Origin of the sequence: Cryobacterium sp. PAMC25264 (assembly GCF_019443325.1) — a bacterium.
Taxonomy (GTDB): Bacteria; Actinomycetota; Actinomycetes; order Actinomycetales; family Microbacteriaceae; genus Cryobacterium.
Genome location: NZ_CP080383.1, coordinates 802,446 through 860,116 on the forward strand (window position 1 = coordinate 802,446; position 57,671 = coordinate 860,116).

The following is a 57,671-nucleotide window of genomic DNA, read 5'->3' on the forward strand; positions in this document are numbered from 1 at the left end:
CGACCGGTCGGCGCCCACCGCGGTGACCCTCGCCGCCACCGACCCGGCCAATCCCTACGGCGCCGTGCTGCCGTGGCCCGTGCTGCCCGAGGGCACCGGGCACCGGCCGGGGCGCAAGGCCGGCGGCCTCGTCGTGCTCGTCGACGGGCACCTGGTGCTCTACGTGGAGCGTGGTGGCAAGTCGATGCTCGTATTCGACCCCGCTGCCACGTCTAACGACGCCGATGCCGCCAGCGCTGCCGGGCTGGACCCGGGCGCCGGCGACTCCGGCGCCGAGACGTACGGCGGATCGCGAACCGCGTCCGCGCGCTCGACCCCGGCACGATCGGCCTCGGGGTCTTCGGGGACCGGCCACACGGGCGCGCAGCGGGTGGCGCCGTCCGAAACCGTGCTGGCGGCTGTCCGGTCACTGGCCGCGACGGTCACCAGCGGACGGGTGGCCAAGCTCACGGTGGAAACCGTGAACGCGGACTTCGTGCTCGGCACCACGGTGGGCGATGCCCTGCGCACGGCAGGTTTCACCGAGACACCGCGGGGGCTGAGACTCAGTGCCTGAGGGCGATACCGTCTACCGCAGCGCCCGCACCCTTGATGAAGCGCTGCGCGGCGCCACACTCACCCGGTGCGACATCCGGGTGCCGGCCTTTGCCACCGTCGACCTGACCGGTCAGACGGTGCACGAGGTGATCAGCCGCGGCAAACACTTGATGGCGCACGTGGGGGAGACCAGCATCCACTCGCACCTGAAGATGGAGGGCACCTGGCACCTCTACCGGCACGAAACGAAGTGGCAGCGGCCGGCCTTCCAGGCTCGCATCGTGCTGGAAACCGCGGACTGGGTGGCCGTGGGGTTCGAGCTGGGCACCCTTGAACTCTTTCCCACCGCGGAGGACGAGCAGCACCTCGGTTACCTTGGCCCCGACCTGCTCGGCCCGGACTGGGCTGCAGAGGAGGCGGTACGCCGACTGCGTGCGGCCGGCGACAGCGCCGCGGGGACCAGCCCGGCCGGAGTCAGCGCGCCCGGCGTCAGCGTGGGGGAGAGGCCCGTGGCCGTGGCCCTGGGCGACCAGCGCAACCTCGCCGGTCTCGGCAACGTCTACGTGAACGAAGTCTGTTTTCTGCGCGGGTTGCTGCCGACCCGGCCGATCAGCGAGGTCGCCGACGTGGACGGCCTGGTCGCGTTGGCGCACCGGCTGATCACGGCCAACCGGGACCGCTCGGAGCGCACCACAACCGGTAACTTGCGTCGGGGGATGCGCACCTTCGTGTACGGTCGCGAACGCCAGCCCTGCCGGCGCTGCGGCACGCGAATTCGGAGCGGCGAGCTGGGCCGCAGCGAGCTCGAGAAGCGGGTCACCTACTGGTGCCCGCGTTGCCAAACCTGAGGTGCGCGCGTGTCGCGCCCACCCGTCGGTCGAGCGTGTCGAGCTGTGGGGGCGCTTCGCGCCCGGGTGGTCGGCGGAAGCGCACTTCCTTAGGAGACCTGGCGACGTGCGCGCATGTCGCGCCCACCCGTCGGTCGAGCTAGTCGAGACCCCGCGAGGGTGTCTTACGGGGTCTCGACGGGCTCGACCAGCGTGTTTGTTGCGTTGGCGAGGTCGTCTTGCGAGGAGGGGACCTAGTTGACCGGGCCGGTGAACTTCTCTCCGGGGCCCTGGCCGATCGGGTCGGGGATGGCGGATGCCTCACGGAACGCCAGCTGCAACGAGCGCAGTCCATCGCGCAAGCTCCGCGCGTGCATGTCCGAGATGTCGGGGGCGGCTGCCGTGATCAGGCCGGCGAGGGCCGTGATCAGCTTGCGCGCCTCATCCAGATCGATCTGGGTGTCGGGGTCGTCGGCGAGCCCGACCTTGACCGCCGAGGCGCTCATCAGATGCACCGCCGCGGTCGTGATGATCTCCACCGCCGCCACATCCGCGATGTCCCTGGTTGCCTGGCCGGATGAATCCTGGTCGAAATTGTCGCTCACTGTTTTCCTCTGCTATGCTTACCCGGGCTCCGAGATGAAAGTCTCGGTACGAAAGTGGATAATCTCCCACCCGCGCTTGACCGCTTCATAAAGGTTACCGGGTAGTTTGCACTCCGCCGTCGCTTGCTGTTTTCCAGCGTGCACGGTAGATAGGGTGCCGCACGTGGTTGATGAGTGACAGAACAAGGAAATGTTCTGAAGCTCGGGAATTGCGCGCGCGATTGTCTCCTCTTCGTCTCCGGACGACATCCGTTGTCAGGCTGTAGCCACGATGCTTGAGTAGAGGAGAGACGCATCAGCGATCCCCGTACAAATGACCGTATCCGCGTCCCCGAAGTCCGTCTCGTTGGTCCCAACGGCGAACAGGTTGGGGTCGTGGCGATTGATGTCGCCCTGCGCCTGGCACAGGAGGCTGACCTCGATCTGGTCGAAGTAGCCCCCACGTCCAAGCCGCCGGTCGCGAAGATCATGGATTACGGCAAGTTCAAGTACGAAGCTGCGCAGAAGGCGAAAGAAGCCCGGCGCAACCAGGCGAACACGATCCTCAAAGAGGTTCGCTTCCGCCTCAAGATTGATAAGCACGACTACGAGACCAAGCGCAAGCGCGCCGAAGGCTTCCTGAAGGCCGGCGACAAGGTCAAGGCCATGATTCTGTTCCGTGGCCGTGAACAGTCCCGTCCCGACCAGGGTGTACGTCTGCTTCAGAGATTTGCCGAGGATGTCGCGGAGTTCGGTTCTGTGGAATCGAGCCCGACCATCGACGGTCGAAACATGGTCATGGTGATTGGCCCGCTGAAGAACAAATCAGAGGCCAAGGCAGAGGCCAATGCACATAGAGCTGCTGACAAAGCAGCCAAACAGGAGGAAAAGAATGCCTAAGCAGAAGACCCACTCTGGGACAAAGAAGCGTTTCAAGGTCACTGGCTCCGGCAAGATCATGAAGCAGCAGGCCGGACTTCGCCACAACCTCGAGGTCAAGAGCACGCAGCGCAAGTCCCGCCTGAACCAGGACCAGGTTCTCGCCAAGGCCGACGTCAAGGCCATCAAGAAGCTTCTCGGCCACTAGGCCCCGTACCCCTAAAGGAATTAGAAAATGGCAAGAGTAAAGAGGGCCGTCAACGCCCACAAGAAGCGTCGCGTAATTCTTGAGCGCGCCGAGGGTTACCGCGGTCAGCGTTCACGTCTGTACCGCAAGGCCAAGGAGCAGGTCACTCACTCCCTCGTCTACAGCTACCGTGACCGTCGTGCACGCAAGGGTGACTTCCGTCGCCTGTGGATCCAGCGCATCAACGCTGCGTCCCGCGCGAACGGCCTGACCTACAACCGCCTCATCCAGGGCCTCGCCCTGGCCGGCATCCAGGTCGACCGCCGCATCCTCGCCGACCTCGCCGTCACCGAGCCCGCCACCTTCGCGGCCATCGTGGCCAGCGCCAAGGCAGCACTGCCCGCTGACACCTCCGCACCCAAGGTTGCCAAGTAGTCAGACAGCTTTTCCTCAACGGGAGCGATCGCCATCGGCGGTCGCTCCCGTTTTGTCTGCCCGGCGGGGCATTCTGTGCTCGACGGGCGGGGCACCTAAACTGGGTGCATGCTAGATAACCCCCGATCTCCTCGCGTGCGTGCCGTCGCGAAACTTGCGAACCGAGCCGCCCGCTCCGAGACGGGACTGTTCCTCCTCGAAGGCCCGCAGGCCGTCTCCGAAGCCCTCACCTTCCGCCCCGAACTCGTCGTGGAGCTCTACGCCACCCCGACCGCACTCGAGCGGTACACCGAGATCGGCGAGGCCGCAGTAGCCGCCGGCGTGGATGTGGAGTTCGTCACCGAGCAGGTGCTCGAGACCATGGCCGACACGGTCACCCCGCAGGGCTTCATCGCCGTCTGCCACCAATTCCCCACCTCGATCAAGAAGATCTTCGCCAACGAGCCCAAGCTCATCGCGATCCTCGAAGAGGTGCGCGACCCGGGTAACGCCGGCACGATCATCCGGGCAGCGGATGCCGCGGGCGCCGACGCCGTGATCTTCACCGGCCGCAGCGTGGACCTGTACAACCCCAAGGTGGTGCGCTCGTCCACCGGCTCGATCTTCCACCTGCCCGTCGCCGTGGGCGTCACCCTGGCCGACGTGCGCGAGCGTGCGAAGTTCGCCGGTATGCAGATTCTCGCCGCAGACATCAAGGGCGACGACCTCCTCGAGGCCCGCAACAGCGGCTTGCTCGCGGGTCCCACCGCCTGGCTGTTCGGTAACGAAGCCCGTGGTCTCACCGAGGAAGACTTGGCGATGGCGGACCGCGCGATTAGCGTTCCCATCTACGGAAACGCCGAATCGATGAACCTTGCGACCGCCGCATCCGTCTGCCTGTACGAGAGCGCTTTCTCGCAGCGCGCCTAGCATCTTTCCCGGTCGGGCGTCTATTACGTTTGGGTTACCGACCGGGTTAATGCCGGGGCAAAGGTGGTCTGTCTGGCACACCCGGGCCTAAGTTGGTGGGTATGGAGCCAACAGACGCATCACCGGCGACGTCCAACATCACTGTCCGCCGGGGGGAACCCCTGGTCGTCATCACGGACGTCAACAAGAACTACGGGGACCTGCACGTTCTGAAGAACATCAACGCCACGGTCAACCGTGGCGAGGTCGTGGTGGTCATCGGCCCGAGCGGATCGGGCAAGTCCACCCTCTGTAGGGCGATAAACCGCCTCGAGACCATCGACAACGGCACGATCACCATCGACGGCAAGGAACTGCCCAGCGAGGGCAAGGCCCTCGCGCAGCTGCGGGCCGATGTCGGCATGGTCTTCCAGGCGTTCAACCTGTTCGCGCACAAGACCGTGCTCGAGAACGTGACGCTCGGCCCCATCAAGGTGCGCGGCATGAGCAAAGCGGATGCCGAGACGAAGGCCATGGCGCTGCTCGAACGCGTCGGCGTGGCCAATCAGGCCAAGAAGATGCCCTCCCAGCTCTCCGGCGGTCAGCAGCAGCGTGTGGCCATCGCCCGCGCCCTGGCGATGGACCCCAAGCTGATCCTCCTCGACGAGCCCACGAGCGCGCTCGACCCCGAGATGATCAACGAGGTGCTCGAGGTCATGGTGGACCTCGCGAACGAGGGCATGACGATGATCGTCGTGACCCACGAGATGGGCTTTGCCCGCCGCGCCGCTGACAGGGTCATCTTCATGGCCGAGGGCGACATCGTGGAGGAGACCACCCCCGAGAAGTTCTTCACCAACCCCCAGAGCTCGAGAGCGAAAGACTTCCTCTCTAAAATACTTGCCCACTAATCGGTCGGCGAGACACACAGCACCCACAGCACCTAGGAGGAAACCATGAGACGCAACAAGGGTCTAATGATCTCAGCCATTGCCCTGGTCGGCGCTTTCGCGTTGACCGGATGCACCGATTCCGGCGCCAGCACGCCGTCGGCCGCACCCGTTGAGGAAGATGTCACGTTCGAGGCAGGCACCACGATGGCCGCCCTGAACGAAGCCGGCGAAATCACCATCGGCACCAAGTTCGACCAGCCCCTCTTCGGTCTCAAGGGCCCGGATGGAACCCCCGTCGGTTTCGACGTCGAAATCGGCAAGCTCATTGCAGCGAAGCTCGGCATCGAGCCGTCGAACATCAAGTGGACAGAGACCGTCTCCGCCAACCGGGAGCCGTTCATCCAGAACGGCCAGGTGGACATCGTGGTGGCCACCTACACGATCAACGACGCACGCAAGGAAGTTGTCTCCTTCGCGGGCCCCTACTATGAGGCCGGTCAGGACCTGCTCGTTCTTGCGGGCAACGAGGCCAAGATCACCGGACCCGAAGACCTCGCTGACAAGAAGGTCTGCACGGTCAGTGGCTCCACCTCGGAGAAGAACATCGCGGCCTACACGGCCAACATCATCGCCACCGACACGTACTCCAACTGCCTCGGCCCGCTGCGCAGCGGCGAAGTCGACGCCGTCACCACCGACAACGTGATCCTGGCCGGCCTCGCCGACCAGAACGCCGGTGAGTTTGAGGTCGTCGGCAACCCGTTCACCGCCGAGCCCTACGGCATCGGCCTGGCCAAGGACGACACCGAGTTCCGCAACTTCATCAACGACGTGCTCGAGGAGTCCTACGACGACGGAACCTGGGCAGCGGCCTGGGAGGCCACCGCGGGTTCAGTGCTCGAGACGCCGGAACCCCCGGCGGTCGACCGCTACTAGCAGCATCGCTCGATCCGATCGGGGTGGCCGCACCGGCCGCCCCGATCGGCAGTTCTCCCCGTACAACGACCAGCACGCTCTGGTCCCGAATCCGGTCTCGTACCGACATCAAAGAGGAGGTGAGTCTTGGACGCAGTCATCGAAAACCTGCCGCTCTTTCTGGAAGGCTTCAAGAACACGCTCGGGTTGCTGATTCTGTCCGGACTCGGAGCGTTGGTGCTGGGAGTATTCGTGGCCGCCCTGCGTATTTCGCCCGTGGCATCCTTCCGGGGTTTTGCCACCGTCTACACCGAGATCGTGCGAAACACTCCGCTCACCCTCGTGCTGTTCTTCTGTGCTTTCCTGCTGCCCTACCTCCAGTTCTCGCCCGGCTACTTCCCGCTGGCGCTGATCGGTCTCACGGTCTACACCTCGCCATTCGTGGCCGAGGCGCTCCGGTCCGGCATCAACGGCGTCCCTGTCGGCCAGGCCGAGGCGGCGCGCAGTGTGGGCCTCACCTTCGGTCAGTCGCTCAGTTACGTGATCATGCCCCAGGCCGTCCGGATGGTGATCCCGCCGCTGATCAACGTCTTCATCGCCCTGACGAAGAACACTTCGGTCGCCGGTGCATTCTTCGTGTTCGAACTCTTCGGCGCCGGCCGCCAGGTGACGAACGACCGCGGTGATGAGGTCATCGCGATCCTGCTCGCGGTCGCGTTCTTCTACCTGATCATCACGGTCACGCTCGGCCAGATCGCCGGTCGAGTGGAAAAGAAAGTGGCGGTGCTGCGATGAGTTCGGTTCTCTACGACGCCCCAGGGCCCAAGGCACGACGTCGATCCCGCGTGATCTCGGTGGTCGGGATACTCCTCGTTCTGGGGATCCTAGCCTGGCTTGTCCTGGCACTGGGCGCTCCTAAGCCGAGCGCCAACGGAGCCGTTCAGCCTGGACTGTGGGACGCCACCCGCTGGGATGTCTTCACCGACGTGCAGGTCTGGCGTCAGCTCGGACTCGGTGTGTTGGCGACCCTCCGCATGGCCGGGGTAGCCGCCGTTCTGGCCATTGTTCTCGGGATTCTGTTCTCTTTCGGCCGGTCAGCGGATCACAAGGCCATCAGGATCCCCACCACGGTCATCCTCGAATTCGTTCGTGGGCTCCCGGTGCTGCTGATGATGCTTTTCATCCTGCTGGTCTTCGCCACCGGTGCCTACTGGGCCGGTGTGCTGGGCCTCGGAATCTACAACGGGGCAATCATCGGAGAGGCGCTCCGGGCCGGCATCCAGTCTCTGCCCCGCGGGCAGCGCGAGGCCGGTCTGGCCATCGGCCTGACGCCCCTGTCCACCCGATTCCGTATCGAGTTCCCACAGGCCTTCCGTCAGATGCTGCCGATCATCATCGCTCAGCTCGTCGTGTTGCTCAAGGACACCTCCCTGGCCTTCATCGTCGGCTACAGCGAGTTGTTGCGCACGGGGGTCTACAACCTGCCCAATTTCTTCGGCAATCGCTATGCCTTCTCGTTCTTCTTGGTGGTGTTGGCGATCTATCTGGCCATGAACCTGTCGCTGTCCTGGTTCGCACGATTCATCGCCCGGCGTTCGGGACCCAAGGCCGGCAAGCTCGTCGATCCCGAGCCCACCTTGACCCCGCGGGATACCCTCTCGTCAGTGCGAGGCAGCTATTCCACAGGCGAAAGCGGGGGAGCGGGCGCAGCCTGATCCGGCAGGAACTGTCGGGAGTGGGGCGCGGCACTAAACTTGGGTCTCGTGTCTGCCCCCACTGAAATAACCGAACCCGTCGTCACCGCGGCCGTCGACGCCGCCCTCGCGGCGATCGAGTCCGCGACTGACTCCGCCGCCCTCAAGGCCGTGCGCTCGGCGCACGTCGGCGAGGCCTCGCCGCTGGCCGCCCTGAACGCCCTGATGCGCAGCGTGCCCGGCGACCAGAAGGCCGCCGCCGGCAAGCTCGTCGGCCAGGCTCGGGCCCGGGTCACCCAGGCGCTGAACGCCCGCGAAGCCCAGATCGTCGAAGCCGAGGCCACCGCCCAGCTCGCCGCCGAGACCGTGGACGTCACCGCCGCCGCCTCCACCTGGCGGGCCGGCGCCCGGCACCCGCTCACCCTGCTGCAGGAACGTGTCTCCGACGTGTTCGTGGGCATGGGCTGGGAGGTCGCCGAAGGCCCAGAGCTCGAGAGCGAATGGTTCAACTTCGACGCGCTCAACTTCGACGAGGACCACCCGGCCCGCGCGATGCAGGACACCTTCTTCATCGACCCGCCCGAGGCGCACCTGGTACTGCGCACCCACACCTCGCCGGTGCAGATGCGCGCGCTGCTCGGCAACGAACCCCCCGTCTACCGCATCTCTCCAGGCCGGGTCTACCGCACCGACGAGCTCGACGCCACGCACACCCCGGTCTTCCACCAGATCGAGGGCATCGCCGTGGACAAGGGCCTCACCATGGCGCACCTGCGCGGCACCCTCGATCACTTCGTCAAGGCCCTCTTCGGCGAGGAAGCCAAGGTGCGCCTGCGCCCCAACTACTTCCCGTTCACCGAGCCGAGCGCCGAGCTCGACCTCTGGCACCCCACCTTCAAGGACGGTGCCCGCTGGATCGAGTGGGGCGGCTGCGGCATGGTCAACGCCAATGTGCTGCGCTCGGCCGGGATCGACCCCGAGGTCTACTCCGGATTCGCGTTCGGCGTGGGCGTCGAACGAGCACTGATGTTCCGCAACGATGTGAAGGATATGCACGACATGGTCGAAGGCGACGTTCGGTTCAGCCAGCAGTACGGGATGACCGTCTGATGCGCGTTCCCCTGAGCTGGCTCGGCGAATTCGTCGACCTCACTCCTGGCACCACCCCCGAAGACGTCCACGCGGCGCTCGTGAGCGTGGGCCTGGAGGAAGAAGAGATCCACCGCTTCGAGCTGACCGGACCCATCGTGGTCGGCCAGGTTCTCGAGTTCGTCGGTGAAGAGCAGACCAACGGCAAGACCATCAACTGGTGCCAGGTGCGCGTGGCAGCGGATGGCGAACTCGCCGCCGACGGCGGCCCGGCCATCCACGGCATCGTCTGCGGTGCGCACAACTTCGTCGTCGGCGACAAGGTCGTCGTGACCCTGCCCGGCGCGGTGCTGCCCGGCCCGTTCCGATCGCCCCCCGCAAGACCTACGGCCACGTGTCGGACGGCATGATCGCGTCGGCCCGGGAGCTCGGCCTCGGCGACGAGCACGCCGGCATCCTGGTGCTCGGCGACCTCGGTCTCGACCCTGAAATCGGCACGGATGCGATCAGCCTGCTGGGCCTGGACGACTCCGCCGTGGAGATCAACGTCACCCCCGACCGCGGCTACGCGTTCTCCATCCGCGGCGTGGCCCGCGAATACTCGCACGCCACCGGCGCGACCTTCCGCGACCCCGCCCTCGCCGTCACGGCGACCGCCTCCACCGAGGTCTTCCCGGTCTCGATCGACGATGCCGCACCCATCCGCAATCGTGTCGGCGCGAGCGTCTTCGTCACCCGCGTGGTGCGCGGCGTCGACCCCGCCAAGCCGGCACCGGCCTGGCTGATCGCCCGGCTCAAGCTGGCCGGCATCCGTTCGATCTCGCTGATCGTGGACATCACCAACTACGTGATGATCGAACTCGGCCAGCCGATCCACGGTTACGACCTCGACAAGCTCACGGGCGGACTCGTCGTGCGCCGCGCGCAGCCGGGCGAGAAACTCGTCACCCTCGACGACGTCACCCGCACCCTCAACGCCGAAGACCTGCTGATCACCGACGGATCGGGCCCCATCGGCCTGGCCGGCGTGATGGGCGGGGCGACGACCGAGATCGGCTCCGGAACCACCAATGTGCTGATCGAAGCCGCGAACTTCGACCCGGTGTCGATCGCGCGCACCGCCCGCCGGCACAAGCTGCCCAGCGAGGCCTCGCGTCGCTTCGAACGCGGCGTCGACCCCGCCGTCGCCGCCGTCGCAGCCGCCCGCGTGGTGCAGCTGCTCGTGGAGCTTGCCGGGGGAGTGGCCGACGGACTCGGATCGCTGCACGACGCGACTCCGGAGCGCGCCGCCATCGACCTGCCCACCGGTTTCGTCTCCGGCCTCATCGGCCTGGAGTACACCCGCGAGGAGGTGCGCACCTCGCTGGCCGAGATCGGCGCCTCGATGTCGGAAACCCCGATGGCCTCGCCGTGACCGCACCAAGCTGGCGCCCGGACCTCACCGACAAGTGGACCCTCGCCGAGGAGGTCGCCCGCATCGTCGGTTACGACCGCATCCCCTCGGTGCTACCCGTCGCCCCGCCCGGCCGCGGCCTCACCCGCACCCAGCAGCTCAAGCGGTCGGTCGCCACGGTGCTCGCCGCCACCGGCCACACCGAGGTGCTGGCCTACCCGTTCGTCGCCGAGAAAGCCAACAACCTCTTCGGTGACCCGGTCGACACGACAGTGCCGCAGGTGAAGGTCGCCAATCCGCTCGACGGCGAGGCGCCCTTCATGCGCACCTCGATGCTGCCGGGCCTGCTGCAGATCGCCCACCGCAACCTGTCCCGCGGCCTCACCGACCTGGCCATCTTCGAGCTCGGCTCGGTCTTCCGCCCCGTCGCGGGCGTCGGCTACGGCAGCGCCGTGGTGCCACCGGCCGCCGTGCGCCCCAGCGCCGAGGTCGAGGCCCAGCTGAACGCCGGCCTCCCGCCGCAGCCGTTCACCGCCGGCATCGTGCTGCTCGGCAACACCGTGCGCCACCAGCCCGGCCAGGCGCCCATCACCGCATCCTGGCAAGACGCCCTCACGGCCGTGAAGCAGATCGGCCTGGCCGTCGGCCTGCCGATCCAGGTTCGTCAGGGCACCCACAAGGCCATGCACCCCGGCCGCACCGCCGAGCTCTTCGTGGCGACGGATGCGGGCGAGCGCTCGGTCGGCTACGCGGGTGAACTGCTGCCCGCGGTGGCCAAGGACGCCGATCTGCCCGCCGTGGTCGCGGTCGTCGAACTCGACCTGTCCGCCGTGTTCGCCCAGGTGACCGGTGAGCTGCAGGCCACCGTGATCGGCACCAAGCCGGCCGCCACCCAGGACCTCTCGCTCGTCGTCGACGCCCACGTCGCCGCCGGCGCCGTGCTGGACGCCGTGCGCCAGGGCAGCGGAGACCTGTTGGAGAGCATCGAACTGGTCGACGACTATCGCGGAACCGGCATCGAGCCGGGCCAGAAGTCGCTCACTTTCGCCCTGCGCTTCCGCGCGCCCGACCGCACCCTCACCGCGGCCGAGGCCAGCGACGCCAAGCTGGCCGGCGTGCAGCTGGCCGCCGCCCGCCACGGAGCGCACCTGCGCGAGTAGCGGCAGCAGCGCTTGAACGGCCCCGTTCCGGCCCGTCGTCCCGCCTGGCGGGCCGGCTCGCCGGGTGCGGGGCCGTTGTCGCGATTCTGGCGGGCGCGAGCAGCCGGGTAAGTTTGATCCATGGTCTTTTCGGTAGCGGTAGCCGGCGCAAGCGGGTATGCGGGCGGTGAGCTGCTGCGTCTGCTGGCCGCTCACCCCGATTTCGAGGTGCGCACGGTCACCGCGCACAGTAACTCCGGCCAGCGCCTGGTCGACGTGCAACCGCACCTGCGCTCCCTCTCCCACCTCGTGCTGGGCGACACCGATGCCACGACCCTGTCCGGTCACGACGTCGTCTTCCTCGCCCTGCCGCACGGTGCCTCCGGCGCCCTGACCGCCGAGCTACCCGCCGACACCCTCGTGGTGGACTGCGGCGCGGACCACCGGCTGGAGAGCGAGGCCGACTGGGCCGCGTTCTACGGCGGCGACTACTTCGGCGCCTGGGCCTACGGGGTGCCCGAGCTTCCCGTGGACGGTGGCCGCCAGCGCGACCGCCTGGCGGGCGCCCGGCGGATCGCCGCGCCCGGCTGCAATGCCAGCACCGTGGCCCTCGCCCTCGCGCCGGGCATCCTGGCCGGCGTGATCGAGGCCACCGATATCGTGGCCGTGCTCGCCGTGGGACCCTCCGGGGCCGGCAAGAGCCTCAAGCTGCCCAACCTGGCCGCCGAGATCCTCGGTTCCGCCAATCCCTACGCCGTCGGCGGCACCCACCGGCACATCCCCGAGATCCAGCAGAGCCTGCGCTGGGCCGGTGCCGTCGCCCCCACGGTGTCGTTCACACCCGTGATCGTGCCGATGTCGCGCGGCATCCTGGCCACCTCGACCGCCCGGCTCGTGCCGGGAACCAGTGCTGCCGCCGTGCGCGCGGCCTGGGAGTCGGCCTACGCCGACGAGCCGTTCGTGCACCTGCTGCCGAGCGGCCAGTTCCCGCGCACCGCAGACGTGCTCGGCGCCAACACCGCCCTGATCGGCCTCGCGATCGACGAGGCCGCCGGCCGGGTGATCACGGTCACCGCCGTCGACAACCTGGTCAAGGGCACCGCCGGCGCCGCCATCCAATCCGCCAACATTGCCCTGGGGCTGCCGGAAACCCGCGGCCTCAGCACGAATGGAGTTGCCCCGTGAGCGTCACAGCCCCCGCCGGATTCGCCGCCGCCGGCGTCACCGCCGGCCTCAAGAAGTCCGGTGGCCTTGACCTGGCCATCGTGTCGAACCTCGGCCCGCTTGCCAACGCCGCCACGGTGTTCACCAGCAACCGCTGCAAGGCCAACCCGATCATCTGGAGCCAGCAAGTCATGCGCGACGGCCGGGTCAGCGCGATCGTGCTGAACTCCGGCGGCGCCAACTGCTACACCGGCACCATCGGATTCCAGACCACTCACGCCACCGCCGAGGCCGTGGCCGACCAGCTGCAGGTCTCCGCCGGTGACGTGCTCGTCTGCTCCACCGGCCTGATCGGCGAACAGCTCGACTTGGGCAAGCTCACCGCCGGGGTGTTCGACGCCGGTCTCGCGCTTCGCGACACCTCCGCCGCGTCCTCCGCCGACGCCGGCCTCGCCGCCGCCCAGGCGATCATGACCACCGACACCCGGCCCAAGCAGGCCACCCGCCTCTCCCCGGCCGGCTGGACCATCGGCGGCATGGCCAAGGGCGCGGGCATGCTCGCCCCCGGCCTGGCCACCATGCTCGTCGTGATCACCACCGACGCCGTTCTCACCTCGGCACAGCTGGATGCGGCGCTCCGCGAAGCCACCCGGGTCACTTTCGACCGGCTCGACTCCGACGGCTGCATGTCCACCAACGACACGGTGAGCCTGCTCGCCTCCGGCGCCAGCGGCGTCGACGCCGACCCGGCCGAGTTCGCCGCGGCGCTCACCGAACTCTGCCGCGACCTCACCCTGCAACTGCAGGGTGACGCCGAGGTGCTTCGCACGACGTGGCCATCACGGTGCGCAACTCGGCGTCCGAGACCGAGGCCGTCACGGTGGCCCGCGCGGTCTCCCGAAGCAACCTGTTCAAGGCCGCGATCTACGGCAACGACCCCAACTGGGGTCGGGTGCTCGCCGCGGTGGGCACCATCCCCGAAGCGGATGCGGCGTTCGACCCCTACGGCATCGACGTGGCCATCAACGGCATCCAGGTGTGCACGGCGGGCGAGCCCGACCAGCCGCGCGAACTCGTGGACCTCGCCCCCCGGGCCGTCTCCGTGGTCATTGACCTGCACGCGGGCACCGCCGGCGCCACCATCTGGACCAACGACCTCACCCACGACTACGTCGAAGAGAACAGCGCGTACTCGAGCTGATGAGCCCCGACCTGCCCACCCCCTCCGCCGCACCGGTCCCGCCGGTGCCCACCCTCGACGACGTCGACAACACCCCGGCCGAGGCCAAGGTCAAGGCCGCCACGCTCATCGAGGCGCTGCCCTGGCTCAAGAAGTTCCACGACCAGATCATCGTGGTCAAGTTCGGCGGTAACGCCATGGTCAGCGAGGAACTGCAGCGCGCGTTCGCCGAGGACATGGTCTACCTGCGCTACGCGGGCATCCGCCCCGTCGTCGTGCACGGCGGCGGCCCTCAGATCTCGGCGATGCTCGCCCGGCTCGGCATCGAAAGCGAGTTCCGCGGCGGCTACCGGGTGACCACCCCCGAGGCCATGGACGTGGTGCGCATGGTGCTCACCGGCCAGATCAACCGCGATCTGGTCAGCCACATCAACGCGCACGGCCCGTTGGCCGCCGGCCTCAGCGGCGAAGACGCCGGCCTGTTCCGCGGGCGCCGCCGCGGTGTTGTCATCGACGGCGAAGAGGTCGACCTCGGCCTGGTCGGCGATGTCATCGGCGTGGACCCCGAGGCCGTGCACGCGCAGTTGAACGCCGACCGCATCCCGGTCGTCTCCTCCATCGCGCCCGACACCGACCAGCCCGGCCAGTCCCTCAACGTGAACGCGGATGCCGCGGCCGCCGCCCTCGCCGTGTCGCTGAACGCGGCCAAGCTCGTGATCCTCACCGATGTGGCCGGGCTCTACAGCGACTGGCCCAACCGTGACTCCCTCGTGTCGGTCATCGACGTCGATGCCCTCCGCGCCCTGCTTCCCGATCTCGAATCGGGCATGATCCCCAAGATGACAGCCTGCCTGGACGCCGTCGAGGGTGGCGTCGCGAAAGCGGCGATCATCGACGGACGAGTGCCGCACTCGATCCTCGTCGAGATCTTCACCGGCAGCGGTATCGGTACAGAGGTGGTTCCCGCATGACCTGGCACGAACGTTACGACTCGGCGATGATGAAGACCCTGGCGCCCCCGCTGGCCGTGCTGGTGCGCGGCGAGGGCTGCTACGTCTGGGACGAGCACGGCACGAAATACCTCGACTTCCTGGCCGGAATCGCGGTCAACTCGCTCGGTCACGCGCATCCGGAGATGGTCGCCGCCGCGCAGAGCCAGATCGGCACGCTCGCGCACATCTCCAACTACTTCGCGTCACCGTCTCAGATCGAACTGGCTGAGCGCCTCAAACGCCTCACCGGTGCGGGCGACGCGGGCCGGGTGTACTTCTGCAACTCGGGTGCCGAGGCCAACGAGGCGGCATTCAAACTCGCCCGGCTGAACACCGCCGGCGGACATCGCAGCCGCATCCTCGCGCTACACGACTCCTTCCACGGCCGCACCATGGGCGCCCTCGCGCTCACCGGCAAGCCGCTGATGCGCGCGCCGTTTCAGCCCGTCCCCGGCGGGGTGGAACACATCGACACCACCATCGAGGCCCTCGAGCGCGAACTCGACGACACCGTGGCCGCTCTGTTCCTCGAACCCGTCAAGGGCGAGGCCGGCGTCATCGACCTGCCCGACGGCTACCTGGCCCGGGCCCGCGAACTGTGCACCGAGCACGGCGTGCTGCTGATCATCGACGAGGTGCAGACCGGGGCCGGCCGCACGGGCAAGTGGTTCGCCTACGAGCACGCCAATGTGCTGCCGGATGCCGTGACGCTCGCCAAGGGCATCGGCGGGGGAGTGCCCATCGGGGCGCTGGTCACCTTCGGCGACACCAGCGACCTGTTCCTCCGGGGCCAGCACGGCTCCACCTTCGGCGGCAACCCGTTCGTGACCGCCACGGCCAACGCCGTGCTGGGCGTCATCGAACGCGACGACCTCGTCGGCAACGCCCGCCGCCGCGGTGAGCAGATCCGGCAGATCATTGCTCGCATCGACTCGCCCTTGATTACCGAGGTGCGCGGCCGCGGGCTCCTGCTGGGCATTGGCCTGGCCGAACCGGTAGCGCTCACGCTGGCCGCCGCAGCCCTCGCCGAGGGCCTCATCGTGAACGCCGCAAACGAATCCAGCATCCGGATGGCGCCCCCACTGATCGTGGGCGATGCCGAGCTGGCCGATTTCGAGGACCGGTTCCGCGCCGCCCTGGCCGTTGTGACCAGTTCAGGCCTCGTCTCCACCAGCAGATAAGGTGGAGGAATCCCGCACGACACCGAAGAATCCAGCGAAAGTGACCCCGTGACCCGCCATTTCCTGCGCGACGACGACATCTCACCGGCCGAACAGGCCGAGATCCTCGATCTTGCCCTGGAACTGAAGCGAGACCGATTCGCGGTCCAGCCTCTGGCCGGACCGAAAACCGTCGCCGTGATCTTCGACAAATCCTCCACGCGCACCCGCGTCTCGTTCGCGGTCGGTATCGCCGACCTCGGCGGCAGCCCGCTGATCATCAGCACCGCGAGCAGCCAGCTGGGCGGCAAGGAGACCGCCGCCGACACGGCGCGGGTGCTCGAACGCCAGGTCGCGGCCATCGTCTGGCGCACCTACGGCCAGGCTGGACTCGAGGAAATGGCACTGGGCACCACGGTTCCCGTCGTCAACGCGCTCTCCGACGACTTCCACCCCTGCCAGTTGCTCGCCGACCTGCTCACCATCCGTGAGCACCGCGGCGACCTCGCCGGCCAGACCCTCACCTTTCTCGGCGACGGAGCCTGCAACATGGCGCAGTCCTACCTGCTCGCCGGCGCGACGGCGGGCATGCACGTGCGCATCGCCTCGCCCGCCGGGTACACGCCCGCCGCGCAGGTTGTCGCCGACGCCGAAGCCATCGCCGCTCAGACCGGTGGCTCCGTGACCCTGTACACCGACCCAGCCGAGGCCGTGACCGGCGTCGACGTGGTCATCACCGACACCTGGGTGTCGATGGGCAAAGAAGAAGAGAAGGCCACCCGGCTCGGCTCGCTCGGTGGTTACCGTGTCGACGCCGACCTGATGGGCCTGGCCAAGGCCGACGCCCATTTCATGCACTGCCTCCCAGCCGACCGTGGCTACGAAGTGACCGCGGATGTCATCGACGGCCCGCAGAGCATCATCTGGGATGAGGCGGAAAACCGCCTGCACGCCCAGAAGGCACTGCTGGTCTGGCTACTCGCGCGCAACGCGCGATAACCGCAGCACCCACACGCACCACCAATAAACTTGAATCACGAACACTTTATGAAGGAGAACCATGGCTGAGCGGGTTGTACTGGCATATTCGGGTGGCCTCGACACCTCGGTAGGCATCGGCTGGCTGAAGGACGCCACCGGCAAGGAGGTCGTGGCCCTGGCCGTCGACGTCGGACAAGAGGGCGAGGACATGGATGTGATCCGTCAGCGCGCGCTTGACTGCGGCGCGGTGGAATCCATCGTCGTCGACGCCAAGGACGAGTTCGCCAACGATTACATCGTTCCGGCGCTCAAGGCCAACGCGCTGTACCAGAAGCGGTACCCGCTGGTCTCCGCGATCAGCCGCCCGCTGATCGCCAAGCACCTCGCCGCCACAGCCCGCGCCCTCGGCGCGGACAGTGTCGCGCACGGTTGCACCGGCAAGGGCAACGACCAGGTGCGCTTCGAAGCCGCTGTCACGGCGCTGGCCCCCGAGCTCACCTCGCTCGCCCCGGTGCGCGACTTCGCCCTCACCCGCGACAAAGCCATCGAATACGCCGCGGTGCACAACCTGCCGATCGCGCAGTCGAAGAAGAGCCCGTACTCCATCGACCAGAACGTCTGGGGTCGCGCCGTCGAGACCGGATTCCTCGAAGACCCGTGGAACGCTCCGATCGAGGACCTCTACACCTACACGCAGGACCCGTCGATCCCGCGCGAAGCCACCGAGATCATCATCACCTTCGACCAGGGCGTGCCCGTGGCCGTGGACGGCAAGCCGGTCACCCCGCTCGAGGCCGTTGTGCTGCTGAACAAGCTCGCCGGCGACCAGGGTGTCGGCCGCATCGACATCGTTGAGGACCGCCTCGTGGGCATCAAGAGCCGTGAGGTCTACGAGTCCCCGGCCGGTATCGCCCTGATCACCGCGCACGAGGAGCTTGAGAACGTCACCGTCGAGCGTGACGTCGCCCGCTACAAGCGCGGCGTCGAAGCCAAGTGGAGCGAACTGGTCTACGACGGCCTCTGGTTCTCCGGCCTGAAGAAGTCGCTGGACGCCTTCATCGAGGACACCCAGAAGTACGTCTCCGGCGACATCCGCCTCAAGCTGCACGCGGGCACCGCCGTCGTCACCGGCCGGCAGAGCAAGCAGAGCCTGTACGACTTCGACCTGGCCACCTACGACACCGGCGACTCCTTCGACCAGTCCATGGCCAAGGGCTTCATCGAACTGTGGAGCCTGCCCAGCAAGATCGCGGCCCGCCGCGACCAGGCCGCGAAGTAGGTCACGGTATGACCGGCGACAAGAGTGTGAACCGTGCGGGCGAGGCGGGTGCCCTGTGGGGCGGCCGCTTCGCCGGCGGACCGTCGCCGGAACTGGCGCGCCTGAGCAAATCAACCCATTTCGACTGGCAGCTGGCCGGGTACGACATCCGCGGGTCGCGCGCCCACGCCCGTGCCCTGGCCGCCGCCGGCTACCTCACCGAGGATGAACTGGCCGGCATGCTCGCCGGCCTGGACACCCTCGATGCGGCCGTGACCGACGGTTTGTTCCAGCCGGCCGCGACCGACGAAGACGTGCACTCGGCGCTCGAGCGTGGGCTCATCGACATCGTCGGCACCGAGCTCGGCGGCAAGCTGCGCGCCGGCCGTAGCCGCAACGATCAGGTGGCCACCCTGGTGCGGATGCTGCTGCGCGACCACGCCGCCGTCATCGCCCGGCTCCTGGTGGACCTCATCGACGCCCTCGCGGCGCAGGCCGAGGCCAACGAGACCGCGATCATGCCCGGCCGCACGCACCTCCAGCACGCCCAGCCGGTGCTGCTGGCACACCACCTCTTCGCGCACTGCTGGCCGCTGGTGCGCGACCTGGAGCGCTTCGCCGACTGGAACAAGCGGTCCGACTTCTCGCCGTACGGCTCCGGTGCCCTCGCCGGCAACACCCTGGGCCTGGACGCCGGCATGATCGCGACCGAGCTGGGCTTTGGCGCCGTCGTGGAGAACTCCATCGACGGCACCGCCAGCCGCGACCTCGTTGCCGAATTCGCCTACATCACGGCGCAGATAGGCATCGATCTGTCCCGACTGGCCGAGGAGATCATCCTCTGGAACACCCGCGAGTTCGGGTTCGTCACCCTCGACGACTCCTACTCCACGGGCTCGTCGATCATGCCGCAGAAGAAGAACCCCGACATCGCCGAGCTCGCGCGCGGCAAGTCCGGGCGCCTGATCGGCAACCTCACCGGGCTGCTCACCACCCTCAAGGGGCTTCCGCTCGCGTACAACCGTGACCTGCAGGAAGACAAGGAACCGGTCTTCGACTCGATCGAGACCCTCGAGATCCTGCTGCCGGCGTTCACGGGCATGATCGCCACCATCACCTTCCACACCGACCGCATGGCCGAGCTGGCGCCGCAGGGCTTCTCGCTCGCCACGGATGTCGCGGAGTGGCTGGTCAAACGGCACGTCAGCTTCCGAGACGCGCACGAGATCACCGGCACTCTGGTGAAGGTGGCCGAGGCCCGGGGTCTCGACCTGCACGAGATCGACGACGCCGGTCTCGCCGAGATCTCCCCGCACCTGGTCCCGGAGGTGCGCGAGGTGCTCACCATCCAGGGATCCGTCACCCGGCGCGACGGCCAGGCCGGAACCGCCCCGGTGCGGGTCGCCGAGCAGCGCGCCGCCCTCGTGGCCCGCGTGCACTCGCTGGCCACCGCCCTCGAGCGCTGAGCAGCGCGCCCTCACCCGAAGTCAGCGGATGACCGTCGACCGTGACCTGTTCACCCAGGACGCGGTCGGCGTAGCCCCGCTTCTGCTCGGCGGGCTACTGCGCCACGGCAGCACGGTGCTGCGGATCACCGAGGTCGAGGCCTACCTCGCCGACAGCGACCCCGGCTCGCACGCCTTCCGGCGCCGCACCGCCCGCAACGCCACCATGTTCGGGCCACCCGGGCACCTCTACGCGTATTTCAGTTACGGCATGCACGTCTGCGCGAACATCGTCTGTTCACCCGACGGTATGGCATCCGCCGTGCTGCTGCGGGCCGGGGAGATCGTGGCGGGTCGGGCCGACGCCCGTACCCGGCGCGGCCCCACGGTGACCGACCGGGACCTGGCCCGCGGGCCGGCGCGACTGACCCGGGCCCTTGGTATCCGTCTCGACCAGGACGGCGACGACCTCCTCGCCGAGCCGTTCGAGCTCACCCTGCCCGACTCGCCGGTCGTGGCGCTCACGGGGCCTCGTACAGGCGTGGCCGGGGCCGGCGGCGGAACCGACTTCTCCTGGCGGTTCTGGATCCCGGACGAGGCGACCGTCTCGGCCTACCGCCGACACCCCCGCCTGAGCCCGGACGTCGCCACTCATGAACCCACTAATTAAGTTGCACACAACATAATCGTGCAAAACTCTGGTACGGTGGGGATATGGCCACCCCCCAGATCCTTCCCCCTGAGCAGCAGATCTGCTTCGCGCTGTACTCGGCGTCGCGGTCGCTCACAGGCCGCTACCGCACGCTGCTCGCACCGCTGGGCATCACCTACCCGCAGTACCTCGTCATGCTGGTGCTTTGGGAATCCGGCACCGGTACGGTCAGCCGACTGGGGGAGCGCCTGCAACTGGACTCCGGCACACTGTCCCCGCTGCTCAAGCGGCTCGAGGCCCTCGGCCTGGTCGTGCGCGGGCGATCCGAGCGCGACGAGCGGGTCGTCGAGGTGGCCCTGACCCCGGCCGGTGATGCGATGCGCAGCCAGGCGCCGCACATCACCGAGCAGATCTGCGAGGCCACCGGACTCCCTCCGGCCGAACTCATGGAGTTGCAGGGCCAGATCGCGGCCCTCGCCCAGCGCGTCCGCGCGCTCACCTGAACCTTCCCGCCCCGGCCAGCACGTCTGGCCAGTCCCACCACAACAGAACGGAATTACCTATGCCCACTCGCACCGCGCGCACCGGCTGGACCGGAACCCTCGAAGACGGTCAGGGCCAGGTCGAGCTGACCAGCTCAGGCCTCGGCACCTACGACGTCTCCTTCCCCAAGCGCAGCGCCGACAGCGCGAACGGCTTCACCAGCCCCGAAGAGCTGCTCGCCGCCGCTCACTCCGCCTGCTACTCGATGCAGCTCTCCGCCGAGCTGGCGTCAGCCGGCGACGTCACGATCGAGGCCCTCGACGTGGCAGCCGACGTCACCCTGGGCGCCGACCCGGCGGGCGGCTTCCGCCTCACCGGCATTCACCTCACCGTTCGCGGCGAGGTCACCGGTATGGACAGCGAGACCTTCCTGGCTGCCGCGAACGCCGCCAAGTTGAACTGCCCGGTCAGCAAGGCCCTCACCGGCGTCGACATCACGCTGGATGCGGCGCTCGAAGTGTAAGCAGTCGCACCACACACGGCCCGGCCGGCAGGAGCATCCTGCCGGCCGGGCCGTGTCGTGCGTGGGCGCCGGTCGCCGACCGGCAGTGGATCAGACCTGGGCGAGGCTGACCAGAATGGCGCAGGCGCAGGCCCAGATGAGGCTCGCAAAGGTGCCGATGATGAACCGTTCCCGGGCCTCGGACGAGGCGAGCTCGGTGAACCGGCCGACACCCTTGATGGCCACGACCACGGCGAGGGCCTCGGGGAAGCCGGCCAGGATGGCGCCGGCCACGGCGAGCCGCTCGAGGACACCGATCGTGAGGCCGCCGCGCAGCACCTCGTGCACCGGGGCCGGGGGAGTCGCCGCAGCGGAGGCCGCGGCGTCGGCGGAGGCCGGGGCGGGCGCATCCGTGCCCACCATGATGCCGCCGTGGCTGCCAGGGGCTACCGAGTTCTTCGTGGCCAACTGCAGGGCGAGCACCGCGGCCGGGCCGCCGCCGATGACGGCGAGGAGCAGCCCGGCGAGGCCGATGACCACGCCGAACGCTACCGGCGCGGCGCCCACGGGAACGGCGGCCAGCAGAAGCGCGGCAGCCAGGGCTGCCGCGGAGGCGATGGCAAACGGCTGCTTGCCGAGTCGGAAGGCGAGAACCGCCAGGATCAGCGAGGCCATGGTCACCAGGAGCAGGAGCACCCAGTAGAGGTAGAGCACGACGGAGAAGGAGTCCAGGATGTTCATGCGGTCGATTCCTATTCGCTGGTGTCGCGGTCGAGGTTCTGTAGCAGCCTAACGAGTGCCGGATGAGCGGCGCGCTCGACCTTCCACTGTGCGCTCTTGACGCGCTGGCTGACCGCGGCAGTGGAGATGCCGAGCTCGCGGGCAATGGCGGTCTGGGCCAGACCTCGTTCGAGCAGGTCCACGGCCTCCCATCCCTCGGTGGTGCGGCGCTGGCGCAGAAGGAGCAGCATCGACACGAGCGCCTCCACCTCTGCGGTGGTGGACGTGTCGGGGGAGTCCGCGTCGGCCTGGGCAGTCGGGTCGGAGGGAGTGGCGTCGCCTGGTGCGACCGCCGGGGTCTCCAGTGCGAACCGTGCCTCGGACCGCTTGGCCCGGGTCACCGCGGCCCGCGCCGCGATGAACGCGTCGCCCGTCGCCTGCCGGGTGGTGGCCGGGAGCGGGGTGCGGATTCGGCCGATACCCACGCCGACGCTCCAGAACCCGGTGCGGTGCAGGTCGAGCAGCACGCTGAAGGCGTCCGCGGCGACGGGAACGAGCAACTGGATCTCATCGCCGGAGGTCTGGTCGGGCGGCAGTGCGAAGGCCGCCGCGTGCCGGCCGACGAGTTTGGCGATCATCTCGGTGGCGCGGTCCCGGTCGTGGCGGCTGTCGATTTGATCTGCGGTAATCACAAACATGGGTTAAGTCTCCGTCCTAAATGGAGCCTAATCAAGGTTCAGGGATTAATCCAGTTCAATTAAGCCTCAAGGCTTGATTCCGCCCGGATGTTCCTGGCGTCGCCACGCGGGAGAGCGCAGCCGCGCTGGTAATCTGGCTTCGTGTCAGACCCCAGCATCCTTGCCCAGCAAGCCAACGATCCCACCTTCGACGACGTCTGGGAGGAAATCGCCTGGCGCGGCCTCGTGCAGGTCTCCACCGACCCGGAGGCCCTGCGCACTCTGCTCACCGGGGCACCGATCACCTACTACTGCGGATTCGACCCCACCGCGGCGAGTCTGCACCTGGGCAACCTCGTGCAGCTGCTGCTCATGCGTCGGCTGCAGCTCGCCGGGCACCACCCTCTCGGCCTCGTCGGCGGATCCACCGGACTCATCGGCGACCCGCGGCCCACTGCCGAGCGCACGCTGAACACCCCCGAGGTCGTCAACGAGTGGGTCGGATACCTGCAGGCGCAGGTCACCCGGTTCCTCAGCGCTGAGGGCGACAATGCCGTGACCCTCGTGAACAACCTGGACTGGACGGCGCCGCTGTCCGCCATCGACTTCCTGCGCGACATCGGCAAGTACTACCGGGTGGGCACCATGCTCAAGAAGGATGCCGTGAGCGCCCGGCTCAACTCCGACGCGGGCATCAGCTACACCGAGTTCAGCTACCAAGTGCTGCAGGGGATGGACTTCCTCCAGCTGTACCGCAGCTACGGCTGCGTGTTGCAAACCGGGGGAAGTGACCAGTGGGGCAACCTCACCAGCGGCACCGACCTCATCCACCGTGCCGAGGGCACGAGCGTGCACGCCATCGGCACCCCGCTGATCACCAACACCGACGGCACCAAGTTCGGCAAGAGCGAGGGCAACGCGGTCTGGCTCGACCCGGCTCTCACAAGCCCCTACGCCATGTACCAGTTCTGGCTCAACACCGACGACGCCGACGTCATCGACCGGCTCAAGGTCTTCACGTTCCTCAGCCGCGCCCAGATCGAGGCTCTCGCGGAAGCGGTGGCCACCGAGCCGTTCAAGCGCGAGGCGCAGCGCACCCTGGCCTTCGAGGTCACGAGTCTTGTGCACGGGGTGACCGCAACGGATGCCGCCATCCAGGCCACCCAGGCCCTCTTCGGTCAGGGTGAGCTCGCCGATCTCGATCCGGCGACCCTTGAAGCGGCGCTGCGGGCGCTGCCCAACACCACGACCTCGCCGAACGCGCAGGTGATGCAGCTGCTCGTGGACACCGGACTCACCAAGAGCCTCGGCGAGGCTCGCCGCGCGATCGGCCAAGGCGGGGTCTACCTCAACAATGTCAAGGTGACGGATGAGGCGGCCACGGTCGAGGGGTCTGTTCTTGCCGGGGGAATGGCCGTGCTCCGACGCGGCAAGAAGACCCTCGCCGGCGTTTTTGTCGAGTAGTCCCCGGGCCCCGGCCGCTATGTGACCGGGAGGTTACGCGGGCATTGCGGGTGGATGTCGATTTGCGACACGCCCGGGATGCTCCCGGGATTGCGGGCCCCTGGGATCCCGCGTAATGTCATCTCTTGTCACCCCACAGGTGCGGAAAGCCGAAGAGCTTCCCGGCCTCAAGCGGGACCACTTCCAAGTAACGGTATCGAATTCATTCGGACTACGGTGCTTGATGGCGTTTGATCCACTCCAATTCTGGAGTAGATCGTAACGACACGAAAACAGAATTACATCGAAGTGCCTCAGTGCAAAGGTCAATATGGCCGGCGGCTGGGTGCGTCCGATCCTTGAGAACTCAACAGCGTGCACAATGTCAAATGCCAAAAACCTCGGTCGTAGGGCTCCTTTCTAGGGAGTACCGCGGAAGAGATTCCTTTGGAAAACATTTAAACAACAAAGCAAGTCAGTAATGATTTGTTCTGTCAGTTTCAAACTTGCATCGTTGTCGCCTATTCCGGCGGCTCGGTGCACTAGATGTGACGCCAGCTTGCTGGTTAGTCAGCTAAACATTTACGGAGAGTTTGATCCTGGCTCAGGACGAACGCTGGCGGCGTGCTTAACACATGCAAGTCGAACGGTGAAGAGGAGCTTGCTTCTTGGATCAGTGGCGAACGGGTGAGTAACACGTGAGTAACCTGCCCCAAACTCTGGGATAAGCACTGGAAACGGTGTCTAATACCGGATACGAGCTTCAGCCGCATGGCTAGGAGTTGGAAAGAATTTCGGTTTGGGATGGACTCGCGGCCTATCAGCTAGTTGGTGAGGTAATGGCTCACCAAGGCGACGACGGGTAGCCGGCCTGAGAGGGTGACCGGCCACACTGGGACTGAGACACGGCCCAGACTCCTACGGGAGGCAGCAGTGGGGAATATTGCACAATGGGCGCAAGCCTGATGCAGCAACGCCGCGTGAGGGACGACGGCCTTCGGGTTGTAAACCTCTTTTAGTAGGGAAGAAGCGAAAGTGACGGTACCTGCAGAAAAAGCACCGGCTAACTACGTGCCAGCAGCCGCGGTAATACGTAGGGTGCAAGCGTTGTCCGGAATTATTGGGCGTAAAGAGCTCGTAGGCGGTTTGTCGCGTCTGCTGTGAAAACCCGAGGCTCAACCTCGGGCCTGCAGTGGGTACGGGCAGACTAGAGTGCGGTAGGGGAGATTGGAATTCCTGGTGTAGCGGTGGAATGCGCAGATATCAGGAGGAACACCAATGGCGAAGGCAGATCTCTGGGCCGTAACTGACGCTGAGGAGCGAAAGCATGGGGAGCGAACAGGATTAGATACCCTGGTAGTCCATGCCGTAAACGTTGGGAACTAGATGTGGGGACCATTCCACGGTCTCCGTGTCGCAGCTAACGCATTAAGTTCCCCGCCTGGGGAGTACGGCCGCAAGGCTAAAACTCAAAGGAATTGACGGGGGCCCGCACAAGCGGCGGAGCATGCGGATTAATTCGATGCAACGCGAAGAACCTTACCAAGGCTTGACATATAGAGGAAACGGCTGGAAACAGTCGCCCCGCAAGGTCTCTATACAGGTGGTGCATGGTTGTCGTCAGCTCGTGTCGTGAGATGTTGGGTTAAGTCCCGCAACGAGCGCAACCCTCGTCCTATGTTGCCAGCACGTAATGGTGGGAACTCATGGGATACTGCCGGGGTCAACTCGGAGGAAGGTGGGGATGACGTCAAATCATCATGCCCCTTATGTCTTGGGCTTCACGCATGCTACAATGGCCGGTACAAAGGGCTGCAATACCGCGAGGTGGAGCGAATCCCAAAAAGCCGGTCTCAGTTCGGATTGAGGTCTGCAACTCGACCTCATGAAGTCGGAGTCGCTAGTAATCGCAGATCAGCAACGCTGCGGTGAATACGTTCCCGGGCCTTGTACACACCGCCCGTCAAGTCATGAAAGTCGGTAACACCCGAAGCCAGTGGCCAAACCCGCAAGGGATGGAGCTGTCGAAGGTGGGATCGGTGATTAGGACTAAGTCGTAACAAGGTAGCCGTACCGGAAGGTGCGGCTGGATCACCTCCTTTCTAAGGAGCACAGCAGTGCCGTCTGTATACAGCGGAGTAACACTGCCAAGTCATACGAAGACGAATGTTCTTCGATGGCGCTCATGGGTGGAACATTGACATTGATGCAGAACCAAATGGTTTGATCTCAGTACTTCACTTCGGTGAATGGAAAGGGTTGGGTCAGGCGGGTTTGCATGACGCACGCTGTTGGGTCCTGAGGGACCGGAACAATCGGTGATCGAGCTTGTCTTGATCGCGGTTGAACTTTTCCTCTGGACCTTTTTCGGTCAACAGTCGTACCTTTCGGGGTCGTTGGTCGTAAGGGGTACCGCCCGTACTTTGAGAACTACACAGTGGACGCGAGCATCTTAAATTTGAACCCTTCGGGGTCAAATTACAAAGATCAACACACTCTTTGAGTGTGTGATCATTGGTCAATTTCGGTCACGGACTTTGTTCGTGACACTTAATCGATTCAAACTCATGTGATTTCAAATTTTCAAGAGCAAACGGTGAATGCCTTGGCATGTAGAGCCGAAGAAGGACGTAGTAATCTGCGATAAGCCTCGGGGAGTTGATAAACGAACTGTGATCCGAGGATGTCCGAATGGGGAAACCCCGCCAGGCCCGCAAGGTGACCTGGTGACTCCCGCCTGAATATATAGGGCGGGTAGAGGGAACGTGGGGAAGTGAAACATCTCAGTACCCACAGGAAGAGAAAACAATAGTGATTCCGTTAGTAGTGGCGAGCGAACCCGGAAGAGGCTAAACCGATCATGTGTGATAGCCGGCAGGCGTTGCATGGTCGGGGTTGCGGGACTTTTCTGCTGCTTCTGCCGAACAGTGAGGGTTAGAACGTTGTATAGACGAACAGGATTGAAAGCCTGGTCATAGAGGGTGCGAACCCCGTAGTCGAAATGCAGCAATCGCCCGAAGAGTATCCCAAGTAGCACGGGGCCCGAGAAATCCCGTGTGAATCTGTCAGGACCACCTGATAAGCCTAAATACTCCTACATGACCGATAGTGAACAAGTACCGTGAGGGAAAGGTGAAAAGTACCCCGGGAGGGGAGTGAAATAGTACCTGAAACCGTTTGCTTACAAACCGTTGGAGCACCCTTTGTTGGTGTGACAGCGTGCCTTTTGAAGAATGAGCCTGCGAGTTAGTGATATGTGGCGAGCTTAACCCGAGAGGGGAATGCGTAGCGAAAGCGAGTCTGAATAGGGCGATTCAGTCGCATGTCCTAGACCCGAAGCGAAGTGATCTATCCATGGCCAGGTTGAAGCGACGGTAAGACGTCGTGGAGGACCGAACCCACTTCAGTTGAAAATGGAGGGGATGAGCTGTGGATAGGGGTGAAAGGCCAATCAAACTTCGTGATAGCTGGTTCTCTCCGAAATGCATTTAGGTGCAGCGTTGCGTGTTTCTTGCCGGAGGTAGAGCTACTGGATAGCCGATGGGCCCTAAAAGGTTACTGACGTTAGCCAAACTCCGAATGCCGGTAAGTGAGAGCGCAGCAGTGAGACGGTGGGGGATAAGCTTCATCGTCGAGAGGGAAACAACCCAGACCACCATCTAAGGTCCCAAAGCGCGTGCTAAGTGGGAAAGGATGTGGAGTTGCATAGACAACCAGGAGGTTGGCTTAGAAGCAGCCACCCTTGAAAGAGTGCGTAATAGCTCACTGGTCAAGTGATTCCGCGCCGACAATGTAACGGGGCTCAAGCACGCCACCGAAGTTGTGGCATTGATATTTTTGGTAAGCCGCACCCTTGTGGTGTTGGTTCAGCCGTGTTGATGGGTAGGAGAGCGTCGTGTGGCCAGCGAAGCGGCGGTGTAAACCAGCCGTGGAGGCTACACGAGTGAGAATGCAGGCATGAGTAGCGAAAGACGGGTGAGAAACCCGTCCTCCGAAAGATCAAGGTTTCCAGGGCCAGGCTAATCCGCCCTGGGTAAGTCGGGACCTAAGGCGAGGCCGACAGGCGTAGTCGATGGACAACGGGTTTATATTCCCGTACTGATGAAAAACCGTCCAAGCTAATCCAGTAATGCTAAGCATCTGAATCCTCTAGATGGATCCCTTCGGGGTGAAGCGTGAGGCCTAGCGTGCGACCCTATGCTGGTGCGGTTAGCGTATTAACAGGTGTGACGCAGGAAGGTAGCTGAGCCGGGCGATGGTTGTCCCGGTCTAAGGATGTAGGCCGAGAGATAGGCAAATCCGTCTCTCATATAAGGCTGAGACCCGATGGGTAGCCCGTAAGGGTGAAATCAGTGATCCTATGCTGCCAAGAAAAGCATCGACGCGAGGTTTTAGTCACCCGTACCCCAAACCGACTCAGGTGATCAGGTAGAGAATACTAAGGAGATCGAGAGAATCGTGGTTAAGGAACTCGGCAAAATGCCCCCGTAACTTCGGGAGAAGGGGGGCCTGAGGCGTGAAGGGATTTACTCCTGGAGCGTTCGAAGGCCGCAGAGACCAGTGGGAAGCGACTGTTTACTAAAAACACAGGTCCGTGCCAAGTCGCAAGACGATGTATACGGACTGACGCCTGCCCGGTGCTGGAAGGTTAAGAGGAACGGTTAGCCGTAAGGCGAAGCTGAGAATTTAAGCCCCAGTAAACGGCGGTGGTAACTATAACCATCCTAAGGTAGCGAAATTCCTTGTCGGGTAAGTTCCGACCTGCACGAATGGCGTAACGACTTCCCAGCTGTCTCAACCGCGAACTCGGCGAAATTGCATTACGAGTAAAGATGCTCGTTACGCGCAGCAGGACGGAAAGACCCCGTGACCTTTACTACAGCTTGGTATTGGTGTTCGGTGTGGCTTGTGTAGGATAGGTGGGAGACTGTGAAGCTTGGACGCTAGTTCAGGTGGAGTCATCGTTGAAATACCACTCTGGTCATATTGGATACCTAACTTCGAACCGTGATCCGGTTCAGGGACAGTGCCTGGTGGGTAGTTTAACTGGGGCGGTTGCCTCCTAAAAAGTAACGGAGGCGCCCAAAGGTTCCCTCAACCTGGTTGGCAATCAGGTGTCGAGTGTAAGTGCACAAGGGAGCTTGACTGTGAGACTGACAAGTCGAGCAGGGACGAAAGTCGGGACTAGTGATCCGGCAGTGGCTTGTGGAAGCGCTGTCGCTCAACGGATAAAAGGTACCTCGGGGATAACAGGCTGATCTTGCCCAAGAGTCCATATCGACGGCATGGTTTGGCACCTCGATGTCGGCTCGTCGCATCCTGGGGCTGGAGTAGGTCCCAAGGGTTGGGCTGTTCGCCCATTAAAGCGGTACGCGAGCTGGGTTTAGAACGTCGTGAGACAGTTCGGTCCCTATCCGCTGCGCGCGCAGGAAATTTGAGAAGATCTATCCCTAGTACGAGAGGACCGGGATGGACGAACCTCTGGTGTGTCAGTTGTTCCGCCAGGAGCACCGCTGATTAGCTACGTTCGGAACGGATAACCGCTGAAAGCATCTAAGCGGGAAGCCGGCTTCGAGATGAGATTTCCATCCCTTAGGGGGAGAGGCTCGCAGCTAGACTACTGCGTTGATAGGCCGGATGTGGAAGAGAGGACTAAAGACTCTTGGAGCTGACCGGTACTAATAAGCCGATAATTTGATAACACTCAGTTTGAATAAGCTGCTATGCGTCCACTATGTGGTTCTCGATGTACGGTCGAGAACAACGCCCACGCCACAGCGTGTGGGCTCTATAACTAAAAATATAGGTTCGATTCATCGAAAGATGTTTCGGCGGCTATAGCAAGAGGGAAACGCCCGGTCACATTCCGAACCCGGAAGCTAAGACTCTTTGCGCCGATGGTACTGCAGGGGGGACCCTGTGGGAGAGTAGGACACCGCCGGACTTAACTTAGAAACACCAGAAAAGCCACCCCGACCGGGGTGGCTTTTCTGCGTTTAACCCCCACGCCGCTGCCCTCCGCGACCACGTCCCGGATGCCGCACCCCACCCCGGTCGAACCCGTCCAGACCCCGCAGGCCGACCTCCAAACCCCACCACAACGACCCGTCACCAGATCTCGACCAGCTCGACCAGCGAGGCGGGCGCGTCCCGCAAACATCCGCGACTGCGTCCTGGATGCCGCACCCCACGTTGGTCGAGCCCGTCGAGACCCGTAGGCCGGCCTCCGAGCCGCACCACAAGGGCCCGTCACCGGGTCTCGACGAGCTCGACCAGCGAGGCGGGTGCGTTTCGCAGACATCAGCGATCTTGTCGGACGGGGCCGGCAACATCCGCGACCTGTGAGCAAAGCACCGGAGCGGGCGCGTTTTTGGGGCCTCGCTGACCGATCGCGGGGGAGGCGGTGAGGGCCGTTGTCCTGTAGACTCGAGGGATCGAAGCTTGATGGTTCGAAACGACTTGATGGCCGGCACCTGGTGCCGGGGCATCGCACCTTGTTTCGGCGGCCATAGCAAGAGGGAAACGCCCGGTCACATTCCGAACCCGGAAGCTAAGACTCTTTGCGCCGATGGTACTGCAGGGGGGACCCTGTGGGAGAGTAGGACACCGCCGGACTTAACTTAGTCAAAATGGCCACCCATTCGGGTGGCCATTTTGCGTTAACGTACGCTGGAGATGCAGTCCGGTACGTAAGCCACACCTACAGGAGATAAACAGTGACCCCCACGGAACGCAACGGGAACGACGCACGCGATAACGGAAACGGCGATCGTCGAACCGGCGGTTACCAGGGAGGTCGCGGAGGCTCCGACCGGCCTCGCCAGGACGGCGCGCGACCGCCGTACAAGGGCAACGCCGGCGCCGGCAATGACCGTCCGCAGCGCGACGGAGAACGTCCTCCGTACCGCGGCAACTCTGACCGCCCGGCGCGCGACGGCGAGCGTCCTCCGTACCGTGGCAACTCCGACCGCTCGCAGGGCGGGGAGCGCGCACCGTACCGGGGGAACTCCGACCGCCCGCAGGGCGGGGAGCGGGCGCCGTACCGGGGGAACTCCGACCGTCCGGCGTACAACAGTGACCGTCCGGCACGCGATGGCGATCGTCCTCCGTACCGCGGCAACTCCGACCGTCCGCAGGGCGGGGAGCGTGCGCCGTACCGCGGCAACTCCGACCGTCCGGCGTACAACTCGGACCGCCCCGCATACAAGGGAAACTCTGACCGCCCGCAGCGCGACGGCGACCGTCCTCCGTACCGTGGCAACTCTGACCGTCCGGCGTACAACAGTGACCGTCCGGCGCGCGATGGCGATCGTCCTCCGTACCGCGGCAACTCCGACCGTCCGCAGGGCGGGGAGCGTGCGCCGTACCGCGGCAACTCCGACCGTCCGGCGTACAACTCGGACCGCCCCGCATACAAGGGAAACTCTGACCGCCCGCAGCGCGATGGAGAGCGTCCTCCCTACCGAGGTAACACGGATCGTCCGGCGTACAACTCGGACCGTCCCGCATACAAGGGAAACTCTGACCGCCCGCAGCGCGACGGTGACCGTCCCCCTACCGCGGCAACACGGATCGTCCGGCGTACAAGGGCAACTCCGACCGCCCGCAGCGTGATGGCGACCGTCCGGCGTACAACTCCGATCGTCCTGCCTACAAGGGCAACTCCGACCGTCCCCAGCGTGACGGCGACCGTCCCGCGTACAAGGGCAACAGCGACCGACCGGCGTACAAAGGGAACTCCGACCGCCCGCAGCGTGACGGCGACCGTCCGGCATACAAGGGCAACAGCGACCGTCCGGCATACAAGGGCAACTCCGACCGCCCGCAGCGCGACACCGAGAACAAGCCGTGGCTGAAGGACAGCGCCCGGGGCGGTTCACCGACCCGCGCCGGCGCGCCCCGAGACGCCGGTAAGAAGCTGTGGACCCGCGACGGCGCTCCCGCCCGCAATGACCGCGATGCCCGCGTCGTGGAAGAGGAGATGACCGAAGAGCAGCGCATGCAGCGCGAGCTCCGTTCGGTGCGTCCTCGTCACGACGACCCGGAGCTGCCCGACGACATCACGGCCGACGACCTCGATCGCATCGCGCGCAACGAGCTGAAGACCCTCACCAAGGACAACGCCGAAGCTGTGGGTCGCCACCTGGCGATGGCCGCCCGCGTGATCGACGAAGACCCCGAGCTGGCCCACCGCCACGTGATGAGTGCCGCCCGTCGCGCCGGCCGCATCGCCGTCGTGCGCGAGAGCCTCGCCATCACCGCCTATGCCACCGGCGACTTCGCCCTGGCCCTGCGGGAGCTCCGCACCTACCGCCGTATCTCGGGCTCCAACGCCCAGCTGCCCCTGATGGTGGACAGCGAACGCGGCGTCGGACGCCCCGACCGGGCCCTCGAGCTCGGCCGGTCCGTCGACCGCAGCACGCTACCGGCCGGCGTGCAGGTGGCCCTGGCCATCGCGATGTCGGGCGCCCGCCTCGACCTGGGTGAAACGGAGGCCGCGCTGAGCGAGCTCGAGATCGCCCAGCTCGACCCCAAGACGGCGTTCTCCTACAGCTCAGAACTCTTCGCCGCCTACGCCGAGGTGCTCGAAGAACTCGGCCGCACCGACGAAGCCGACCTCTGGAACGAACGCGCCTCCCGCGCCGACGCCGCCCTGAACGGTGACGTCGACGAGACCATCGAGATCGTGGAGCTCGACGACGAAGAGTTCGACGAGGACGAGGACGACACCCACGAGGAGTCCGACGAGGACGAGGCCGACAACGCCGATACTCCCGACGAGCTCGAGACCGCCGATCTGACCATCACCGACACCGAGGACATTGCTTCACCCGATGACGAATCAACCGACGAGTCCGAGTCAGCGACCGACCACGCCGAGGGCGTGGACGAAGATCCTGAAACGACGCCCGTTGACTGAGCCGGCCACGCCCCTGGCCGGCATCGACGTGGTGCTGGCCGACCTGGACGGCGTGGTCTACGCCGGACCCCACGCCATCCCGTTCGCCGTCGACAGCCTCAACCAGGCCGCGACAAGCATCCGGGTGGGCTACATCACCAACAACGCCTCACGCACGGATGCCTCCGTCGCCGGCCACCTCACCGACCTCGGTCTCACGGTGGCCCCGTCCGACGTCGTCACCTCGCCCCAGGCAGCCATGCGGCTGCTCGTGGAGCAGGTGCCGGCCGGTTCCCGCATCCTGGTCGTGGGCGGCGACGGGCTCGTCGACGAACTGCAGAAGCACGGCTTCGAGGTGACCCGGTCCGCCGAGGATTCCCCGGCCGCCGTCGTGCAGGGATTCGCGCCCGACGTGGGCTGGACCCAGCTTGCCGAGGCCTGCTTCGCGCTGAACGCCGGCGTCACCCTCGACGGTGACTACCCGGGCATCCCGTGGATCGCCACCAACACCGACTGGACCATTCCGCAGGCCCGCGGCATCGCTCCGGGCAACGGCACGCTGGTGTCCGCGGTGCACACCGCCGTCGGACGCCTGCCCCTCGTGGCAGGCAAGCCAGAAACCCCGATCTTCTTCGAGGCCATCAAGCGCTTCGAGGCCACCACGCCGCTGTTCATCGGCGACCGGCTCGACACCGACATCCTCGGCGCCAACCGGGCCGGCATCCCGGCCGTGCTGGTGCTCACGGGCATCGACAAGGCCAAGCAGGCCCTGGCCGCCGGCCCGGAGGAACGCCCCACGTTCATCCTCGAGGACCTGCGCCAGCTGCACGAGCCCTACCCGGTGACCGTGTTCTCCAAGGACAAGTCGCAGGCCACCGTCGACGGCGCATCCGTGCGCATCCACGGTGCCGACGTGGAGATCATGGCCGTCGGCGACGACGGAATCAACCTGCTGCGCGCGGCGTGCGCCGTGATCTGGGCGTCCGGCCGACCGATCTACGGGCTCAACGTTCCGGAGAGTCTCTATCTCGGACGGTAGCCTAGGAGGCGTGAGTGCAGACGGAGTAGACCAGGCACGACCGCCGGCCGGACCGATTCCTGGCCGCCCGGGGCCGCGCCCCGCGCGGTCTGCTCCGGCCCCCGGACCCACCGGCGACGTTCCGGCCCCGCCCGTTCTGAACGGTGAACTCGACGCCCGCCTCGCGGCCGTCGAGGCGCTGCCGCTCGCGGAGCGGGCCGCGGCATATTCCGAGCTGCACGACAGTCTGCGCGACCACCTCGAAGGTGGAGACGTGCCCCGATCGAAGGCCGAATGACTACGCACAACCCGACCGCGTCAGACCCCGACCTGGGGACCGACTCCGAGCAGACTCCGGCACCACAGCGGCCGGCCCCCCAGCCGACCAGCGTGCCCGTGCACACCCCGGCGCCCGTCACTGAACCGGTGGCGTCCACGGGGGAGCAGCGCCTGGATTCGGCCCTGTTCGACCGCGGCCTGGTGCGCTCGCGCACCGTCGCCGCCCGGCTCATCGCCGAGGGACTGGTGACCGTGGACGGCAGCCCCGTCGTCAAGGCGTCCGCCAAGGTGCGCGACAGCCAGGTGATCGCCGTCGCCCCCACCGACCACTACGTCAGCCGCGGGGCGCACAAACTCGTTGCCGCCCTCGACGCCTTCGAACTGCCCGTCGCCGGCCGCACCGCGATGGATGCCGGTGCCTCCACCGGCGGGTTCAGCCAGGTGCTGCTCGAACGCGGCGTCGGCCGGGTCATCGCCGTGGACGTGGGCCACGGCCAGCTCTCGCCCACCATCAAGGCCGACCCCCGGGTCACCCTCGTTGAGGGCTTCAACCTGCGCTATGCGACCGCGGAGACCATCGCGGGCGCGTCCGGCATCACCGACCGTCCCGACCTCGTTGTGGGCGACTTGTCGTTCATCTCGCTCACCACGGTGCTGCCGGCTCTTGTCGCTACCGCGGCCGAGGGCGCCGATTTTGTGCTGCTGATCAAACCGCAATTCGAGGTCGGGCGCGGCGGCATCCGTGAGGGTGTCGTGCACAACCCGGGCCTGCGCGCCGACGCCGTCTCCGGCGTGCTCTGGGCCGGCTGGGATCTCGGCCTGGGCATCAACGGCCTGATCGCGTCGCCGATCGCCGGCGGGGCGGGCAACCACGAGTATCTCGTGTGGATGCGAACCGGAACCGGCACCAATCCGACAGAATGGATCGATCGGATAACCGTCCTGGTGGGAGCGTGACGAGCATGACCGCAACGCCCAGGCACATCCTCGTCGTGGCCCACACCGGCCGGCAGGATTCGTTGGAAGCCGCCGCGACGGTATGCGAGCAGCTCATCGCCGCCGGCGCTGTGCCCGTGCTGGCCGCCGAGGAGCGCAACGACCTGCTCGCCTCCTGCCCGCAGCTGAACGGCAGCACCGCGGTGCTCGGCGAGGCCGTGCAGGCCACCGACCTGGAGCTCGTCATCGTGCTTGGCGGCGACGGCACCATCCTGCGCGCCGCCGAGATCGTGCGCGGCTGCTCCGCCCCCCTGCTGGGCATCAACCTGGGCCACGTGGGGTTCCTCGCCGAAAGCGAACGCGACGACCTCGGCGAGGCCGTGCGCCGCGCCCTGCTGCGTGACTACCTCGTCGAAGAGCGGATGACCCTGTCGGTGCGGGTGAAGGTGGACCACGAGGTGGTCTACGAAACCTGGGCGCTCAACGAAGCCACCGTGGAGAAGGCCAGCCGGCAGCGGATGATCGAGGTCATCATCGAGGTCGATGGCCGCCCGCTGTCCGCCTTCGGCTGCGACGGCGTGGTGCTGTCCACCCCCACCGGGTCCACCGCCTACTCGTTCTCCGCCGGCGGCCCCATCGTGTGGCCGAGCCTGGACGCCCTGCTGCTCGTGCCGCTCAGCGCACACGCCCTGTTCGCCCGCCCGCTGGTCGTGGGGCCGGACTCCTCGCTGGCCGTGGAGGTGCTCGCTCGCGGCGACAGCTCGGCCGTGCTCTGCGCTGACGGCCGGAGGGTCACCGACCTGCCGCCGGGCGCCCGCGTGATCGTGCGACGCTCCCCGGTGCCGGTGCGCCTGGCCCGGCTGCACAGCGGCCCGTTCACCGACCGGCTCGTGAACAAGTTCGATCTGCCGATCACGGGCTGGCGCGGCCCGGTCGGGCGGGAGTGAGGCCCGGCCATGATCGAAGAACTCGTCATCCGCGACCTCGGCGTGATCAAAGAAGCCACCCTGCCGCTCGGCCCCGGCTTCACGGCCATCACGGGCGAGACCGGCGCGGGTAAGACCATGGTCGTGACCGCGCTCGGCCTGCTGCTCGGCGAACGCGCCGACCCGGGCACCGTGCGCGCCGGCCAGTCGCAGAGCTGGGTTGAGGGCCGCTGGCTGGTCGACCCGGCCGGCCCTGTGGCCCAGCGGGTGCACGACGCCGGGGGAGACCTCGACGGACCCGAACTGCTGCTCAGTCGCTCCGTGTCGGCGGAAGGACGCAGCCGCGCCGTCGTGGGCGGCCGCAGCGCCCCGGCCGGCGTGCTCGGCGACCTCGGCAGCGACCTCGTTGTGGTGCACGGCCAGTCCGACCAGGTGCGCCTGCGCTCCACCTCCGCCCAACGCGGCGCTCTCGACCGGTTCGCCGGCGCCGAACTCGCGGATGCCCTCACCGCCTTCCAGCACGCCTACCACCGCTGGCACGCCAACCAGGCCGAACTCGACCTGCTCATCGCCGAACAGGACCGCCGTGCCCGCGAAGCCGAGGACCTGCGGCTGGCCATCGCCGAGATCGAACTGGCCGCCCCGCAACGCGGCGAGGACGACGAGCTCAGCGCCCGGGCCGAACGGCTCGGCAACCTCGAGGAACTGCGCCTCGCCGCCGCTTCGTCTCGCGAACTGCTCTCGGCCGAGGACTCCAGCGACGACACCCCGACGTGGTCGCCCTGCTCGACTCCGCCCGCCGGCAGCTCGAACGCGCCGCCGAACACGACCCCACCCTGCCGCCGCTGGCCGAGGCCCTCGCCAACGCCGGGTTCGCCGTGGCCGACATCGCCGGGCAGCTCTCCAGCTACCTCGCCGGCCTTGACGCCGACGGCGCCCGGGAGCTCGAGGTGGTGCAAGAACGCCGTGCCGAGCTGAGCGCCCTGTCGCGCAAGTTCGCCGGCGGCCTCGACGAGGCCATCGACTTCCTCGACACCGGCAGTAGCCGCCTACTCGAACTCGACAGCGACTCCGACCGCATCGAGACCCTCCAGACGGACACCACTGCCGACCGCGACCTTGTGCAGCGCCTGGCCGAGACCCTCACGGGCATCCGCACCACCGCGGCCGCCGCGCTCGGCGCCGCCGTGACCCGCGAATTGGCCGCCCTGGCCATGCCCGACGCGCGCCTGGTGGTGGAGATCGACCCGCTCGACGAGGTGTCGGTGACGGGCCTGGACCTCGTGCGGATCATGCTGCAGCCGCACGCCGGGGCCGAGCCGCGGGCGTTGGCGCGCGGCGCATCCGGCGGTGAACTGTCCCGGGTGATGCTGGCGATCGAAGTCGTCATCAACGCCACCGACCCCGTGCCCACCTTCGTCTTCGACGAGGTGGACGCCGGCGTGGGCGGTGCGGCCGCCATCGAGATCGGCCGGCGACTCGCCCGGCTCGCCGAAACCGCGCAGGTGATCGTGGTCACCCACCTCGCCCAGGTCGCCGCGTTCGCCGGCAACCACCTCAGCGTCGTCAAAGACAGCAACGGCTCGGTCACCGCGAGCAGTGTGCGCCAGCTCACCGGCGACGACCGGGCCGCCGAGATGGCCCGTCTGCTCTCCGGACTGCCCGACTCCGCCAGCGGCCTCGAGCACGCCCGCGAGCTCATCGAACTTGCCCATACAACCAGCTCCAACGGAGAGGCCCGCACTAGGTGATAGGATCGAAGCCCGTGGTGAACAATATAAACGCGGACAAATCAAACGACATTACGAAGCACATTTTTGTGACCGGTGGTGTCGTTTCTTCATTGGGTAAAGGCCTGACGGCGGCAAGCCTCGGCAACCTGCTCACCGCTCGCGGACTGCGCGTTGTGATGCAGAAACTCGACCCCTACCTCAACGTCGATCCTGGAACGATGAACCCGTTCCAGCACGGCGAAGTCTTCGTCACCGACGACGGCTCCGAGACCGACCTCGACATCGGCCACTACGAGCGCTTCCTCGACATCAACCTCACCCAGGCGGCGAACGTCACCACCGGTCAGGTCTACTCGCAGGTCATCGCCCGCGAACGCCGCGGCGAATACCTCGGCGACACCGTGCAGGTCATCCCGCACATCACCGACGAGATCAAGCGACGGATGCGGCTGCAGGCCAGCGACGAGCCCCGCCCCGACGTGATCATCACCGAGGTCGGTGGCACCGTCGGCGACATCGAGTCGCAGCCGTTCATCGAGGCCGCACGTCAGGTGCGGCACGAGCTGGGCCGCAAAAACGTCTTCTTCGTGCACGTCTCCCTGGTGCCGTTCATGGCCGCCTCCGGCGAGCAGAAGACCAAGCCCACCCAGCACTCCGTTGCCGCGCTGCGTTCTCTGGGCATCCAGCCGGACGCGCTCGTGCTCCGCAGCGACCGGCCCGTGTCCGAGTCGAACAAGCGCAAGATCGCGCTCATGTGCGACGTGGACGAAGACGCCGTCGTGAACTGCAAAGACGTGCCCAGCATCTACGAGATCCCCGCCGTGCTGCACGAGCAGGGCCTGGACAAGTACATCACCGACGCGCTCGGCCTGCCGGTGAAGGACGTGGACTGGACCGCCTGGCAGCGCGTGCTCGACGCCGTGCGCGAGCCCAAGCACGAGGTCACCATCGGCCTGGTCGGCAAGTACATCGACCTGCCCGATGCGTACCTCTCGGTGACCGAGGCGCTGCGTGCCGGCGGTTTCGCCCAGCAGACCAAGGTGAAGATCGAGTGGATCGCCTCCGACACCTGCGAGACCCCCGAGGGCGCCGCCGCGATGCTCAGCGAGCTCGACGGCATCTGCGTCCCCGGCGGCTTCGGCGTGCGCGGCATCGAGGGCAAGCTCGGCGCCCTCAAGTTCGCCCGTGAGAACGCCATCCCCGTGCTCGGCCTCTGCCTCGGCCTGCAGTGCATGGTCATCGAGTACGCCCGCAACAAGGCCGGCCTTGAGGGCGCCTCGTCCAGCGAGTTCGACCCGGAGACCGAGTTCCCGGTGATCGCGACCATGGAAGAGCAGGTCGAGATCATCGCCGGCGGCGACCTGGGCGGCACCATGCGCCTGGGCCTGTACCCGGCCACCCTGGCCGAGGGCTCGCTCGTCGCCGAACTGTACGGAGCTTCCGAGGCATCCGAACGTCACCGTCACCGCTACGAGGTGAACAACAACTACCGCGCCCAGATCGCCGAGGCCGGCCTGTGGTTCTCGGGCACCTCGCCCGACGGCCACCTCGTCGAGTACGTGGAGCTGCCCCGCGCTGAGCACCCGTTCTACGTGGGCACCCAGGCGCACCCCGAGCTGCGCTCACGCCCGAGCGACGCGCACCCGCTGTTCCGCGGCTTGATCGGCGCGGCCCTTGACCGCCAGCAGGCCAGCCGCCTGTTCGAGGTGAAGGAAGATGCCTGAGAGCCTCTCCGCCCGCGCCGAGGCCGACGCGCAGCTGCCCCGCATCGAGGATGAACCGGCGCCCACCGCGCTGACCTCGAGCGCGGTGCGGTTCGACGGTCACGTGTGGAACATCCGCCAGGACGCGTTCGACTACAACGGCGCCGAGATCGTGCGCGAGTACGTCGACCACCCCGGCGCCGTGGCGATCCTCGCCCTCGACGACCAGGACCGGGTGCTGCTGATTCAGCAGTACCGGCACCCGGTGCGGATGCGGGAGTGGGAACTACCCGCCGGGCTGCTCGACATCGACGGCGAACACGCCCTCATCGGCGCGCAGCGTGAGCTGGCCGAGGAGACCGACGTCGTCGCATCCGAGTGGAACGTGCTGACCGAGTTCTACACGTCTCCGGGCGGCAGCAACGAGGTCATCCGCATCTACCTGGCCCGCGGCCTGTCGCCGGCCACCGACGTCTTCGATCGCACCGACGAGGAAGCCGACATGGTCACCCGCTGGGTGTCCCTGGACGACGCCGTCGACGCCGCGCTCGCCCGCCGGGTGCAGAACCCGTCGCTCGTGGTCGGCGTGCTGGCCGCCGCTGCGTCCCGTGCGCGCGGATGGTCGTCACTGGCGCCGGCGGATCTGCCGTGGCCGCGGCATCCGTCGAACTGGGACCACACGGTGTGACCGGCCCCGTGTTCGTCGAGGAGGCCGTGCACTCGTATCTGCGGCATGTCTCGATTGAACGCGGGCTCAGCATCAACACGGTCGCCGCGTATCGCCGCGACCTGGTCATCTACGCCGGCTGGTTGACGGATGCCGGTGTCACCGACCTCGGCGCCGTCACCGCCGCGCAGGTGAGCGCGTTCGTTCAGTTCCTGGGCGGACGCGCCGAATCGCCGTTGACGGCATCGTCGGTGGCGCGGATCCTCTCCACCGTGCGCGGGTTCCACCGGTTCCTGCTCGAGGAATCCCTGGTGGACGTGGACGTGGCGCACGAGACCAAACCGCCCAAGCTGGGCCTCAGACTGCCCAAGGCCATCTCGATCGAACAGGTGAACCAGCTGCTGGCCGCCACCGACGGTGACGAGCTACCGCAGCTGCGCGACAAGGCGCTCCTTGAGCTGCTCTACGCCACCGGAGCGCGGGTGTCGGAGGTGGTGAACCTCAACGTCGACGACGTGCTCGAGGAGGACGTGGTGCGGCTCACCGGTAAGGGCAACAAGCAGCGCATCGTGCCCGTGGGCAGCTTCGCCCGCGCCGCGATCGACGCCTACCTCGTGCGGGCCCGGCCGGTGCTGTCGGTGCGCGGCAAGGCCACCCCAGCGCTGTTCCTCGGGGTGCGCGGGCACCGGGTGAGCCGGCAGAACGCCTGGTTGATCATCAAGGCGGCGGCCGAACGCGCCGAGCTGGGCATTGAGGTGTCGCCGCACACACTGCGGCACTCCTTCGCCACCCACCTGCTCTCCGGCGGCGCCGACGTGCGCGTGGTGCAGGAGCTGCTCGGCCACTCCTCGGTGGCCACCACCCAGATCTACACCCTCGTCACGATCGACACCCTCCGTGACATGTACACCACCGCCCACCCCCGCGCCCGCTGACCCGCGCGCTCCCGCGCCCGCAACCGGTCCCGAAGCGGACAAGAGGTCCCGGCACACCGGGTGCAGACGTCCGTACGGGCAACAGTTGCGGATGTGGCGGGCCGAGTTGGCGCTTCGACCGACGTGGGGGTGCGGTGCACGGGCCGGCTCGGCGACAATGGGGGAGTGACCCGTACCTCCCCGCCCCCGCCGGCAGCGACGCCGGCCGGCCGCTTCGGCATCCGTCGCAACCTGCTGCGCCCCGACGACTCGGAGGCCGCCGATCGCGTCACCTACGTGGAGCTGTTCTTCGACCTGATCTTCGTCTTCGCGCTCACCCAGCTCTCCCGCTACCTGTATGAGAACCAGTCCTGGGAGGGCGCCCTGGAGTCGGCGATGCTCGTGCTCGCCCTGTGGTGGCTCTGGGTGTACACGACCTGGGTGACCAACTGGCTCGACCCGGCCAAGCTGCCCGTGCGCGGCGTGGTGCTGGGCCTGTCGCTCGTGGGTTTCGTGGTGAGCGTCTCGATCTACGAGTCGTTCGGTGACCGCGGCATCGTCTTCGCGCTCGCGTACACCGTGCTGCAACTGGGCCGAACCGCCTTCATGCTGCTCGCCGTGGCCCGGCACGACCCGGAGCTGCGCCGCACCTTCGTGCGGATCCTGGCCTGGCTGGCCCTATCCAGCGTGTTCTGGATCGTCGGCGCGCTGCTGCCGCTGCCGTACCGGTTGCCGCTCTGGCTGCTCGCCCTGGCCATCGAGTACCTCTCCGCCGGGGTGGGTTTCCGGGTGCCGGGGCTCGGCGCCTCCGGCGTCGACCAGTGGGACCTCTCCGGCCCGCACATCGCCGAGCGCAGCGCCCTGTTCGTGATCATCGCCCTGGGCGAATCGCTGCTGGTGACCGGGTTCGCGTTCGTCGACAAGGAATCGTCGGCGGAGAGCATCTTGGGCATGCTGCTCGCGTTCGGCGCGAGCGTGGCCATGTGGTGGCTGTACTTCGACCACAGCGAACGCGCCGGCGCCAAGGCCATCGCCGCCGCGGCCGAGCCGGGCCGCATCGCCCGGCTGGCGTACACCTATGTGCACGCGGTGATCATCGCCGGCATCGTGCTCACCTCGGTGGCCGACAAGGAGGTGCTCTCGCATCCGCACGCCGACATGACCCTGTCGACCGCCGTGGTGCTGGTGGGCGGTCCGCTGCTCTATGTGGCGGGGATGCTGCTGTTCCGCCTGGTCGTGGCACGGGAGCTGCTCGTGTCGTACCTGGTGGGCATCGGGGCGCTGCTGCTGGCGTTCGCGGCGGCTTTCGCGCTCACCCCGCTGCAGCTGGGCGCGGTGACCACCGGGGTGCTCGTGATCGTGGCCGGCTGGGAGACCGTGGTGCGGGTACGCGCCGGCACCGACGACAAGAAGGCCGGCTGACCGCCGCCGCAACTGGTGCCGAAGCGGACAACTGGTCCCGGCGCACCGGGCGCACTCGTCCGCACGGGGACCAGTTAGCGTGTGAGGGGGTGGATGCCGCGGACGGGCTGCTTCCGGGGCCGAAGGGACGGCACACCGGGGATCTTGGCGGGGGCGGGCGTGGCGGCTCGGTACAATCGACCAAGTGAATCGCATGACGGATCGAGGACAGCCCAGTGGCGCGTAAGACGGATAGCCGGACGCAGCTTCCCGGACTCGAGGAACTCCCCACCGGCGCAACCGGACGACCGGTGCAGGTGTTCGACGAGCCTGCCCCGCTGAAGAGCCACGGGCCGGCACGCATCGTGTCGTTGTGCAACCAGAAGGGCGGCGTCGGCAAGACGACGACCACCATCAACCTGGGCGCAGCGCTGGCCGGCTACGGCCGCCGGGTTCTCGCCATCGACTTCGACCCGCAGGGCGCCCTGTCGGCCGGTCTCGGCGTGCCCACGCACGATGTCACCACCATCTACGACCTGCTCCTGAGCGGCTCCAAGGACCCGCACGAGGCCATCCAACAGACCTCGGTAGAGGGCCTGGACATCATCCCGGCCAACATCGACCTCTCCGCCGCGGAGGTGCACCTCGTCAACGAGGTGGCTCGCGAGCAAATTCTCGCGCGGGTGCTGCGCAAGGTCTCCAACGACTACGACGTGATCCTGATCGACTGCCAGCCGTCGCTGGGCATCCTCACCGTCAACGCCCTCACCGCCAGCCACGGGGTGCTCATCCCGCTCGAGTGCGAGTTCTTCGCCCTGCGCGGCGTGGCCCTGCTCATCGAGACCATCGACAAGGTGCGCGACCGGCTCAACCCGGCCATCGAACTCGACGGCATCCTGGCCACCATGTACGACTCCCGCACCCTGCACTCGCGTGAGGTTCTCGAGCGAGTCGTCGACGCGTTCGGTGACCGGGTGCTCGACACCGTCATCGGGCGCACCGTCAAGTTTCCGGATGCCAGTGTCGCGGGGGTGCCGATCACCGAGTTCGCTCCGGAGCACGCCGCCGCCAAGGCCTACAAGCAGGCGGCGCGGGAACTGATCCAGCGTGGCGCGGTCGCCTAAGCGGCTTTCGGCCGTTCCGGCCACCGCCGCGGCGACAACCCCGGCCGCTTCCGGCACGGCCGGCCCGCTGGTTGACGCCGGCGGCGGGATACCGGCGCCCGGCTTCTCCGTGGCGCTGCAGAACTTCGAGGGACCGTTCGACCTGCTGCTGTCGCTGATCGGCAAGCACGAGCTCGACATCACCGAGATCTCGCTGAGCCGGGTCACCGACGAGTTCATCGCCTACCTGCGCGGCCTGGATGCCGCCGAGGAACTGGACCAGGCCACCGAGTTCCTCGTGGTGGCCGCCACCCTGCTCGACCTCAAGCTGGTGGGCCTGTTGCCCCAGGGCGAGCTGGTGGATGCCGAGGACGTGGCGTTGCTGGAGGCCCGCGACCTGCTCTTCGCCCGGCTGCTGCAGTACCGGGCATTCAAGACCGCGTCGGCATGGTTCCTCGAGAACCTCGAACACGAGGCCACCCGGCACGTGCGGTCGGTGCGGCTCGAGGAGAAGTACCGCACGACGACCCCGGAGCTGGTCTGGACGCTCTCGCTGGCCGACTTTGGCGCCCTGGCCGCGCTGGCCCTCACGCCGCGCGAGCTGCCGACTGTGGGGCTGGAACATTTGCACGCGCCGCTGGTGAGCATCCGGGAGCAGGCGGCGATCGTCGTGGCGATGCTGCGGGCCAACCAGAGCCTCACGTTTCGGGAGCTGATCGTGGACTGCGCCCAGAAGGGGCAGGTCATCGCCCGGTTCCTCGCTGTGCTCGAGCTGTACCGACACGGCGCCCTCACCTTCGACCAGCTGGAACCGCTCGGGGAGCTCAGTCTGCACTGGGACGCCGACGGCTGGTCGGACGACAACCTCGCGAATCTCGGAGCCGACTATGACGCCTGATGCCGGTATGACGGATGCTGACCTTGAGAACTCGACCCAACGCCGGTCGAGCGTGTCGAGACCTGGCGACTCGGTCTTGACGGGCTCGACCAGCGGGACGGGTGCGTCTGATGGGTCGGCTCGCGGGGTCTTGACGGGCGCGACCAGCGGGATGGGTGCGTCTGAGGGGTCGGCTCACGGGGTCTCGACGGGCTCGACCGGCAGGATGGGCGCGACCGAACGTGGGTCGAGCTTGTCGAGACCTGGTGCCCCGGTCTCGACCGGCGACGAAGGCGCGGGCGAGGCGCCGCCGATCGAGCGGCGGCTCGAGGCGATTCTGATGGTGGCGGATGAGCCGCAGAGCCTGGTGCACCTGGCCAGCGCGGTCGGACATCCGCTGGTCGAGGTGCGCGAGGCCATTCTGCGGCTCGTCGCCGACTTCGACGGCGTCGACGGCACCGTACGGCGCGGCTTCGAACTGCGCGAGGTGGCCGGCGGCTGGCGGATCTACGTGCGCGCCGAACACGACCCCGTCGTGGCCGACTTCGTGCTCACCCAGAACCCCAGCAGGCTCTCCCAGGCCGCCTTGGAGACCCTCGCCGTGATCGCCTACAAGCAACCGATCAGCCGCGGCGCGGTAGCCTCGATCAGGGCCGTTAACGTCGACTCGGTGGTGCGCACCCTCCTGGGGCGCGGATTGATCACCGAAGCCTTCACCGATAGCGAGACCGGCGCGATCAATTACGCCACCACCGACCTGCTGCTCGTGCAGCTGGGAATCAACTCGCTCGACGAGTTGCCACTAATTTCGCCGTTGCTCGCCGACGGTGCGAACGGATTCGAGGATCTACCATGACCGACCACAACGACGGCTACACCGACACCAGTAGCACCAACCCGGACTTTGCGACGAACCCCGAGGCCGCTGCCGACGGCATCCGCCTGCAGAAGGTGCTCTCCGCCGCGGGCGTGGCCTCGAGAAGAGTCAGCGAAGAGATGATCAGCTCCGGCCGCGTGCGGGTCAACGGCAAGGTCGTCACCGAACTCGGCCGCCGCGTGCACCCCGAGACCGACAAGATCGCCGTGGACAACGTGGCCGTGCAGCTGGACACCAGCCGCCGCTACGTGATGCTCAACAAGCCCGTCGGCGTGGTCTCCTCCATGCAGGACGAAAGCGGCCGGCCCGACCTCCGCCAGTTCACCGAGGGCTACGAGGAACGCCTCTTCAATGTGGGCCGCCTCGACGCCGCCACCAGCGGCCTGCTCATCCTCACCAACGACGGTGACCTCGCCCACGTGCTCGCGCACCCCTCCTTCGGCGTCGCCAAGACCTACATCGCCAAGGTGGAGGGCCGCGTCTCGGCGCAGACCATCGGCAAGTTGCAGAGTGGCATCGAGCTCGACGACGGCCCCATCGCCGCCGACAAGGCCCGCATCCTCACCAGCCCTCCCGGCGACGGCTTCACCCTCGTCGAGCTCACCCTGCACTCCGGCCGCAACCGCATCGTGCGACGGATGATGGACGCCGTCGGCCACCCCGTCGTCGACCTGGTTCGCCGCCAGTTCGGCCCGCTGCAGCTGGGCACCCTCCGGGCCGGCGCCGTGCGCGACCTCACTAAGGTGGAACTCGGTCAGCTGCTCACGGTGTCTCGCGCCGAAGTGCAGAAGTAGAGCGCAGAAGTAGCCCCAGCAGCATCCGTTTCACCCCCTGTTAGCCGCGCAAGTTTGGAGCCGAACGTGGTCGAGTCTCGCCTGATCGGGCCGGTGCGTGTCGTCGGCGCCGGGCTCCTGGGAACCAGCATCGGCCTGGGCCTCACCGCCCGCGGCCTCGACGTGATCCTCGCCGACGCCTCGCCGACCAACCTGTCGCTGGCCATCGACTACGGCGCCGGCCGCGCCGCCACCCCCGGCGACACCCCGCAGCTCATCGTCGTGTGTGTGCCGCCGGACGTGACCGCCGACATCGTCGCCCGCGAGCTCGAGGCGTTCCCCGACGCGATCGTGACGGATGTGGCCAGCGTCAAGCTGGCCCCGCTCACGGAGCTCCGCGACCGCGGCGCCGACGTCTCCCGGTACATCGGGTCGCACCCGCTGGCCGGCCGCGAACGTGGCGGACCCCTCGCCGGCCGCGCTGACCTGTTCATCGGCCGGCCCTGGGTGGTCGCCGCGCACGACGCGATCAGCTACCAACGCGCCACCGCGATCGACGACCTCATCCTCGACCTCGGCGCCACCCTGGTGGAGATGAGCCCGGAGGACCACGACAACGCCGTCGCCCTGGTCTCGCATGTGCCCCAGGTGGTGTCCACCCTGATGGCCCGCCGGCTCACCGACGCCCCCGGCTCCGCGCTCAACCTCGCCGGCGGGGGAGTGCGCGACGTCACCCGGGTCGCCGCGAGCGACCCCGAACTGTGGGTGCAGATCCTCGGCGCCAACCCCGCCCCGGTGCGGCAGATTCTGCTGGCCCTCCGCGATGACCTTGACCGGTTCATCGACGCCCTCGCCGACCCCTCCGCCCCCGGCGCCCGCCGGCAGGTGGCCGAGGAGATCGCCGGCGGCAACACCGGCGTCGCTCGGCTGCCCGGCAAGCACGGTCAGGACCGCCGCTACTCCGTCATCACCGTGATGGTCGACGACACCCCCGGCCAGCTCGCCCGCCTCTTCAAGGAGATCGGCGAGGTGGGCGTCAACCTCGAGGACCTGCGCCTCGAGCACTCCCCGGGAGCCCAGATCGGGCTCGCCGAGATCAGCATCCTCCCCGAGGCGGTCAGCCGCCTCACCTCTGAGCTGGCCGCCCGCGGCTGGCGGATTGTCGGTTAGACGTTTGAGCAAGCACTCCTACCCCCTGTTCGTCGCGATTGACGGGCCTGCCGGCAGCGGCAAGTCCAGCGTGAGCCGTGCCGTGGCCCGCAAGCTCGGCTACGGCTACCTCGACACCGGCGCCGCCTACCGGGCCCTCGCCTGGCACGTGCTGGCGCAGCAGATCGACGCGCAGGACGCGGATGCCGTCGCCGGCGCCCTGAACACCTTCGACTACACGATCGGCACCGAACCGGATGCCTACTTCGTGCGGGTGGGGCAGACCGACATCACCGACGCCATCCGGGAACCGCAGATCTCGGCCGTGGTCAGCGCCATCGCCCGCGTCCCCGCGGTGCGCACGCACCTGACCGAGCTGTTCCGCGCCATCGCCCGGGCCGTTCCGCAGCCCGGCGTGGTGGTGGAGGGCCGTGACATCACCACCGTCGTGGCACCGGAGGCCGAGGTGCGCATTCTACTCACAGCGACCGAAGAGGCTAGAATGGCTAGGCGCTCTGCGGAAATATCAACCCAATCAGCCCACACCGTTGCGGAACAGTTGCGATCGAGGGATCGCGCTGACTCCCAGGTAGTGGAATTCATGAGCGCCGCAGACGGTGTGACCACCGTCGACTCCACCCATCTCGACTTCGACCAGACCATTGACGCGGTTGTAGAGGTCATCAATACCGCGAGGAACTCGCAATGACTAATCAATTCGACGACACGACGATCCCCGAACTCGACCCGGAAATCGCATCGCGCCTGACCGATCTCGACGAGGACGACGCGCTCATCTCGCAGCGCGCCACCGCTCTGCGTACCGGCCTGAACGAGTACGACCTCGACGACGAGGACTTCGACGTTCTCGACCACGTCTCCGATGACCCCGACGCCATCACGTACCTGCCGGCCCTGCCGGTCATCGCGATCGTCGGCCGCCCCAACGTGGGCAAGTCCGCGCTCGTGAACCGGATCCTCGGCCGCCGCGAGGCCGTCGTGGAGGACACCCCCGGTGTGACCCGTGACCGGGTCACCTACAAGGGCGAGTGGCACGAACGCCGCTTCAGCCTCGTCGACACCGGCGGCTGGGAACCCGACGCCAAGGGCATCGACGCGTCCGTGGCCATGCAGGCCGAACTGGCCATCGAGCTGTGCGACGTCGTCATGTTCGTCGTGGACGCCAACGTGGGACCCACCTCCACCGACGAGGCCGTGGTCAAGTTGCTGCGTCGCAGCGGCAAGCCCGTCTTCCTCATCGCCAACAAGGTCGACGACATCCGTCAGGAGCCTGAAGCGGCCAGCCTGTGGGCGCTGGGCCTCGGCCAGCCCTGGCCGGTCTCCGCGCTGCACGGTCGCGGCGTCGCCGACCTGCTCGATGCGATCCTCGAAGAGCTCCCCGAGATCTCCAACGTCGCCAAGCAGGAAGTCGGCGGCCCCCGCCGCGTCGCCATCCTCGGCCGCCCGAACGTGGGCAAGTCCAGCCTGCTGAACAAGGTCGTCGGCGAAGAGCGCGTGGTTGTCAACGCCCTCGCCGGCACCACCCGCGACCCGGTCGACGAGCAGGTTGAGCTCGGCGGGAAGGTCTGGCGTTTCGTCGACACCGCCGGCATCCGCCGTCGTGTGCACCTGTCCCAGGGCGCCGACTTCTACGCGTCGCTCCGCACGAGCGCCGCGCTGGAGAAGGCCGAAGTGGCCGTCGTGCTCATCGACGTCACCGAGGTCATCAGCGAGCAGGACGTGCGCGTCATCGACCTGGTACTCGAATCCGGCCGCGCCCTGGTTCTCGCCTTCAACAAGTGGGACCAGATCGACGACGACCGTCGCCGCTACCTCGAGCGTGAGATCGAGCAGGACCTGGCCCACGTGGCCTGGGCCCCGCGCGTGAACATCTCCGCCAAGACCGGCCGTCACATGGAGAAGCTGGTTCCGGCCCTCGAGCTCGCGCTCGAATCGTGGGACACCCGCGTCGCCACCGGCAAGTTCAACGCCTTCCTGGCCGAGCTGGCCGCGGAGCACCCGCACCCCGTGCGCAGCGGCAAGCAGCCGCGCATCCTGTTCGGCACCCAGGCGTCCAGCCGCCCGCCGACCTTCGTGATCTTCACCACCGGGTTCCTCGACCCGGGCTACCGCCGGTTCATCCAGCGTCGCCTGCGCGAGGTCTACGGCTTCGCCGGCAGCCCGATCAACATCAGCATGCGCGTGCGCGAGAAGCGCAAGCGCTAGGTCCTCAGGCCGCTGACAACCGCACGCCGCCACCTTCGGGTGACGGCGTGCGGTTCTTTTTTTGCTCGGATGCGCCGCCCGGCACCCCCGGACCCTCCGTTCTAGGCGCACAGCCCTAGTGGACGCCCCGTCGCCGGCCCACCAAAACTGGTGGTTTCGGCGCAAGGTTTGCGCAAGATTGCCGCAAGACGCCCGCAAGCCCGCCGCAAGAACCACGGCTGTCCGACCGCGGATCCCAGTGCTGACGGGGATCTCGGACCCGACCGGGCCCGCACCTCGTTCGGGGTACCCCCGGGGGAGGGGGCTTCTGTCGCCGCCGAGATTGATCTAGGTTTTGTACGTCGACAGAGTCCACCCGGCTCCACCGAACACCGCACGCCAACGGGCCCAACCCGGCCCGTGATCCACACCGAAGTGCACCATCCGACGTGCTCCACTCCTTTCGGGCTCCGGCCCGGTTCGACCCGCACCACCCAGCATCCACAGCACCACCCGGGCCCCGAAGCCCGGTCACCCACCGGGCCCCGAAGCCCGGGCGTCAGATCGCCGTCGCACCACCCGAAGGGTGCGCTTTCTCCCTCCCGCAGTTCCCTAGTCGTCCGCTTCCTAGAGCGGCACTGGGTGCACCACGAAGCCTTCCGACATTTCCGCGTCCCCCTGCATTTCGTTGATACCTGGTCTTTACGAGAACCCGAAACTCTCGACCGTTGATCCAGCGAGATCCCTGGCCCTACCCCAAGGATGTAATTACTGTGCCTACGAAGTCCCTAGCTTCGCCTGCCCGCAAACGTCAGCTTGGTGCCGAACGCAGCACCCAGCCGCTCCCCACCGTGCACGACATCCCCAGCGATTCCAAGATCACCTGGGGTCGGCTGGCCATCATCGCCACGGTCGTGGCCTGGTTCGCCTATGTGATCTACACGATCCTGCGCCAGTTCCTCAACAACGGCACCGAGAGCTTCCGGTTCACCACCGAAGCCGTCTCGTACTGGGTCGTGGTGAGCTTCCTCACCTTCTCCGCGCTGATGTATCTCATCGCCCGGCAGGGCGCGCTGCAACGCTTCCGCGACCACGTGCGGGTGCCCCGCGCCGAACTGGACAGTCACTTCGCCACCCATCAGGGTTCGCTCACGGTGCTGGTGCCCTCCTACAGCGAGGAGCCCGGTGTGGTGCGCGGCACCCTGTGGTCGGCGGCGCTGCAGGAGTACCCCGACCTGCGCATCGTGCTGCTGCTGGATGACCCGCCCCACCCCACCGATCCGGCCGTGGCCGCGCAGCTGCAGGTGTCGCGCAGCATCGCCCGCGACATCGAACGCGCCCTGGCCGAACCCAAGGCGCGGTTCACCGAAGAGTTGCTGATCTGCGAGCTGGAACTGGCCACCGACGAGCACCCCACCGAACGCGCCGTGCAGCGCCTGGCCGACAACTACCAGTGGGCCGCCCGCTGGCTGCAGGCGATGGCCTCTGCCGAGACCATCGACGACCACGTCGACACCTTCTTCGTCGAGCAGGTGCTCGGCGGCCTCGCCGCCGAACTCTCCCTCACCGGCGCCGCCCTGGCCGCCGCCGCGAAGGAGGGCACCGCCCCCTCCGCCACCCGGATGCTGGAACTGCACCGCCGGCTGCTCTGGACGTTCTCCGCCGAGCTGGACACCTTCGAACGCAAACTGTTCTCCTCGCTCTCGCACGAGGCCAACAAGGCTATGAACCTCAACGCCTACATCGGCCTGATGGGTCGCCGGTTCCAGCGCGAAGACGGACCGGACGGCACCATCCTCCGCCCGGTCGAGGATGACGCGCCCGCCGACTACGTGGTGCGCGACTCCGAGTACCTGCTCACCCTTGACGCCGACTCGCTGCTGCTGCGCGACTACTGCCTGCGCCTGGTCTACTTCCTCGAGCAGCCCGACAACGCCCGGGTCGCCGTGACCCAGACCCCCTACTCCTCGTTCCGCGGCGCCCCCACCCGCATCGAACGCCTCGCCGGCGCCACCACCGACATCCAGCACATCCTGCACCAGGGCATGTCGTACTACGGCGCCACCTTCTGGGTGGGCGCCAACGCGGTGATCCGCAAGGTGGCCCTCGAAGACATCGTCGAGGTCGAGACCGTGGGCGGCTTCGAGGTGCGCCGGTACGTGCAGGACCGCACCGTGATCGAGGACACCGAATCCAGCATCGACCTGGGCACGCACGGCTGGTCGCTGGTGAACTACCCCGAACGGCTCTCCTACAGCGCCACCCCGCCCGACTTCGGTTCGCTCATCGTGCAACGCCGCCGCTGGGCCAACGGTGGTCTGCTCATCCTGCCCAAGCTGTGGCGCCAGATGCGCGAACGCCGCCGTCAGGGTCACCCGATCAGCCTGATCGAACTGGCACTGCGGGTGAACTACATGACCAGCATCGCCTGGGCCAGCTTCGGCCTGATCTTCCTGCTCGCGTACCCGTACGACAGCCGGCTGCTCAGCCCGGTCGTGGTGCTCGCCGCCCTGCCATACTTCCTCGCCATGGGCAGCGACCTGCGCTACTGCGGGTACAAGTTCAGCGACATCTTCCGCATCTACGGGTTCAACCTGATCCTGCTGCCGGTGAACCTCGCCGGGGTGCTCAAGTCGCTGCAGCAGGCCGTGACCAGCAAGAAGATCCCGTTCGCCCGCACCCCCAAGGTGCGCAACCGCACGGCCGCCCCGCTGCTGTTCGTGGTGGTGCCGTTCCTCATCGTCGCGTTCTCCGCCCTCACCCTGTGGCGGGATGTCTCCAACGAGAACTGGGGCAACGCCGCCTTCGCCGGGTTCAACGCCCTGCTGGCCAGCACCGCGATCCTCACCTACATCGGCATCTGGAACTCGATCGTGGACGTCTGGCTGGGCCTGACTCAGTGGATGTTCATCGAACGTGCCCCGCGCCGCAAGGGCGCCCAGGTGGCGCTGCCGCAGCCGGCCGAGCCCACCCTGGACTGGCGGGCCGTGATCTACCACGGACACGTCGTGGGCGAGCTGCCCAGCGATGTGGAACTGGTGACCGGACCGTTCGTCAAGCCCGTCGTCTCCAAGCGCGCCGCCAAGCAGGGCGTGCTCCGGTGAGCGCCGCAGACCCGGGCGCTGCGGCGCCCGTCACGCCGACCGCGCCTGTCGTCAAGGCCGACCGGCCGCGCCGCCGCCTCTCGGTGGTGCGGGTGTTCCTGGGCATCGTGCTCGTCGTGGCGCTCTCCGCCGGCGGCTACCTCGGCTGGCAGTGGTGGGGGTCGGCGCAGGCCGCCGAAGCCTACGACCCCTGGTTCGCCGGGTACGTCGACGTGACGGCCACGCCCACCTACGACTTCGAGGCCACGGCCGACCTGGCCGGCAACGACGTGGTGCTCTCCTTCATCGTCGCCGCCGCCGACGACGCCTGCGCGCCGAGCTGGGGCACCCACTACAGCCTCGACGAGGCATCCGACGAGCTTGACCTCGATCGCCGTCTGGCCCGGGTGAAGCAGCTCGGCGGGCAGATCGTCGTGTCGTTCGGCGGACTGCTCAACACCGAACTCGGCACCGGCTGCACCGACAAGGATGCGCTCATCGCCGCGTACGCCGCCGTGCTCGACCGGTATGACGTGACCACCATCGACCTCGACCTCGAGGGTGCCAACCTCACCGACCCGGCCGCGGCGGAGCGCCGCGCCACCGCGATCGCCGAGCTGCAGGCCGACCGGCGTGCGGCGGGCAAGGACCTAGCGGTGTGGCTGACCCTACCCGTGGCCACCGGCGGGCTCACCGAGGACGGCACCAACGCCGTCAGCGCGATGCTCGACGCCCAGGTGGACCTGGCCGGGGTGAACCTGATGACCATGGACTTCGGCAGTAGCAAGGACGCCGACGAGACCATGGCCGACGCATCCATTCGCGGGGTCACCGCCGCGCACCGGCAGATCGGCACCCTCTACAGCCGGGCCGGCACCGAGCTGACGGATGCCACAGTGTGGCAGAAGATCGGCATCACGCCGATGGTGGGCCAGAACGACGTGGCGGGGGAGATCTTCGACCTCGACGACGCGAAGGCGCTGAACACCTTCGCCCAGGAGCAGAAGGTGGGCCGGATGTCGCTCTGGTCGCTGAACAGGGACACCACCTGTGGGTCGAATTACGCCGACGTCAAACGGGTGTCGGACTCCTGCAGCGGCATTGACCAGGGCGACGAGAAGTTCGTGTCTCTTCTGGGCGATGGGTTCACCGGCCGCCCGGTCACCGCCGCGGCCGCGGTCACCACCGACGAGGCCGAGGAGATCGGCTCGATCGTCGACGACCCGGCCACCAGCCCGTACGCGATCTGGGCGGCAGAGTCCTCGTACCTGGAGGGCACCAAGGTGGTCTGGCACAAGAACGTCTACCAGACCAAGTGGTGGACCCGCGGCGACCTGCCCGACAACCCCGTGCTCAACGAGTGGGAGACGCCGTGGGTGCTGATCGGCCCGGTGATGCCGGGGGAGACCCCGATCCCCAGGCCCACCCTGCCCGTGGGCACCTACCCCGACTGGCAAGGCACCGCGGTGTACGAGAAGAACGCCATGATCCTCTTCGACGGCGTGCCCTACGAGAGCAAGTGGTGGAACCAGGGCGAGAGCCCGGATGCCGCCGCCGCGAACCCCGACGGCTCCCCGTGGGCGCCGCTCTCCGACGCCGAGGTCAAGACGCTTCTCGACGCCCTTCCGAAGTAGCCAGGTTTTTGGGCGGCGAGGCCCAAACATAGATATGCCCGGGGTGGTGGTTAGGGCACCATCCCGGGCATTCCCCATCCGCGCCGAAGCGCGTGGTGAGGGTGAGCTTAGCGTCTAGCGCCGCGAGTGCGCAGCGCCCAATCCCTAGCGCGTGGGGGTGGGCTCGTCGCCCGGCGTCTCGGTGGCCGCGTCGGTCGTCTTCACGCTCGTCGTGGCGGGGGTGTCGGTGGCGGGCACGGAGGCTGTTTCGTCGGCCGGAGCGGACGGAGTCACGGTGAGGTCGGCCGGAGCGTCAGTGGCGCTGGCAGTGCCGGTGCCGGTCTCGGCGGCGCGGGCGCGCACCGGGGCGGTTTCCTCGGCAACGAACTCGGTGTCTTCGTCGAAGTCGAAGTCGGGCTCGTCGTGCGTGGCGCCGACCGGCGCCGCGTGGGCGGCGTTCTTGGCGATCGCGCGCGTCACCACGAGGGCGGCGAGGGTGATGATGAAGCCGATGATGCCGGCGGCGAGCAGGTTGGCACCCAGGTTGCTGCCCGACTGGGCGGTGAAGTACGCCACGTAGTCGGAGGACTGCGACGTGTAGAACTCGGCCTGGGTGGCGTTGGAGGAAGTGAGGATCAGATACCCCGCCACAGTGACAACCAGGTCGACCAGCCACAGTACTGCCAGGACGAGATTGAACTTGGACAGGGGACGTGAGCTGTTCTGGGACATATCTTCCTTCGATTGATGAGCGGTCGGTGACGACCTCGCGTCACGCTACGCACCGTTCCTATGGACAACCTATGTACCACCAGGGAATCTCCACACCCCCGCCTGTGTTGCCGTGGGTGCGTCGGTCGAGCTTGTCGAGACCCGGTGACCTTTCGACACCCAACGCACCCCCACGCTGGTCGAGCCCATCCACGCTGGTCGAGCCTGTCGAGATCCCGCACCCCTTCGACACCCAACGCGCCCCCACCCGCTGATCGAGCCCGTCGAGATCCGGAACCCCGTCTCCGTTAGACACTAAAACGGTCTCGTCCGTTGTCAACCTCCCCTCAACCCCCAAAAGTGAACGCAACCCCTCTCCCGACGCGGTAAGCTAGTCCAGTTGTCTCCGGTAGATCCCCTCACGGGAATCCACCAGAACACGGCGGGCTGTAGCGCAGCTTGGTAGCGCACCTGACTGGGGGTCAGGGGGTCGCAGGTTCAAATCCTGTCAGCCCGACCAAAGGGCCGTTCGCGAAACTCTTCACGAAACGGTCCGGTCGAAACAAAAAGAAATCGCTCCTGAGGATTCTCAGGAGCGATTTCTGGTTTAAGCGGTTCTCGCTGCGTCTTGCGGTCGCGATTCTTGAGTTGTGGTTGTGATCCTCGGTGGTAAATGCGTTTTCGTGCGCGCCGGATTGTCGCGAAAGCTGGGAGTTTCGCCCTCTCGGGCAGTATGCGGTTCGTGGAGGAACGGTTAGGTCTGTAGCGGTGGCCCACCGGTCTCGTCGGACACTGTCCGTTTTGCCTTGTCTGGCCGCGTGACGCCGGCCGGGAAGGTGTCTGTGTAGGGGTTGTGCCATTCGCGGTCTCGGCGGCGAATCGGGCCGACAACGGGTTCTCCGTTGATCCGCAACTTGGCATCGGCTTTGATCTTGTCGCTGATGAACGCCGCGATCTTCCGTAGGTTGAAGTTCGTGAGAAGCATGGTGACGATGACTTGAGCTGCTCCGAATCCGCGGACGCGGCGTCGGCTGGCAGATTCGACGTCCTCTGTTCCGCCGCTCTTGATCTGGTTATTCAGCGACTCGATGGAGTTTCTTGCATGGGTGTGGAATTCGTCCCATTCCTTGGTGCCGAATTCGAATGCTTGGGCGCTGCGCCGGTTCTTGGCGGTGTCAAATGAAACGGAGTGCTTGATGCAAATATCGTCTAGGAAGTCAGGAACGCTTTCTTCGTCAACGGCCGGTCGCACCTTCTTCGTGGCCGTCTTGAGAAGTTCTCGGAGCGGGCAGGTAACTGTCGGGCTTGGGCCAAGTGCTGGGCATCGCAGCACAGCGCGACCCTTCGCGTCGGGCTTCTCCTTCTGGTAAAGCTTGAACGCTGTGCGGCTCTTGATTCGCTCGCGGTAGGTTGCGGTGTCGATGACCTTGCCGAGCAGCTCTTTCGTCGCGTCCTGAAGCGGTTTGGGAGTTGCCGGACAATACGTGCCGCCTTCGATATACAGGGCTCCGTGGTCCCCGCCCTGATGGCCCAGTCGATCAACTCGATAGTCGGTGGAAGGCGTGAAGCCTTCCTTTAGTGCGTCGTCGTGGAGCCGTTCCGGAGTGGAATTGGCCCAGTACTGTTTGTCCGCATCTCCAACCCCTGGTTCCAAGCCAAGCATCTTGGTGGCGCGCATAAGTGAGACTGCCTCTTCAGCGACCAGGACATTGGGCAGACTCATCGTCGCGGCGACAGCAAGCGCAGGGAATCTCCGGGCTCCGGGTGCCTCAGAATCGACCCTCACGGCGATGTTGATTTCCCAGCCCCACTTATAGGTCAAGGAGCCGGCATTCTTGCCTGGCTCCGTGAGGTCGACCTCGCCCCGGCCGGCGTCTGTTCGTGGGCCGGTGGTCACGTGCCAGCCGGCAAATGCATCCACCGGGCCTGGCTTGAGGGTTCGTTTTTCCTCGACCTTTGCTTCTTCGGCGACTCGTTTCGAGAGATTCTTTCTTGAGTATCCCTTCGTGGTGGGTGTTCCGACGTAGGTCTGGTCGAACGATATGTCGACCTTCTTTGACGCTCGACGAACAGCGCGCGACTGTTCGTTGAAAGTCATGACGAGAAAGCGCTGGGTGAACTCATCGAGTCTGGCCTTCCGTTTCTCGGCCAGTTGGGTGTCGTGTGATCGGAGTATTGCTTGGATCTCGGTGTAGGTCTTGGAGTAGCGGCGTTCCTGAGGGAACGGGTCCATCAGGGCGTTCATGCGCTGGAAGGCACGATTTGTGTTGGCATACCAGCGGTTCTTCTCTCCGGTGTGGCCCACGAATGCTATCTGTGATGATTCAAGATCCAGGAGGTCTCGGGAAGTATCGCTGAGGCGAAACATGAAGAGGTCGCGCACATTCGTCAGGAACATCGAGGTGCCTTCCTTGGCGAGCAGAAGCATGCCGGTGAGGATGGCACGCTCCGAGATCAGGGACGGGCGGCCGCCAAGGCTGAAGGCCGCCGCATCTTCCTCGGACCACTCCCGTAGCTTTTCTAGGACGCCGGTCTTGCGGACACGGCCTTCCATCAGCGCTACAGTTTCGTCGTCTATGAGCTGATGGATACGGCCGCGGCCGATGACCTCTGCCTGGGTCATTCCACCGAGGTCGGGGTTATGGCCGGTGAAGCCGTAGTCGATGTCGCCGGCGCTCATCGGGAAA

At 66.6% G+C, this 57,671-nt stretch carries 45 protein-coding genes, 1 tRNA gene, 4 rRNA genes and 3 pseudogenes (2 of these 53 cut by a window edge); 47 read left to right on the forward strand and 6 right to left on the reverse strand.

Annotated elements, in window-relative coordinates:
• Positions 1 to 556: the end of a DEAD/DEAH box helicase gene (locus tag KY500_RS03640; protein WP_219902372.1), read on the forward strand. The gene continues 4,523 nt to the left of window position 1, outside the view; 556 of the gene's 5,079 nt are visible here — the last part of the coding sequence; its start codon lies beyond the left edge, outside the window; it ends in the stop codon at positions 554 to 556.
• Positions 549 to 1,385 (forward strand): DNA-formamidopyrimidine glycosylase family protein, encoded by an 837-nt coding sequence (locus KY500_RS03645; protein WP_219902373.1) that lies wholly within the window; start codon positions 549 to 551, stop codon positions 1,383 to 1,385. Before KY500_RS03640 ends, KY500_RS03645 begins: the two co-directional genes overlap by 8 nt.
• 233 nt (positions 1,386 to 1,618) lie before the next feature.
• Here KY500_RS03645 and KY500_RS03650 read toward each other — a convergent pair whose 3' ends face one another.
• The gene (locus KY500_RS03650; RefSeq protein ID WP_219902374.1) at positions 1,619 to 1,969 is read right to left on the reverse strand and encodes a DUF1844 domain-containing protein; all 351 of its coding nucleotides are present in this window, start codon (positions 1,967 to 1,969) and stop codon (positions 1,619 to 1,621) included.
• A 294-nt stretch (positions 1,970 to 2,263) separates the two neighbouring features.
• Here KY500_RS03650 and infC point away from each other — a divergent pair, with 294 nt between their 5' ends.
• The 20 genes and pseudogenes from infC (at position 2,264) to KY500_RS03750 (ending at position 21,298) form a co-directional block, all read left to right on the forward strand.
• A complete protein-coding gene (gene infC / locus KY500_RS03655; protein ID WP_084020755.1) occupies positions 2,264 to 2,848 on the forward strand; it encodes a translation initiation factor IF-3 in 585 nt (194 codons plus the stop codon).
• A complete protein-coding gene (gene rpmI / locus KY500_RS03660; protein WP_066594389.1) occupies positions 2,841 to 3,035 on the forward strand; it encodes a 50S ribosomal protein L35 in 195 nt (64 codons plus the stop codon). The genes infC and rpmI overlap by 8 nt, the downstream gene beginning before the upstream one ends.
• A gap of 27 nt (positions 3,036 to 3,062) precedes the next feature.
• On the forward strand, positions 3,063 to 3,449 hold the full coding sequence (gene rplT / locus KY500_RS03665) for a 50S ribosomal protein L20 (RefSeq protein WP_066594394.1): 387 nt from the start codon (positions 3,063 to 3,065) through the stop codon (positions 3,447 to 3,449).
• 108 nt (positions 3,450 to 3,557) lie between these two features.
• Positions 3,558 to 4,358: an RNA methyltransferase gene (locus tag KY500_RS03670; protein WP_219902375.1), complete on the forward strand. Its 801-nt coding sequence runs from the start codon at positions 3,558 to 3,560 to the stop codon at positions 4,356 to 4,358.
• A gap of 101 nt (positions 4,359 to 4,459) precedes the next feature.
• Positions 4,460 to 5,248 carry an amino acid ABC transporter ATP-binding protein gene (locus KY500_RS03675; RefSeq protein WP_370626874.1) on the forward strand — a complete coding sequence of 263 codons (789 nt, stop codon included), beginning with the start codon at positions 4,460 to 4,462 and terminating at the stop codon, positions 5,246 to 5,248.
• 45 nt (positions 5,249 to 5,293) lie between these two features.
• Entirely contained in the window at positions 5,294 to 6,166 is an 873-nt protein-coding gene (locus KY500_RS03680) for a glutamate ABC transporter substrate-binding protein (RefSeq protein ID WP_219902376.1), read from the forward strand.
• A gap of 126 nt (positions 6,167 to 6,292) precedes the next feature.
• On the forward strand, positions 6,293 to 6,940 hold the full coding sequence (locus KY500_RS03685) for an amino acid ABC transporter permease (protein ID WP_219902377.1): 648 nt from the start codon (positions 6,293 to 6,295) through the stop codon (positions 6,938 to 6,940).
• Complete coding sequence (locus KY500_RS03690) at positions 6,937 to 7,860, forward strand: amino acid ABC transporter permease (RefSeq protein ID WP_219902378.1); 924 nt, start codon at positions 6,937 to 6,939, stop codon at positions 7,858 to 7,860. The genes KY500_RS03685 and KY500_RS03690 overlap by 4 nt, the downstream gene beginning before the upstream one ends.
• A gap of 48 nt (positions 7,861 to 7,908) precedes the next feature.
• Entirely contained in the window at positions 7,909 to 8,949 is a 1,041-nt protein-coding gene (pheS, locus tag KY500_RS03695) for a phenylalanine--tRNA ligase subunit alpha (protein ID WP_219902379.1), read from the forward strand.
• A pseudogene (gene pheT / locus KY500_RS03700) lies at positions 8,949 to 11,481 on the forward strand (phenylalanine--tRNA ligase subunit beta). The gene pheS and the pseudogene pheT overlap by 1 nt, the downstream one beginning before the upstream one ends.
• Positions 11,482 to 11,601: 120 nt before the next feature.
• Positions 11,602 to 12,645: an N-acetyl-gamma-glutamyl-phosphate reductase gene (argC, locus tag KY500_RS03705; RefSeq protein WP_219902380.1), complete on the forward strand. Its 1,044-nt coding sequence runs from the start codon at positions 11,602 to 11,604 to the stop codon at positions 12,643 to 12,645.
• A pseudogene (gene argJ / locus KY500_RS03710) lies at positions 12,642 to 13,825 on the forward strand (bifunctional glutamate N-acetyltransferase/amino-acid acetyltransferase ArgJ). The gene argC and the pseudogene argJ overlap by 4 nt, the downstream one beginning before the upstream one ends.
• On the forward strand, positions 13,825 to 14,775 hold the full coding sequence (argB, locus tag KY500_RS03715) for an acetylglutamate kinase (RefSeq protein ID WP_219902381.1): 951 nt from the start codon (positions 13,825 to 13,827) through the stop codon (positions 14,773 to 14,775). Before argJ ends, argB begins: the two are co-directional and overlap by 1 nt.
• A complete protein-coding gene (locus KY500_RS03720) occupies positions 14,772 to 15,977 on the forward strand; it encodes an acetylornithine transaminase (protein ID WP_219902382.1) in 1,206 nt (401 codons plus the stop codon). The genes argB and KY500_RS03720 overlap by 4 nt, the downstream gene beginning before the upstream one ends.
• Positions 15,978 to 16,025: 48 nt before the next feature.
• Positions 16,026 to 16,955 carry an ornithine carbamoyltransferase gene (argF, locus tag KY500_RS03725; RefSeq protein ID WP_066594418.1) on the forward strand — a complete coding sequence of 310 codons (930 nt, stop codon included), beginning with the start codon at positions 16,026 to 16,028 and terminating at the stop codon, positions 16,953 to 16,955.
• A gap of 61 nt (positions 16,956 to 17,016) precedes the next feature.
• Positions 17,017 to 18,216, forward strand: coding sequence for an argininosuccinate synthase (locus KY500_RS03730; protein WP_219902383.1), 1,200 nt, complete (start codon positions 17,017 to 17,019; stop codon positions 18,214 to 18,216).
• An 8-nt stretch (positions 18,217 to 18,224) separates the two neighbouring features.
• A complete protein-coding gene (gene argH / locus KY500_RS03735) occupies positions 18,225 to 19,661 on the forward strand; it encodes an argininosuccinate lyase (RefSeq protein ID WP_219902384.1) in 1,437 nt (478 codons plus the stop codon).
• 28 nt (positions 19,662 to 19,689) lie between these two features.
• Positions 19,690 to 20,310 (forward strand): DNA-3-methyladenine glycosylase, encoded by a 621-nt coding sequence (locus KY500_RS03740; RefSeq protein ID WP_219902385.1) that lies wholly within the window; start codon positions 19,690 to 19,692, stop codon positions 20,308 to 20,310.
• 44 nt (positions 20,311 to 20,354) lie between these two features.
• The gene (locus tag KY500_RS03745) at positions 20,355 to 20,795 is read left to right on the forward strand and encodes a MarR family winged helix-turn-helix transcriptional regulator (RefSeq protein WP_219902386.1); all 441 of its coding nucleotides are present in this window, start codon (positions 20,355 to 20,357) and stop codon (positions 20,793 to 20,795) included.
• A gap of 59 nt (positions 20,796 to 20,854) precedes the next feature.
• Positions 20,855 to 21,298 (forward strand): OsmC family peroxiredoxin, encoded by a 444-nt coding sequence (locus KY500_RS03750; RefSeq protein WP_219902387.1) that lies wholly within the window; start codon positions 20,855 to 20,857, stop codon positions 21,296 to 21,298.
• A 90-nt stretch (positions 21,299 to 21,388) separates the two neighbouring features.
• Here the strand turns inward: KY500_RS03750 and KY500_RS03755 are convergent, their stop codons facing one another.
• Both KY500_RS03755 and KY500_RS03760 read right to left on the reverse strand, forming a co-directional pair.
• Complete coding sequence (locus KY500_RS03755; protein WP_219902388.1) at positions 21,389 to 22,018, reverse strand: hypothetical protein; 630 nt, start codon at positions 22,016 to 22,018, stop codon at positions 21,389 to 21,391.
• An 11-nt stretch (positions 22,019 to 22,029) separates the two neighbouring features.
• Positions 22,030 to 22,695 (reverse strand): DNA-binding protein, encoded by a 666-nt coding sequence (locus KY500_RS03760; protein WP_219902389.1) that lies wholly within the window; start codon positions 22,693 to 22,695, stop codon positions 22,030 to 22,032.
• A 141-nt stretch (positions 22,696 to 22,836) separates the two neighbouring features.
• Here KY500_RS03760 and tyrS point away from each other — a divergent pair, with 141 nt between their 5' ends.
• From tyrS to KY500_RS03880, 24 genes and pseudogenes are all read left to right on the forward strand, one after another.
• Positions 22,837 to 24,138 carry a tyrosine--tRNA ligase gene (gene tyrS / locus KY500_RS03765; RefSeq protein ID WP_219902390.1) on the forward strand — a complete coding sequence of 434 codons (1,302 nt, stop codon included), beginning with the start codon at positions 22,837 to 22,839 and terminating at the stop codon, positions 24,136 to 24,138.
• Between the two features lie 560 nt (positions 24,139 to 24,698).
• A 16S ribosomal RNA gene (locus tag KY500_RS03770) occupies positions 24,699 to 26,219 on the forward strand.
• Positions 26,220 to 26,690: 471 nt separating this feature from the next.
• Positions 26,691 to 29,819: ribosomal RNA gene (locus KY500_RS03775) — 23S ribosomal RNA — on the forward strand.
• Positions 29,820 to 29,944: 125 nt separating this feature from the next.
• A 5S ribosomal RNA gene (gene rrf, locus KY500_RS03780) occupies positions 29,945 to 30,061 on the forward strand.
• Positions 30,062 to 30,615: 554 nt separating this feature from the next.
• A 5S ribosomal RNA gene (gene rrf / locus KY500_RS03785) occupies positions 30,616 to 30,732 on the forward strand.
• Together the 16S, 23S and 5S rRNA genes form the textbook arrangement of a ribosomal RNA operon.
• A 1,366-nt stretch (positions 30,733 to 32,098) precedes the next feature.
• Positions 32,099 to 33,037, forward strand: a complete 939-nt coding sequence (locus tag KY500_RS03790) for a hypothetical protein (RefSeq protein ID WP_255579771.1) — start codon at positions 32,099 to 32,101, stop codon at positions 33,035 to 33,037.
• Entirely contained in the window at positions 33,030 to 34,055 is a 1,026-nt protein-coding gene (locus KY500_RS03795) for an HAD-IIA family hydrolase (RefSeq protein ID WP_255579772.1), read from the forward strand. The genes KY500_RS03790 and KY500_RS03795 overlap by 8 nt, the downstream gene beginning before the upstream one ends.
• Before the next feature lie 10 nt (positions 34,056 to 34,065).
• Positions 34,066 to 34,332: a hypothetical protein gene (locus KY500_RS03800; RefSeq protein WP_219903552.1), complete on the forward strand. Its 267-nt coding sequence runs from the start codon at positions 34,066 to 34,068 to the stop codon at positions 34,330 to 34,332.
• Positions 34,329 to 35,270, forward strand: a complete 942-nt coding sequence (locus tag KY500_RS03805) for a TlyA family RNA methyltransferase (protein WP_219902392.1) — start codon at positions 34,329 to 34,331, stop codon at positions 35,268 to 35,270. The genes KY500_RS03800 and KY500_RS03805 overlap by 4 nt, the downstream gene beginning before the upstream one ends.
• A gap of 5 nt (positions 35,271 to 35,275) precedes the next feature.
• Complete coding sequence (locus KY500_RS03810; protein ID WP_219902393.1) at positions 35,276 to 36,196, forward strand: NAD kinase; 921 nt, start codon at positions 35,276 to 35,278, stop codon at positions 36,194 to 36,196.
• 9 nt (positions 36,197 to 36,205) lie between these two features.
• Positions 36,206 to 37,926 (forward strand): annotated as a pseudogene (gene recN, locus KY500_RS03815) (DNA repair protein RecN).
• Between the two features lie 14 nt (positions 37,927 to 37,940).
• Positions 37,941 to 39,632 (forward strand): CTP synthase, encoded by a 1,692-nt coding sequence (locus tag KY500_RS03820; RefSeq protein WP_370626875.1) that lies wholly within the window; start codon positions 37,941 to 37,943, stop codon positions 39,630 to 39,632.
• Positions 39,625 to 40,299 (forward strand): NUDIX hydrolase, encoded by a 675-nt coding sequence (locus KY500_RS03825; protein ID WP_219902394.1) that lies wholly within the window; start codon positions 39,625 to 39,627, stop codon positions 40,297 to 40,299. The genes KY500_RS03820 and KY500_RS03825 overlap by 8 nt, the downstream gene beginning before the upstream one ends.
• Positions 40,230 to 41,213, forward strand: coding sequence for a site-specific tyrosine recombinase XerD (xerD, locus tag KY500_RS03830; protein WP_219902395.1), 984 nt, complete (start codon positions 40,230 to 40,232; stop codon positions 41,211 to 41,213). The genes KY500_RS03825 and xerD overlap by 70 nt, the downstream gene beginning before the upstream one ends.
• Positions 41,214 to 41,378: 165 nt before the next feature.
• Positions 41,379 to 42,614 (forward strand): low temperature requirement protein A, encoded by a 1,236-nt coding sequence (locus tag KY500_RS03835; protein WP_219902396.1) that lies wholly within the window; start codon positions 41,379 to 41,381, stop codon positions 42,612 to 42,614.
• A 215-nt stretch (positions 42,615 to 42,829) separates the two neighbouring features.
• Positions 42,830 to 43,717 (forward strand): ParA family protein, encoded by an 888-nt coding sequence (locus tag KY500_RS03840; RefSeq protein WP_219902397.1) that lies wholly within the window; start codon positions 42,830 to 42,832, stop codon positions 43,715 to 43,717.
• Positions 43,701 to 44,594, forward strand: a complete 894-nt coding sequence (locus tag KY500_RS03845) for a ScpA family protein (protein WP_370626877.1) — start codon at positions 43,701 to 43,703, stop codon at positions 44,592 to 44,594. The genes KY500_RS03840 and KY500_RS03845 overlap by 17 nt, the downstream gene beginning before the upstream one ends.
• A gap of 232 nt (positions 44,595 to 44,826) precedes the next feature.
• Complete coding sequence (gene scpB / locus KY500_RS03850) at positions 44,827 to 45,429, forward strand: SMC-Scp complex subunit ScpB (RefSeq protein WP_255579773.1); 603 nt, start codon at positions 44,827 to 44,829, stop codon at positions 45,427 to 45,429.
• The gene (locus KY500_RS03855; RefSeq protein ID WP_219902399.1) at positions 45,426 to 46,244 is read left to right on the forward strand and encodes a pseudouridine synthase; all 819 of its coding nucleotides are present in this window, start codon (positions 45,426 to 45,428) and stop codon (positions 46,242 to 46,244) included. The genes scpB and KY500_RS03855 overlap by 4 nt, the downstream gene beginning before the upstream one ends.
• 66 nt (positions 46,245 to 46,310) lie before the next feature.
• A complete protein-coding gene (locus KY500_RS03860) occupies positions 46,311 to 47,393 on the forward strand; it encodes a prephenate dehydrogenase (RefSeq protein ID WP_255579774.1) in 1,083 nt (360 codons plus the stop codon).
• Between the two features lie 4 nt (positions 47,394 to 47,397).
• Entirely contained in the window at positions 47,398 to 48,081 is a 684-nt protein-coding gene (cmk, locus tag KY500_RS03865; protein ID WP_219902400.1) for a (d)CMP kinase, read from the forward strand.
• Positions 48,078 to 49,598: a ribosome biogenesis GTPase Der gene (gene der / locus KY500_RS03870; protein ID WP_219902401.1), complete on the forward strand. Its 1,521-nt coding sequence runs from the start codon at positions 48,078 to 48,080 to the stop codon at positions 49,596 to 49,598. The genes cmk and der overlap by 4 nt, the downstream gene beginning before the upstream one ends.
• A gap of 752 nt (positions 49,599 to 50,350) precedes the next feature.
• Positions 50,351 to 52,681: a glycosyltransferase family 2 protein gene (locus KY500_RS03875; protein ID WP_219902402.1), complete on the forward strand. Its 2,331-nt coding sequence runs from the start codon at positions 50,351 to 50,353 to the stop codon at positions 52,679 to 52,681.
• Positions 52,678 to 54,294 carry a chitinase gene (locus tag KY500_RS03880; protein WP_219902403.1) on the forward strand — a complete coding sequence of 539 codons (1,617 nt, stop codon included), beginning with the start codon at positions 52,678 to 52,680 and terminating at the stop codon, positions 54,292 to 54,294. Before KY500_RS03875 ends, KY500_RS03880 begins: the two co-directional genes overlap by 4 nt.
• Positions 54,295 to 54,438: 144 nt before the next feature.
• Here KY500_RS03880 and KY500_RS03885 read toward each other — a convergent pair whose 3' ends face one another.
• The gene (locus KY500_RS03885) at positions 54,439 to 55,005 is read right to left on the reverse strand and encodes a hypothetical protein (protein ID WP_219902404.1); all 567 of its coding nucleotides are present in this window, start codon (positions 55,003 to 55,005) and stop codon (positions 54,439 to 54,441) included.
• A 422-nt stretch (positions 55,006 to 55,427) separates the two neighbouring features.
• Between KY500_RS03885 and KY500_RS03890 the strand changes: the two genes are divergently transcribed.
• A tRNA-Pro gene (locus KY500_RS03890) sits at positions 55,428 to 55,504 on the forward strand.
• Positions 55,505 to 55,738: 234 nt separating this feature from the next.
• Here the strand turns inward: KY500_RS03890 and KY500_RS03895 are convergent.
• Positions 55,739 to 57,664, reverse strand: a complete 1,926-nt coding sequence (locus tag KY500_RS03895; RefSeq protein WP_219902405.1) for a hypothetical protein — start codon at positions 57,662 to 57,664, stop codon at positions 55,739 to 55,741.
• On the reverse strand, positions 57,661 to 57,671 hold the 3' end of the coding sequence (locus KY500_RS03900; protein WP_219902406.1) for a tyrosine-type recombinase/integrase. The gene runs 991 nt beyond the window's last position; 11 of the gene's 1,002 nt are visible here — the last part of the coding sequence; its start codon lies off the right edge, out of view — the gene reads right to left on this strand; it ends in the stop codon at positions 57,661 to 57,663. Before KY500_RS03900 ends, KY500_RS03895 begins: the two co-directional genes overlap by 4 nt.

Excerpts from the sequence above, each read along its gene's own strand:
- KY500_RS03790 (WP_255579771.1), top strand. The coding sequence starts at position 32,099 with ATGACCGAAGAGCAGCGCATGCAGCGCGAGCTCCGTTCGGTGCGTCCT.
- KY500_RS03740 (WP_219902385.1), top strand. The coding sequence starts at position 19,690 with ATGACCGTCGACCGTGACCTGTTCACCCAGGACGCGGTCGGCGTAGCC.
- KY500_RS03755 (WP_219902388.1), bottom strand. The coding sequence starts at position 22,018 with ATGAACATCCTGGACTCCTTCTCCGTCGTGCTCTACCTCTACTGGGTG.
- KY500_RS03885 (WP_219902404.1), bottom strand. The coding sequence starts at position 55,005 with ATGTCCCAGAACAGCTCACGTCCCCTGTCCAAGTTCAATCTCGTCCTG.
- KY500_RS03810 (WP_219902393.1), top strand. The coding sequence starts at position 35,276 with ATGACCGCAACGCCCAGGCACATCCTCGTCGTGGCCCACACCGGCCGG.
- KY500_RS03750 (WP_219902387.1), top strand. The coding sequence starts at position 20,855 with ATGCCCACTCGCACCGCGCGCACCGGCTGGACCGGAACCCTCGAAGAC.
- KY500_RS03730 (WP_219902383.1), top strand. The coding sequence starts at position 17,017 with ATGGCTGAGCGGGTTGTACTGGCATATTCGGGTGGCCTCGACACCTCG.
- KY500_RS03825 (WP_219902394.1), top strand. The coding sequence starts at position 39,625 with ATGCCTGAGAGCCTCTCCGCCCGCGCCGAGGCCGACGCGCAGCTGCCC.
- KY500_RS03760 (WP_219902389.1), bottom strand. The coding sequence starts at position 22,695 with ATGTTTGTGATTACCGCAGATCAAATCGACAGCCGCCACGACCGGGAC.
- KY500_RS03675 (WP_370626874.1), top strand. The coding sequence starts at position 4,460 with ATGGAGCCAACAGACGCATCACCGGCGACGTCCAACATCACTGTCCGC.
- KY500_RS03855 (WP_219902399.1), top strand. The coding sequence starts at position 45,426 with ATGACCGACCACAACGACGGCTACACCGACACCAGTAGCACCAACCCG.
- argB (WP_219902381.1), top strand. The coding sequence starts at position 13,825 with ATGAGCCCCGACCTGCCCACCCCCTCCGCCGCACCGGTCCCGCCGGTG.
- KY500_RS03895 (WP_219902405.1), bottom strand. The coding sequence starts at position 57,664 with ATGAGCGCCGGCGACATCGACTACGGCTTCACCGGCCATAACCCCGAC.
- KY500_RS03670 (WP_219902375.1), top strand. The coding sequence starts at position 3,558 with ATGCTAGATAACCCCCGATCTCCTCGCGTGCGTGCCGTCGCGAAACTT.
- rpmI (WP_066594389.1), top strand. The coding sequence starts at position 2,841 with ATGCCTAAGCAGAAGACCCACTCTGGGACAAAGAAGCGTTTCAAGGTC.
- argH (WP_219902384.1), top strand. The coding sequence starts at position 18,225 with ATGACCGGCGACAAGAGTGTGAACCGTGCGGGCGAGGCGGGTGCCCTG.
- KY500_RS03745 (WP_219902386.1), top strand. The coding sequence starts at position 20,355 with ATGGCCACCCCCCAGATCCTTCCCCCTGAGCAGCAGATCTGCTTCGCG.
- rplT (WP_066594394.1), top strand. The coding sequence starts at position 3,063 with ATGGCAAGAGTAAAGAGGGCCGTCAACGCCCACAAGAAGCGTCGCGTA.
- KY500_RS03720 (WP_219902382.1), top strand. The coding sequence starts at position 14,772 with ATGACCTGGCACGAACGTTACGACTCGGCGATGATGAAGACCCTGGCG.
- KY500_RS03805 (WP_219902392.1), top strand. The coding sequence starts at position 34,329 with ATGACTACGCACAACCCGACCGCGTCAGACCCCGACCTGGGGACCGAC.
- der (WP_219902401.1), top strand. The coding sequence starts at position 48,078 with ATGACTAATCAATTCGACGACACGACGATCCCCGAACTCGACCCGGAA.
- KY500_RS03680 (WP_219902376.1), top strand. The coding sequence starts at position 5,294 with ATGAGACGCAACAAGGGTCTAATGATCTCAGCCATTGCCCTGGTCGGC.
- argC (WP_219902380.1), top strand. The coding sequence starts at position 11,602 with ATGGTCTTTTCGGTAGCGGTAGCCGGCGCAAGCGGGTATGCGGGCGGT.
- KY500_RS03690 (WP_219902378.1), top strand. The coding sequence starts at position 6,937 with ATGAGTTCGGTTCTCTACGACGCCCCAGGGCCCAAGGCACGACGTCGA.
- xerD (WP_219902395.1), top strand. The coding sequence starts at position 40,230 with ATGGTCGTCACTGGCGCCGGCGGATCTGCCGTGGCCGCGGCATCCGTC.